This window comes from Kushneria sp. AK178 (assembly GCF_053903105.1).
Window position 1 is genome coordinate 2,234,172 of sequence record NZ_CP096381.1, and the last position, 54,405, is coordinate 2,288,576.

Sequence of the window (54,405 nt, forward strand, 5' to 3'; positions counted from 1 at the left end):
AGCAGATTCCCATCCGTTCTGATTCCTTTGCCTATACCCGCCGCGAACCGCTTGGCGTCTGCGCCGGCATCGGTGCCTGGAACTACCCGATCCAGATCGCCTGCTGGAAGTCGGCCCCGGCACTGGCCACTGGCAACGCCATGATTTTAAAGCCCAGCGAAGTCACGCCGCTCACCACCCTGATGCTGGCCGATATCTTCACCGAAGCCGGCCTGCCCGATGGCGTATTCAACGTGGTTCAGGGCGATGGACGCGTCGGCGAAATGCTGACCGAGCACCCCGGCATCGACAAGATCTCCTTCACCGGCGAAGTGGGTACCGGCAAGAAGGTCATGGCGTCTTCGGCCGCCTCGTCGCTGAAGGAAGTCACCATGGAGCTGGGCGGCAAGTCTCCCCTGCTCGTCTTTGCCGATGCCGATCTCGACCGCGCCGCCGACGGCGCGATGATGGCCAACTTCTACTCCACCGGTCAGGTCTGTACCAACGGCACCCGCGTATTCGTTGAGCGCTCGGTCAAGGAGGCCCTTGAAGCGAAACTGCTCGAACGCATCGAGCGTGTGAAGGCCGGCGACCCGCTGGATCCGGCCACCAACTTCGGCCCGCTGGTCAGCTTCGAGCATCTGGAAAAGGTCTGCGACTATCTCGAAGCCGGCAAACGCGATGGCGCACGCCTGCTGGTGGGCGGTGCGCGCATGACGGAGGGGGATTTCGGCAAGGGCGCCTTTGTGGCCCCCACCATCTTTACCGACTGCCGTGACGACATGCGCATCGTGACCGAAGAGATCTTCGGGCCCGTGATGTCGATTCTCGCCTTTGATGATGAAGAGGAAGTCATTCGCCGCGCCAACGACACCGACTACGGCCTGGCTGCCGGGGTGTTCACTGAAGGGCTCAATCGGGCGCACCGCGTGGTCCATCAGCTCGACGCCGGCATCTGCTGGGTCAACACCTGGGGCGACAGCCCCGCCCAGATGCCGGTCGGCGGCTACAAGCAGTCCGGCGTGGGCCGGGAAAACGGGCTATTGACGCTGGCCCACTACACCAGAGTCAAGTCCGTCCAGATCGAAATGGGCCCCTTCGAATCGGCCTTTTGAGTGTCGCCTTTCATTTTGCCACGGCGGGCATCAGGGTGAGATGGTCGTTTCGATGATCCGCCCATGACTCGTCAGGAGGACCTGATGACCGATACGCGTGACTACGACTACATCATCATCGGTGCCGGCTCGGCCGGCAATGTACTGGCCGCACGCCTCACCGAAGACGACGACGTCACTGTACTGCTGCTGGAAGCCGGCGGGCCGGACTACCGGCTGGACTTTCGGACCCAGATGCCGGCGGCACTGGCCTATCCGCTGCAGGGCAAGCGCTACAACTGGGCCTTCGAGACCGATCCCGAACCCTTCATGAACCACCGCCGCATGGAGTGCAGTCGCGGCAAGGGACTGGGCGGCTCATCGCTGATCAACGGCATGTGCTATATCCGTGGCAATGCCATGGATCTGGAAGGCTGGGCCGAGCTGCCCGGCCTTGATAACTGGCGCTATGCCCACTGCCTGCCCTATTACAAAAAGGCCGAAACCCGCGACACCGGTGGCAACGACTATCACGGCGACCACGGCCCGGTGCAGGTCGCCACGCCCCGGCCGACCACCAACCCGCTCAACCGCGCCTTCATCGACGCCGGCCGGCAGGCGGGCTTCGGGGAAACCGACGACCTCAACGGCTACAGGCAGGAAGGCTTCGGGCCGATGGACCGAACCACCACGCCCAACGGCCGTCGCGCCTCGACCGCTCGCGGCTATCTCGACATTGCCCGCCACCGCCCCAACCTGACGATCGAAACGCACGCCGTGACCGATCACATTACGGTCGAAGGCGACCGGGCCACGGGAGTCATCTATACGCGCCGGGGCCATAATCAGCAGGTCCATGCCCGTCGCGAAGTGCTGCTGTGCGCTGGAGCCATCGCTTCGCCGGCCATTCTGCAGCGTTCAGGCATCGGCGACCCCAACTGGCTCGAAGAGATGAGTATCGACGTAATCAACGCGCTGCCGGGCGTGGGCAAGAATCTGCAGGATCATCTGGAGATGTACATTCAGTACGAGTGCAAACAGCCCATCACGCTCTACTCGGCGCTGAAGTGGTACAACCAGCCCCGGATCGGGGCCGAGTGGCTCTTTCAGGGCACGGGTATCGGCGCCAGCAATCAGTTCGAGGCCGGCGGTTTCATCCGTACCGACGAGGGCGAGGCCTGGCCCAACCTGCAGTATCACTTTTTGCCCTGTGCCATCAGCTACAACGGCAAAAGCGCCGTCGAGGCCCACGGGTTTCAGGCGCATGTCGGGTCGATGCGCTCGAAAAGCCGCGGCCGCGTCAGGATCAGGTCACGCAATCCGGATGAGGCGCCCAGCATTCTTTTCAACTACATGAGCGAGGCGCGCGACTGGGAAGAGTTCCGTGACGCCATCCGCATCACGCGGCGCATCATCGAACAGCCGGCACTGGATGCCTACCGCGGCCGCGAAATCGCCCCCGGCCCGGATATCCAGAGCGACGAGCAGCTTGATGAATTCGTGCGAAACCATGCCGAGACGGCCTATCACCCCTGCGGTACCTGCCGCATGGGCGAAGGGCCGGACGCCGTGACCGATGGTCAGGGTCGCGTGCACGGCATGACGGGGCTGCGAGTGATCGATGCGTCGCTGATGCCCGTGATTGTCACCGGCAATCTGAATGCCACCACCATCATGATGGCGGAGAAACTCGCCGACAGCGTGCGCTCACGAACGCCGCTGCAGCCCTTGAGCGATGTGCCGTTTTATACGGCGCAACAGCGGCATCAAAACGAGCGCGGCGCCGATACCCCGCATCCGCACTGACCGTTTCATGCCCCGGTCGTGACAGATACCGGGCCCAAGCCCGGCACCTGTCGCTGACGCCGCCATGTCATGCCGGTCGCGCTAGCCGTTGACAGGCGCCGCCGGCGCCACCTCGGCGGCCTCGAAACCGCCAAAGGTGCTGGCGCCCTCCTCGGCGCTGCCCACCAGCGCACGCATACCGGCAAACATCTCCCGCCCCAGGCCGTGATGGTACGCCTCGAGATCGGCCCGGGCACACGGCCGTGCAGCAAATTCCTCGGCATCGACAAGCACCTCGAGACGGCCGCTGACCGAGTCCAGGCGCACCATGTCGCCGTCACGCAGACGTGACAGCGGCCCGCCGTCTACCGCCTCCGGCGTCATGTGGATCGCCGCCGGCACCTTGCCGGAAGCGCCCGACATGCGACCATCGGTCACCAGCGCCACGCGGAAACCGCGATCGAGCAGCGAGCCGAGATAGGGCGTGAGCTTGTGAAGCTCCGGCATGCCGTTGGCACGCGGGCCCTGAAAGCGCACCACGGCAACGACGTCACGCTCGAGCTCGCCGTTGGTAAAGGCCGTCTTGAGCGCGTCCTGATCGGCAAACACCCGCACTGGCGCCTCGATCACGCGAAACTCCGGTTTGACCGCGGAGACCTTGATCACGCCGCGCCCGAGGTTGCCGTCCAGTACCGCCAGCCCGCCCGTGGGCGAAAAGGGATGATGGATGTCGGTAAGCACATCCGGGTCCAGACTCTTCTCCGGCCCGTCGCGCCAGACGAGCTTCTCATCTTCCAGAAAGGGTTCACGGGTGTAGCTTTCCGACAGGGTTTGCCCCGTCACGGTCGGGATATCACCGTGCAGCAGGCCGCCCTTGAGCAGCTCGCGGATCAGCACGCTCATGCCGCCGGCCGCGTGGAAATGATTCACATCCGCCTGCCCGCTCGGATAGACATGCATGAGGCTGGGCACCACTGCCGAGAGTTCATCAAAATCATCCCAGTTCAGGGTAATGCCCGCCGCGCCGGCCATGGCGATCAGGTGCAGGGTATGGTTGGTGGAGCCGCCCGAAGCCAGCAGCCCCACCAGCGCATTGACGATGGCGCGGGCATCGATCTGCTGCCAGAAGGGCAGGTAGCCTCCGCCCGGCTCGGAGTTTTTGATGGCGCGCTCGGTGCCATGCGCGGTGAGGGCATCGCGCAGCGGTGTATTCGGGTTCACGAACGAGGAGCCGGGCAGATGCAGCCCCATGATCTCCATCATCAGCTGATTGGAGTTGGCGGTGCCGTAAAAGGTACAGGTGCCGGGCGCGTGATAGGAGGCCGACTCCGACTCCAGCAATTCGGCGCGGCCCACCCTGCCTTCGGCAAACTTCTGACGAATACGCGCCTTTTCCTTGTTGGGCAGACCGCTGGGCATGGGGCCGGCGGGAACAAAAACGGCCGGCAGATGCCCAAAGCGGGCGGCCGCGATGAACAATCCGGGGATGATCTTGTCACATACCCCCAGATACAGCGCAGCATCGAACATGTTGTGGGAAAGACCGATGGCGGCGCTGCGAGCGATGCTGTCCCGCGAAAAAAGCGACAGCTCCATGCCGGGCTGTCCCTGGGTGACCCCGTCGCACATGGCCGGCACACCACCGGCCACCTGCGCCGTCGAGCCCATGCGACGCGCCGCTTCACGGATGACGTCGGGGAAGCGCTCAAAGGGCTGATGGGCGGACAGCATGTCGTTGTAGGATGTCACGATGCCCAGATTGGCACTGTTGGTCAGCTTGAGCTGCTGCTTGTCGGAAGCACTGCAGGCAGCAAAGCCATGGGCCAGATTGCCGCAGTCAAGGGCGCCACGGTGGACACCACGGCGATGTTGTGCCTGCATGCGGGCTTCATACAGGGCGCGACGCGGCGCGGATCGTTCGATGATGCGCCGGGTTACGCGGGTCAGGGTGGTATGCATGAAAACCTCACCTGTCACGGTCTCGAGTGGAAGTGCATCAGTCTATCCGAATTGGCTCTTTTTTGTAGTTAAACTACCCGTTTCGTCCGCTACAATTTTCGGTTCGCCTGGCTCTGGTCGGATCGGGGCCGCCAGCAGCGGGCAGCATGCCATCGTGGCGATAAAATGATGTCACGCCAGGCGCCATTTACAGCACGTCATGCGATATCCTGATGTTCTCCCGATGACCGCCGATACACATGATTAACCTGACACTCCTCATCGATGGGTGCCTGCATGGCACCGGTCGTGGCGAAACGACAGCCTGACAACGGAAGTGGCCGCATGTCTCACCCCTCTTCAACGCGCCGTGGCCTTGTGACACGCGTGCTCCTCTGGACCCTGTTACTCCTGATCGGTCTGATCGCCCTGTGGTGGTTTTTCCTGCGCGATAGCCCGGAAGGCGACGACGGCGCACAGGACGGGGGCATGCCGAGCCCTGCCGTGGCGGCCGTCACCGCACGGCAGGGAGACTTTCCGGTCACCCTGAGCGCTCTGGGCACGGTACGTTCGCTGTCGAGTGTGGCCATTCGTCCCCGCGTCGAGGGCGAGCTGGTCTCGGTGGACTTCGAGGAAGGTCAGCGCGTCGCGAAGGACCAGGTACTGGCGCACATCGACGACCGCACCTATCAGGCCCAGCTGGCGCAGGCCAATGCCGAACTGACGCAGAATCAGGCCCAGCTGGCCACGGCCCGGGAAGACCTGCAGCGCTATGAGAACCTGAGCCGCGCCAACAACGTCTCGCGTCAGGACCTGGAGACCCAGCGCCAGCTGGTACGACAGTATCAGGGCGCCGTGGAGGCCTCCCGCGCCAGCGTGCAGAATGCTCAGGTCCAGCTGGACTACACCACCGTTCGCGCGCCGGCCGACGGCATCATCGGTCTGCGCAACGTCGACCCGGGCAATATCGTCGCCACGGGTGATGAGAATCCCATCGCCACGCTGACGTCCCTTGACCCCATTTCGGTAGTGTTCTCGTTGCCTGCACAGTATCTCTCCCGGGTGCGCGACAGGCTGCAGCAGGAACCCATGATGGTCAGCGTCCTGGATGACGATGCCGACGAGCCGATCGCCACGGGCGAGCTGACCAGCATCGACAGCGCCATCAATACCGATACCGGCACGGTACGGCTGCGCGCGCGGCTGGACAACGATGACGAACGGCTCTATCCCAACGCCTTCGTTAACGTGGCGCTCACCCTGACCACGCTGGACAACGTGGTGATCGTGCCCGAAACCGCCATTCAAAGCAGTGAGTCCGGCAACCACGTCTACGTGGTGGATGACGAGGACACGGTCCATCAGCGCAGCGTGGACGTGGGTGCCAGCGACGACCTTCACGCCGTGATCGACTCCGGGTTGAAAGCCGGTGAGCGCGTGGTCGTGGACGGCGTCGATCGCCTGCGCGACGGCGCAAGCGTCAATGTGGTCAGCAACAACCTGCCGGGCGAAAGCGATGCGACCGGCGACACGCCGCCGGCGGGCGAGACCACCAACGAGGGCCAGCTCAGGGCCACCGACGGCGAGGATGATCGGTCGTCATGAACCCGTCGCGTCTTTTCATCCTCCGACCGGTCGCCACCTCGCTGGTCATGCTGGCCATTCTGCTCTCCGGCGTCATGGCGTATCGGATGCTGCCGGTGGCCTCCCTGCCGGAGGTGGATTACCCCACCATTCAGGTGACGACGCTCTACCCGGGGGCCAGCCCCGACATCATGCTCTCCAACGTCACCTCGCCACTGGAGGATCAGCTCGGCCAGATTTCGGGACTCGAGGACATGCGCTCCACCAGCACCGGCGGCGCATCGATCATCACGCTGCGCTTCGGCCTCGATAGCGATCTGGGCGTGGCCGAGCAGGATGTGCAGGCCGCCATCAACCAGGCCGACAACCTGCTGCCCGATGACCTGCCCATGCCGCCGAGCTACAGCAAGGTCAATCCGGCGGATGCGCCGGTCATGACGCTGGCCGTGCGCTCGGACAGTCTGCCACTGACACGCGTCTACGATCTGGTGGATACCCGTCTGGTGCAGCGTCTGTCCCAGGTCAGCGGGGTCGGCCTGGTATCGCTGTCGGGCGGCCATGAGCCCGCCATTCGCATCGACGCCAACGCCCGCCGCATGGCAGCCCACGGACTGGACATGGAGGCGGTGCGCAACGCCATCACGGCGGCCAACGTCAATCAGCCCAAGGGCACCCTGTATGGCCCCTACCGGGCGCTGACGATCGATGCCAATGACCAGCTCACCTCCCCCGAGCAGTATCGCGACCTGATTCTCAAGTACGACAACGACATGCCGCTGCGCCTGCGCGATGTCGCCCGGGTGCACGAGGGCTCGGAAAATGCTTGGCTGACCGCCTGGGCCAACCGCGACCCGGCGCTGATCATCAGCGTTCAGCGCCAGCCCGGCGCCAACGTCACCAGCGTGGTCGATGACATCCAGCGCCAGCTTCCCGAGCTGCAGGCCACCCTGCCCGAGAGCGTGGACATCTCGGTACTCAGCGACCGCACCCAGACCATTCGCGCCTCGGTGGAGGATACCCAGTTCGAGCTGGTGCTGGCCGTGGGGCTGGTCATCCTCATCACCTTTTTGTTTCTGCGCAACATCCCGGCCACCATTATCCCGAGTCTGGCCGTTCCCATGTCGCTGATCGGCACCTTCGGCGTCATGCATCTGGCGGGGTTCAGCCTCAACAACCTCACCCTGATGGCGCTGACGATTGCCACCGGCTTTGTCATCGATGACGCCATCGTGGTGCTGGAAAACATCATCCGCCATCTGGAAAAGGGCGAGAAACCTGTCGATGCGGCTCTCAAGGGCGCCAGACAGATCTTTTTCACCATCGTGTCGCTGACCGTGTCGCTGGTGGCGGTGCTGATTCCGCTGTTGTTCATGCAGGATGTGGTCGGACGGCTGTTCCGTGAGTTCGCCATCACGCTGGCGGTGGCCATCGTGATCTCGGCGTTCATTTCCCTGACGCTCACGCCCATGCTGTGCGCGAAAATGCTCAAGGCACGCCCACCGGTTCAGGGCGCTGACCGGGACGACGATACTCGGGCCCATGCCGAGAGCTACTCGGGGCTTTTCGGGCGGCTGCTGCGCCTTTATGACCGTGGACTGCAGTGGGTGCTGGCCCGCCAGCGGCTCACGCTGGCGGTGGCCGTCATTACCTTTGGCGTCACGGCGCTGTTGTATCTCGCCATTCCCAAGGGGTTGTTTCCCCAGCAGGACACCGGTGCCATTCGCGGCATCAGCGAGGCGGATCAGTCGATCTCCTTTGAGGCGATGGCCGAGCACCAGCAGGCCCTGGCCGACATCATCCTCGAGGACCCGGCCGTGGAGAGCCTCTCCTCGACCATCGGCGTCAACGAGGACAACAGCACGCTCAATACCGGGCGCTTTCAGATCAATCTCAAGCCACTGGCCGAGCGCGACGGCGCCGAGGCAGTCATCGAGCGGCTCAACGACAGGACCCGGGCCGTCGCCGGCATGCAGCTCTACCTGCAGCCGCTGCAGGATCTGACGCTGGATGACAACGTCAGTCGCTATCAGTATCAACTGTCGGTGACCAACAACGACGCCGATCGCCTGTCACGCGATGTGGCGGCCCTGCTACAGCACATCCGCCAGTCGCCGGCCATTTCGGGCGCGGCATCGGATCTGCAGGAGCGCGGCCTGCAGCTCTATCTGGATATCGACCGCGACCGCGCCAGCCGGCTGGGCATCAGCGTCAGCGATATCGACGCCACGCTCTACAACGCCTTCGGTCAGCGCCTGATCTCGACCATCTTCACCCAGTCCAACCAGTACCGGGTGGTGATGAACGTCGCCGATGATCAGCAGCGCGGCCCCTCGGCGCTGGATCGCCTCTATCTGGAAGCCGACAGCGGCGACATGGTGCCGCTGACCTCGCTGGTCAGCGTCGAGCAGCGCTACGCCAGCCTGTCACTGTCACGCCAGAACCGCATTCCTGCCGCCAACGTCTCCTTTGACGTCGCCCCCGGCCATTCGCTGTCGCAGGCCTTTGACGCCATCGACGAGGCCGGCGCGCAGGCCGACCTCGACCGGGATACGCAACTGGCCTATCAGGGCGCCGCGCTGGGCTTTGCCGGCTCCACGGCCAACACGCTGCTGCTGATTCTGGCCGCCGTGGTGGTGATGTATATCGTGCTGGGCATTCTGTACGAGAGCTATATCCATCCGCTGACCATTCTCTCCACCCTGCCCTCGGCCGCCATCGGGGCGCTGCTGGCGCTGATGATGACCGGCAACGATCTGGGCATGGTGGGCATCATCGGCATCATCCTGCTGATCGGCATCGTCAAGAAAAACGCCATCATGATGATCGACTTTGCCCTCGACGGTCAGCGCCATATGGGACTGGCCCCGTTTGATGCCATCTACCGGGCGGCGCTGTTGCGCTTTCGACCCATCATGATGACCACCTTTGCAGCACTCTTCGGCGCCATCCCCCTGATGCTGGCCAGCGGCTTCGGTTCGGAGCTGCGTCAGCCGCTGGGGCTTGCCATGGTGGGCGGGCTACTGGTCAGTCAGCTGCTGACGCTCTTTACCACGCCGGTCATCTATCTGTTCTTTGACCGGCTGGCCGGCCGCGTCAATGCCGGTACCGACAGCACGGCCACCGCCGATGGACACGCCTCATGAGTCTGTCCTCGCCCTTCATTGCACGACCGATCGCCACCTCGCTTCTGACGCTGGCGATCATTCTGGGCGGTCTGCTCTCCTATGCGCGCCTGCCGGTGGCGCCGCTGCCGGCGGTGTCGTTTCCCACCATCCTGGTCACGGCCAGCCTGTCCGGGGCCAACCCGGAGACCATGGCCTCGACGGTGGCCACGCCGCTGGAGCGCTCGCTGGGCCAGATCGCCGGCATCAGCCAGATGACCTCGTCGAGCTCGGACGGCTCGACCAGTGTTGTCATCCAGTTCGACCTGGACAAGGACATCAATGAAGCCGCCCGGGAGGTGCAGGCGGCCATCAATCGGGCCGAGGCGCTGCTGCCGAGCGCCATGACCAGCTCGCCCCGGCTTCGAAAGCTCAACCCCGCCGACTCGCCGATCATGCTGCTGTCACTGACCAGCGCCGAGATCGACAAGGGCACGCTCTACAATCTGGCCGATCAGGATATCGCCCCGCGCATCGCGCAGGTCGACGGGGTGTCACGGGTCAGCGTCGGCGGCAGTTCGTCGCCGGCGGTGCGGGTCACGCTCAACCCGCGCCGGCTCGAAAATGCCGGCATCAGCCTCAATCAGGTCCGCGATGCCATCAATAACGCCAACAGCAACCAGCCCACCGGCTTTACCGAGGACGACCGCTATCGCTGGAGCCTGCACACCGATTCGCAGATGTTCGACGCCCAGGGCTATCGCGATCTGATCATCCAGCGCGACGGCGACCACCTCATGCGCCTGGGCGATGTGGCCAGTGTCGAAAGAAGCGTCGAGGACATCTACAACGTCGGCTTTTACAACCGCCAGCCGGCGGTGGTCATCGTGGTCAGCCCGGCAAGCGATGCCAACGTGATCGAAACCATCGATCGCATCAAGGAGCGCCTGCCCGGCATCCACGCCGCGCTCCCCGCCAGCGCCGATCTGCACACGGTGCTGGATCGCTCGCCGGGCATCAGTGCCTCGCTGCAGGAGACCCAGATCACCCTGATCCTGGCCGTGTTCCTGGTGGTCATGGTGGTGTTCGTCTTTCTGCGCAATCCGCGGGCCACGCTGATCCCGAGTGCCGTCATCCCGGTGTCGCTGCTGGGCACCTTCATGGTGATGTATCTGCTGGGCTTTTCGCTCAACACGCTGTCGCTGATGGCGCTGATCATTGCCATCGGTTTTGTGGTCGATGACGCCATCGTGGTGGTGGAAAACATCGCCCGACACATCGAGGCCGGCATGGACGTACGCAGTGCCGCCCTGCTGGGAGCGCGCGAGGTCGGCTTTACGGTGCTGTCGATGAGCGTGTCGCTGGTCGCCGTGTTCGTGCCGCTGCTGTTTCTGGGCGGCTTCATCGGCCGGCTCTTCCACGAGTTTGCCATGACGCTGGCCACGGCGGTCATGGTGTCGCTGCTGGTATCACTGACCCTGACGCCGATGCTGTGCTCGCGCTGGCTGCGGGTCTCCGCGCATCAGCGCACGCCGGGCCGGGTACAGCGCCTGGTCGAGTGCTGCGGCCGGCGCATCCTGAACGGCTATGAGCGCACGCTGGATGTTGCCCTGCGCCATCGACGCCTGACATTGCTGTCGCTGGTGGCGGTGATCGTGCTCAACGGCTTTTTGTATGTGCACATCGACAAGGGCTTCGTCCCCGACCAGGACACCGGGCGGCTGATCGGCGCCGTGCGCGGCGATCAGAGCATCTCGTTCGAGGCCATGTCGGCCAAGCTGGAGACGGCCCGCGACCGCCTGCTGGCCGATGATGCCGTATCCAGCGTGCTGGGCTTTCTGGGCGGCCGCGGCCCGGGGGGCGGTGGTTCGAATTCGGCGACGATCTTTGTATCACTCAAGGAGGACCGCCAGGGCGACACCAACGCCAACGGCAATCGCCTCTCCGCCCTGATGAGTGACATTCCCGGGGTGCAGGTGTTCATGCGCGGGCTGCAGGACCTGCGCATGGGTGGGCGCTCCTCGAGCAACAGCCAGTACGAGCTGACGCTCAAAAGCGACGATCTCTCGTTGCTGCGGGAGTGGTCGCCGCGGGTGGCGCAGACCATGCGCGATATTCCGGAGATTACCGGCGTGGACAGCGACAGTCGCGACGGCGGCCAGGCCATCAAGCTGATGGTGGATCGCGACCGGGCGTCCCGGCTGGGCCTGAGCATGCGCGACATCGACACCCTGCTGGGCAACGCCTTCGCCCAGGGGCAGATTTCCAGCGTCTATGAAGGCACGAACCAGTACTACGTGGTGCTGGAAGTGGCCCAGCAGTGGCAGCGCTCGGCCCGGGCGCTGGAGATGATGCATATCGTCAACGATCAGGGCAGTCCCATACCGCTGTCGGCCTTCAGCCATTACGAGCGCAGCACCAGCCCGGTGAGCGTCAGCCACCAGGGGCAGTTCGCCGCCGCCACGGTATCGTTCAATCTAAGCGAGGGGGTGTCGCTGTCCGAGGCCACCGAGATCATCAGCGACCGCCTGGATCGGCTGCACCTGCCCACCGATGTCCAGGCCGACTTCGAGGGCAGCGCCGCCAGCTTCCAGAGCGGCGTGGAGACCATGCCCTGGCTGATCCTGGCGGCGCTGGTCACGGTTTATCTGGTGCTGGGTATTCTCTACGAGAGCTACATTCATCCGCTGACGATTCTCTCCACCCTGCCCTCCGGCGGCATCGGCGCGCTGCTGGCGCTGATGCTGCTGGACAAGCCCTTCAGCCTGATTGCCCTGATCGGCATCATCCTGCTGATCGGCGTGGTCAAGAAAAACGCCATCATGCTGGTGGATTTCGCCCTGAGCGCCGAACGCGAACGCGGCCTGTCGTCGCAGGACGCCATTCGCGAGGCCGCGCTGGTGCGCTTTCGCCCCATCCTGATGACCACTCTGGCGGCCATTCTGGGCGCCCTGCCGCTGATGTTCGGCACTGATGAAAACGCCGCCCTGCGCGCGCCGCTGGGCATCTCCATCGTGGGCGGGTTAATCGTCAGCCAGATTCTGACCCTCTATACCACGCCGGTGGTCTATCTCTACCTGGATCGCCTGAGACGGCGCTGACCGGCCCCTGCCGATGCTGGATACCGGAGGCTCTTGCCGATGACGACAGGGGCCTCCAGCGGGCGTACCACAAGACAAAAGTCTTACACTCTGTTCGTGAACAGTGTTTATCCTCTCGGTCCCGGATGGTAAGTTACCGATGACACGACGTGTCACCACAATAAAAATCGGTCACGTCCTTCATACATAACAACGAGTCAAGGAACAGTTCATGACACCCAGAACGGACTCCCGACGTCTGAAACTGCTGACACTCTCCCTGAGCATCTCCGCCGCCATGGCCGCGACCGCCGCCCAGGCCGCTCCGGATGACCAGCAGACCATCGAAGCCCTGCGCGCCCAGCTCGAGCAGCCTGCGCGCCCAGCTCGAGCAGATGCAACAGCGCCTGGACCGGCTGGAGCAGCAGCAGTCGACCGGCATTTCCGGCGACCAACAGCAGACGAGTGGTACGGCCGGTGGTGCGCAAAACGTCAGCGCGTCTCAGAACAACACGGCGACCACCTCTGACCCGCAGCAGCCAGAATCAAGGCCGCAGCAGAGCCTGGCGCAGGAGAACCAGTCGGCCATCGAGCAGATGCAGCAGACCCAGTTCAGCGGTCAGCTCGAATTTGGCGGCAGCTTTAACGACTGGAACCGCACAAGTTCACGTGATGACAATGGCAACCGCACGCTTAACGGTGAAAAGGACACGGCCGGAGACCTGGACTTTGGCAAGCTCGTTCTGGCCGTGGAGGGTGAGGTCGACGATCTGGAATACGCTTTCGAATATCGCTTCTATGACGGCTACCAGTTCCTGAAATCGGGCTGGCTCGGCTTTAATCCAAGCGACGACGACAACATCCGCGTCGGCCTGGTTCAGACGCCCTTTGGCAACATGGACTACGGCTATCAGGGCTGGTACGGCTCGCTGCCCTATCTGGCCGGCTTTGCCGACAACCAGAATGCCGGGGTGAAATGGGACCATCGCCAGGGACCCTGGGATACCTCACTGGCCTTTTTCAAAAGCGATAATCTGGGCAGCGGCAACGAACACTACGGTGCCAACGCCGTTGGGGGGACCGATGATGCTGTTTACAACGATGACGGCGAGCTGACCAGTTATGGCAACCAGGGCAACAGCGAAGAGAATCAGCTTGCCGCCCGCGTCGGCTACACCTTTGAGCACAGCGATGACTACTCGACCCAGCTGAACGTCTCGGCCAAGGGCGGTCAGCTCTACAACGAGCAGACCAACCGCAGCGGTGACAACTGGTCGGCAGCCATCGGACTGGACGGGTCATACGGCAACTGGCGTACCCTGCTCCAGGCCACCACCTATGAATACAACCCCAAGAATCCGTCGGAAACACAGTCCGGCATTTCTGACAACGCCGTTCAGATCGGCGCCTTCGGCTTCAACTATCTGATTCCGAAACGCGGCCAGATGTACACCGCCAGCGCCAGCTACAGCATGGACGTCGACTGGGGCCCCGTTGAAAACCTGTTCTTCTTCAACGACTTCAGCTACATCGATCCGTCGGATGACTTTTCATCCATCAACGGCGGCTTCGGCGATCAGGACGACCCAATGCTCAACGACCTGGGCGTGCTGGTCACCGCCGGCCCCTACTATGCCTGGTTTGATATCGTGACCAACAAAAACGGGCTGAACTATTTCGGCTCGCCGGTCAACGATGGCTGGCACACCAGCTTCCTCACCAACTTCGGCATCAACTTTTAAAAGCCGATGACCATCAAAAAAACCCCGGCCATGGCCGTAATGCCAGTCAGTTAAGGTTTTCCCCCACCGGCTGACGATGCGATAGTCCGGTATCAGTAACTTGCTGATACCGGACTTTTTTATGCATTTCAGTCAGGCCATCGATGCCATCAACCGGGTAAGGCCCGGCAGCTTTTCAAGTTTGGCGGACGTCCTTTCCCCCGAGCTCATCGACACCTGTCTGGAGCAGGCCGGCGTGGCGACCCTTCGCAAGCGGCGACTGCCGCTGGATCTGGTCGTCTGGTCGATTGTCGGCATGGCCCTGTTTCGCCATATCCCCATGGCGCAGGTGGTTAACCAGCTTGATATCGTCCTGCCGGGCAAGCGTCCATTCGTGGCCCCCAGCGCCGTGGTACAGGCGCGTCAGCGCCTGGGTAGTGACGCAGTCAGACATGTTTTCGAGCAGACTCAGGCCCTGTGGCATGCTCAAACGCCTCAGCCTCACTGGTGCGGACTCAGCCTGCTTGCCGTGGACGGCGTGGTCTGGCGAACGCCGGACTCTCCCGACAACCAGACCGCCTTCGCGCGCACGCGTAATGCGCAGCGTGAGGCCGGCTACCCGCAGGTACGCATGGTGTGCCAGATGGAGGTGACCAGCCACCTGATCACGGGGGCCGCGTTCGACAGTGTCGCGACCGGCGAAGTGGCCCTGACGGAAGACCTGATCGCCGGCACACCGGATCACTCGCTCACGCTGTTTGACCGCGGCTTTTATTCACTGGGCCTTTTGCATGCCTGGCAGCAGGCCGGCGAGCAGCGCCACTGGCTGATTCCGTTACGCAAGGGAACTCACTACGAGGAGATTCGCTCGCTGGGGCGCCAGGACCGTCTCGTTCGGCTGACCACTTCGCCACAGGCGCGTGCCAAATGGCCGGATTTACCGGTCTCGTTCGAGGCGCGCCTGCTGCGCCGCAAGGTTCGGGGCAAGGAGGTGGCGGTATTGACCTCGATGACGGAAACGATGCGTTTTCCGGCCGCCGACATCGTGGATCTTTACAGCTACCGCTGGGAAATCGAGCTGGGATATCGGGAAATGAAGCAGTCGCTGCTGGACAATCGGCTTACGTTGCGCAGCCGTACACCGGAGATGGTGCGTCAGGAGCTGTGGGGCACGCTGCTCGCCTACAACCTGATCCGTTTTCAGATGGCGCGAATGGCTTACAGTCTGGACAACATTCACCCCAACCAGCTGAGCTTTCACCAGGCGGCCAGCTTTATTATCAAGGAGTTATCGATGCTGCCGGCGGTATCGTCGGGTCGGGTGCCGGCGGTGGTCCAGTCGATCACGGAGATGGCGCCGGCCTTTGTACTGCCCGATCGACGAGAAAGATCGTACCCGCGAGCGGTGCGGGCACGACCGCAGAAATATCCGGTCAGGAAAAAGCCAGTCAGCACTAACTGACTGGCATTACGGCCATGGCCGGGGTTTTTTAATGCGCCTGCCACCGATCAGGTCAGCGTGCTGAAATGATCGAGCCCTTCGGCAAAGCGGGTCTTGTAGCGCTCAAAGAGCGCCGGGTCGCGCTTGAAGGCGCGCAGGACGGCATCCTTTTGAAAGGTCACCACCTCCGGGGCCTGCTCGAGCGACTCAACGCCGGCGCGGGCGTTAAAGCCGGTACGCAGATCGCTGTCGGCGTGGCGATACCAGTGCTCGAACCCGAAGGTGGTAAAAAAGGCCTCCAGTCGCGGGTCCGGCGTGCTGACGCGCATCGCGGTCGACTCGCCAAGCCGGGTCACCAGCCGCCGACCGTAGCCGCGGCCGCGCTTGTTCTCCGGCGTGGCCAGAAGCCTGAGCTCGACCCCGCGCCCTTCCACCTCCAGCGTCAGCAGGGCCGCCGAACAGAGCCTCGCGCTGTCATCATAAAGCGCCACGATGCGCGCCGACTCCTGCTCCAGCAGCCGGCTGGCGCCGGCGAACTCGACAAGGGGGGTCAACCCCGCCTCCCGTCCGAACACGCTGGCACAGAGCATGGCCAGACAGGCATCCCGGTCCTGCACGTCGGTGATATATGAAATCTTCAAGGTTGCGTCTGCCCGCCGTTCAAAAGACGCATGATGCCACGGGCCTTTTCCCTCTGGCGAGTCAGCTACCCCCGGCTGCTTCCATCGCCCGCCTGTCACACGACTGACATGGACGCGCCACATGATTGCCATGCGGGCCTACCAGCATATCGGCGCAGCAGACACTTTCACGACAACAACGCGGAGCACGACATGGTCAAGGGTTTCAGGGGGGTGGTCAGGTTGGCAGCACTGTCCACGCTGGCGCTGGGCGCCACACCGGCAGCAGCGGCGACCGAGGTGGTCTGGTGGCATGCCATGGAGGGCAGTCTGGGCGAGAAGGTCGAAGAGATTGCCGAGGGGTTCAATCAGTCGCAGTCCGACTACGTCGTCAACCCGGTCTACAAGGGCACCTACGGCGAGAACATGACCTCGACCATTGCCGCCTTCCGCGCCGGCAATGCCCCCGCCATCACCCAGATCTATGAAGTCGGCACGGCCACCATGATGAATGCCCGCGGCGCCATCTATCCGGTCTACCAGCTCATGGCCGACACCGACCTGCCCTTCGACCCGGCGGCCTACCTGTCTGCCATCACCGGCTATTACAGCACCGCCGATGGCGACATGCTGTCGCTGCCCTTCAACTCCTCGACGCCGGTGGTCTATTACAACCGCGATCTGTTCGAGCAGGCCGGGCTCGATCCCGACGCGCCCCCGACCACCTGGGAAGGGCTCGCCGAGGCGGGCCGGCAGATCGTCGACAGCGGCGCGGCCGACTGCGGCTTTACCACCACCTGGCCGAGCTGGATTCAGCTCGAAAACTTCACCGCGCGTCACGATATTGCCTTTGCCAGCGAGCAGAACGGCTTTGGCGGGCCATCGGCGCGACTCATCTTCAACGACAGCGATGCGGTAATCGAGCACGTGCAGGATCTGGTCGACTGGCAGCAAAGTGGCGTGTTCCGCTACGGCGGTCGTGAGGACCAGGCTTCGCCACGCTTTTTCTCCGGCAGCTGCGCCATGATGATGGCCTCTTCGGCCAGCTATGCCAGCGTGCGTGACAACACCGAAAGCTTCGACTTCGGCGTCGCGCCCCTGCCGTGGGACCCCGAGGTCATCGATCAGCCGAAAAATTCGATCATCGGCGGCGCCTCGCTGTGGGTTCTGCAGGGCCAGGATGAGGCGGTCTATCAGGGCGTTGCGCGATTTTTCAACTATCTCGCCTCGCCGGAAGTGCAGGCCGACTGGCACCAGTTCACGGGCTATCTGCCCATTACCCGCCAGGCCTACGAGCTGACCCGCGAGCAGAATTTCTATGCTGACAATCCCGGCACCGACATCGCGCTCGAGCAGATGACAGGCGGTGAGCCGAGTGACAGCTCCCGCGGACTGCGACTGGGCAACATGCCCCAGATTCGCGATGTCATCCAGGAGGAGCTCGAGCGGGCTCTCAACGGTGACAAGAGCGCCCGGCAGGCGCTCGATGACGCCGCCGAACGGGGCAATGAGCTTCTCGAGCAGTTCGAACGCAGCGTGCGCTGACCCCTGCCCCGGCGGCACCGCCGTCGGGACCGCCCCTGAGCCGTCACTGCACCTTTCGGGAACGCCTGTCACACCATGTCCACGTTTCAACGTCATCGCCTCACGCCATGGATGCTCATGGCGCCTCAGCTTGTCATCGTGCTGATATTCTTTTTCTGGCCGGCCGTCACTGCCCTGCGTCAGTCGCTGTATGTGCAGGACGCCTTCGGGCTGGGCGAGCGCTTTGCCGGCCTTGCCAACTTCACGCGGATACTGGCCTCACGGAGCTATCATGAGGCGCTGGTCAACACGGCCATTTTCAGCGTCAGTGTCGCGCTGGGCGCCATGGCCCTGGCGCTGTTGCTGGCCACCATGGCGGATCGGGTGCTGCGCGGCAGCGGCGCCTACCGAACGCTTCTGATCTGGCCCTATGCCGTGGCACCGGCCGCGGCCGGCGTGCTGTGGATGTTCATGCTGGACCCCACGCTGGGCGTACTGACCCGGGCGCTGACAACGCTGGGCATTGACTGGAATTTCCGCCTCAACGGCGGCCAGGCCATGGCGCTGGTGATCGCGGCCGCCATCTGGCAGCAGATGAGCTACAACTTCGTGTTCTTTCTGGCCGGGCTTCAGGCCGTCCCCACCAGCATTCTGGAAGCGGCCGCCATCGACGGTGCCGGCCCCTGGCGGCGCTTCTGGACGGTCACCTTTCCCCTGCTGTCGCCGATCAGCTTCTTTTTGCTGGTCATGAACACCATCTACGCCTTTTTCGACACCTTCGGCACCATCGACACCACCACCAGCGGCGGCCCCGGCGGTGCCACCCGCACGCTGGTCTACAAGCTCTATCAGGACGGCATCGTGGGGCTGGATCTGGGCGGTTCGGCGGCGCAGTCGGTGCTTTTGATGGTGATGGTGGGTCTTTTGACCCTGATGCAGTTTCGCTATGTCGAACGCCGCGTGCAGTACCACTGACGCCCCATTCACCGCACCCAACCCTGTCAGGACACCCTGCCATGCGCTATCAACGCCCGGGCCTCGATGTCGCAGCCCATACCATCCTGATCGCCGGGGCACTGATCTTCATGCTGCCCGTCATTCTGGCCGTGCTGGCTTCGACCCAGACGCCCGGCACACTCTTCTCCGGCACGCTACCGCTGTCGTTCGGGGCCAGCGGGCTGGATCACTACGTAACGCTTCTGACCGAACCGGTCCGCGGCATCGGCGTGCCCGCCTGGCGATTGATGCTCAATTCGCTCGCGATGGCGCTGGGCATTGCCGTCGGCAAGCTGACCATCGCCATGCTGGCCGCCTACGCGCTGGTCTTTTTCCGTTTTCCGTTGCGCCGCTGCTGCTTCTGGCTGATCTTTGTGACGCTCATGCTGCCCATCGAGGTGCGCATCGTGCCGACCTACGGTGTGGTCGCCGAGCTTGGTCTGCTCGACAGCTACCCGGGGCTGGTCCTGCCGCTGATGGCCAGCGCCACGGCAACCTTTCTGTTTCGTCAGTTCTTTCTGACCCTGCCGCCCGAGCTGATGGAGGCCGCCCGCATGGACGGTGCCGGGCCGTGGCGCTTTTTCATCGACATCGTGTTGCCGCTGTCGAAAACCAACATCGCGGCGCTGTTTGTCATCATGTTCATTTACGGCTGGAACCAGTATCTGTGGCCGCTGGTAGCCCTTACCAGTGCCGACAACGCCACCCTGGTCACAAGCCTCAGGCGACTGACGATCGCCACCGACGGCACGCCCCCCTGGCATCTGGCCACCGCCATGACAGTGTTCGCCCTGCTGCCACCGGTGGTCGTGATCCTGATCATGCAGCGCTGGTTCATCAAGGGCCTGGTGGATACGGAGAAATAACATGGCAACACTGACACTCGAGTGCCTGCGAAAGCGCTACGCCGGCAGCAGTGACGTGCTCCACGACATTGAACTGAGCATCGAGGACGGCGAGATGATCGTGGTCGTGGGGCCGTCGGGCTGCGGCAAGTCAACGCTTTTGCGCATGGTGGCCGGGCTGGAGACGATCAGCGGCGGTGCGCTGTTCATTGATGGCGAGTGCGTCAACGACCAGGAGCCGGCCGAGCGCGATATTGCCATGGTCTTTCAGAACTACGCGCTCTATCCCCACATGAGCGTATTCGACAACCTGGCCTACAGCCTCAAGAATCGCGGCACCCCCAGAGCCGAGATCGCCCGGCGCGTCGAAGAGACCGCCCGGCTTCTCGACATCGCCTCGCTGCTCAATCGCAGGCCGCGCCAGCTCTCGGGCGGGCAGCGCCAGCGCGTGGCGATGGGGCGTGCCGTGATCCGACAACCGCGTGTCTTTCTGTTTGATGAGCCACTGTCCAACCTGGACGCGAGCCTGCGGGTACAGATGCGTCGGGAAATTCGCGCCCTGCAGCAACGTCTGGGCATCACGTCCCTGTATGTCACCCATGATCAGACCGAGGCCATGACCATGGCCGACCGGCTGGTGGTGATGAATGCCGGGCGCATCGAGCAGATCGGCACGCCCATGACACTGTTTCGCAAGCCCGCCACCCGCTTTGTCGCCGGGTTTATCGGCTCGCCGGCCATGAATTTTCTGACCTGCACTGCCGGGGATCTGCCCGGCTGGCTGCCCCGCGTGCCGGTCGAGACCGATGCCCCCCTTACCGGCGAGCTGAGCGTGGGCATCCGGCCCGAGCACATGGCGCTGACCGCCCCGGGCGCCGGCCATATCGAGGCCCGCATCGAGCTGGTGGAGCCGCTGGGTTCCGAGAGTCTGGTACATGTGCGCCCCACTGATGGCGAGGCGCCACTGGTGGTGCGCCACGCCGGGGTGGATCTGCCCACCGCCGGGCAGATGACCGGCCTGAACCTGCAGGGGCCGTTCCATCTGTTTGATCAATATGGACAACGACTGGCCACCCGGCCCAGACTGGCCGGCACGACCTGTTCCATGGAGCCATGACACATGCAGCTACCCCGCTATATTGCTCACCGCGGCCTCTCGCACCACGCCCCGGAAAACACCCTGGCCGCCATTCAGGCCGCCGGCGACGCCGGCTGCGAATGGATCGAGCTCGACGTTCAGTGCCTGGGCGACGGCACGCCGGTCATCTGGCACGACGCCACGGTGGATCGCTGCAGCGACGGGCAGGGGGCGCTGATCGACATGACCCGCGAGGATATTCGCCGGCTGGATGTGGGCAGCTGGTTCTCTGCCGAATTTCGCGGCGAGCGCATGGCGCTGCTGGATGAGGCGCTCTCACTGGTGAGCGCGCTGGATCTGGGGCTGAATCTCGAACTCAAGATCAACTCCGGTCATGACCCGGTCGCGCTGGCCGACGTGGCGGCCCATCGCGCCTGCCAGGTGCTGCCGGCTGATCGTCTGCTGATATCGAGCTTTGACATGAGCGCGCTGGAAAGCGCCCGGGCCCGGGACGACGCGCTGGCGCTGGGGCTTTTATACGAGGCGATACCGCGACGCTGGGCCAGCGATGCCGAGCGGTTCCGCCCGATCAGCGTGCACGCCGACTGGACACGGCTTGACCAGGAGCGGCTCATCGAAGTCCAGAGCGCCGGGCTGGCCCTGCTCTGCTATACGGTCAACGACCCCGAGCGCTTTGCCTCCTGGTGGGACCACGGCGTCAGCGGCGTCTTTACCGATGACCCGGGGCGCTTTGATGCGCGCTATCAGCGCCGGTCGCGAGGGGATGGCAGCCGCAAGCCGCGCTGAAGGCGCTAAAGCGTCTGCCGTTCGAGAGGTGCCAGGGCCCCGAAACGAACACTGCCAGCGCGTGGCTGGCAGTGTTGATCGTGCCTGCAGGGGGCGGCTCAGGTGAAAAAGAGCTGGCGCAGGGCATCGCCCGGATCCGCTTCCCGCATGAAATGCTCGCCCACCAGAAAGGCATTGACGTTGCCCCGGCGCATGCGCGCCACGTCCTCACGGGTGGCAATGCCCGACTCGGTCACCACCCGCACGCCCTCGGGCACCTTTTCCAGCAGTTCAAACGTGGTCTCCAGCCGGGTCTCGAAGGTATGCAGATCGCGGTTGTTGATGCCCACCAGCGCCAGATCCAGCGTCAGCGCCCGTTCGAGCTCTTCCATGTTATGGACCTCGACCAGCACGTCCATGCCCAGCTCGATGGCCAGCGTATTGAGCGTTCTCATCTGCTGGTCATCGAGGGCGGCCACGATGAGCAGAATCGCATCGGCGCCCATGGTGCGCGCCTCATAGACCTGATAGGGCGCCACGATGAAGTCCTTGCGCAGCACCGGCAGCTGACAGGCGCCGCGCGCGGCGATCAGAAAGCGCTCGCTGCCCTGGAAATAGTCGGCATCGGTGAGCACCGACAGACAGGCGGCACCGCCGGCCTCGTAACGCTGGGCGATGGCGACCGGGTCAAAGTCGGCCCGAATGATGCCTTTCGAGGGCGAGGCCTTTTTGATCTCGGCAATCACGGCCGGGTCGCCGTTGGTCAGACGCTGATTGAGTGCCGCGGCAAATCCGCGAGTGGGCGGCGCCTGCTCGGCGCGAGCACGCAGCGTGTTTTCACTGATGCTGGCCGAACGCTCGGCAATCTCTTCATGCTTGCGGGCAATGATACGGGTCAGAATGGTAGGCAGCGTACTCATGCGGTGTTCCCTGGCAATCGCCGGGGCGCGCGTCACGCCCCGGCGCTATGATGGTGAGTCAGTCGCCGGCCTCGGCCAGTCGGGCAGAAAATTCTGCCAGTGCGTCCAGCTTGGCCAGCCCCTGCCCCGTTTCGAGCGCATTGCGTACGGTCTGTACGCCCTCCCGGATGGAGCCGGCCACATCGGATACATAAAGGGCGGCGCCGGCATTGTAGGCCACCATATCGGCGGCAGCCCCCTCCCCGCGCAGCGCCGACTTGACCAGCACCAGGCTCTCTTCGGTGCTGTCGGCGCGAATCGTTTCCAGCGGCTGACGCGCAAGGCCGACATCCTCGGGGGTCATCACATATTCGTGAATTTCGCCCTGATGCAGCTCGGCCACCCGGGTGGCCGCGGCAATGGAGAATTCATCGAGGCCATCCTCGGCGTGCACGACCAGCACATGCTGGCTGCCCAGACGCCGCAGTACCGTCGCCATGGGCACCAGCAGATCGGCGCTGTAGACCCCGATGACCTGGCGCGTGGCGCCGGTGGGGTTGGTCAGGGGCCCAAGGATGTTGAACATGGTGCGCACGCCCAGCGCCCGGCGAACGGCCACGGCGTGGCGCATGGCGGTGTGATGATTGGGGGCGAACATGAAGCCGACCCCGACCTCCTCGATGCAGCGGGCGATCTGTTCCGAGGAGAGTTCCAGCGACACGCCGGCACGCGCGAGCAGGTCGGCACTGCCGGAGCTGCTGGACACCCCGCGGCCACCGTGCTTGGCCACGCGGGCGCCGCAGGCGGCCGCAGCAAAGCTCGCCGCGGTCGAGACGTTGAAAAGCCCCGCCCCATCACCGCCGGTGCCGACGATATCCACCACGTGGTCGGCATCGACGTGCACCGGATACATCAGCTCGCGCATGACCATGACGGCAGCCGTAATCTCGTCAACGGCCTCGCCCTTCATCGCCAGGCCGACCAGAAAGCCGCCCATCTGCACCGGGTCGGCTTCGCCGCGCATGATGGTCGACATGACCGTTCGCATCTCGTCCAGCCCGAGATCCTCACGGCGTGTCACGCGCGAAATGGCTTCCTTGAGCTCCATGACTCTCTCTCCATGCCACAGGCAGCAGGCGCCACCCGAAAGGGATTGTTATCGCATCAGGGCCGGACGTGCCCGGCGCTCAGGCCTCGACTGCCGCACCACGCGGGGCGTCCTGCGGCTGACGCTTGAGGAAGTTGGCCAGCAGCTCATGGCCCTGACGCGACAGGATCGATTCCGGATGGAAGAGCACGCCTTCCATGTCCAGCGTCCGGTGGCGAATGCCCATCACGATACCGGGCGTCACGTCATCGCTGACGGTAGCTGATGTAATCTCGAAGCACTCGGGCAGCGTCTCGCGCTCAAGAATCAGCGAGTGATAGCGCGTGACCTCCAGCGGGTTTTCAAGCCCTTCGAACGCGCCCCGACCGTCGTGATCGATCAGCGAGGTCTTGCCGTGCATCACCATGGGGGCCCGGATCACTTCGCCACCATAGGCCTGACCGATGGCCTGAAATCCCAGGCAGATACCGAAAATGGGGACCCGGCCGGCGAAGTGGCGGATCAGATCCAGCGAAATGCCGGCCTCGCTGGGGCTGCAGGGCCCCGGCGAAATCATCAGGTGCGTGAAGTCACGCTGCTCGATCTCCTCGATCGTCAGCGTGTCGTTGCGGATCGTTTCAACCTCGGCCCCCAGCTCGCCCAGATACTGGACGATGTTGAAGGTGAAGCTGTCGTAGTTGTCGATCATCAATACGTTCATGGCTTATAAACCCCGTGGTTGCTGGCCTCGCTATCAAGCGGTCGCGGCTTTTACCCAGAATTTTACCCAGATCGGTAAATGCAACCAGGTACACCAGAAAATTGAGCGGTCCTGATGATAGCAGACGCGCCAGACAATTAGGATATGGCTCCGCCATGCTGGGGTAGGCTATCTTATGGCAGAAGCAGTGACGGGCAATGGGGCAAATTCAGTCACCACCCTCGACACCATCAGGCTGCTCGCTACTGATCCTGCACGTATAACCGGAGCTGTCGATACGGTGCTCTACCTTCGTCAACAGCCATTCACCATCGGCGCCAGTGCGAAATCCCGACAGAGACACTCGCCCCTCGGCCATCAGCCGCGTGTTACCCGGTAGCGTGAGACTGAGCGTCTGCCCGCTGCGCTGGCCCTGCCCCAGGGCCGAGCGAGCAGCGGCCGTGGCAGTGGGGGCATCGGGGAATATCTCGGAGAGTCGCTCGATAGGGCCGCCCGCGCCGGCGGTTACTTCGCGCGTGATGGCCTCCAGCATATCGCGCCAGCGAGCGACCACGCTGCCCGGTTTCCGGCGCTCGGATAGCGTCATGCGCCCGCCGGTTACCATGTCTGGCGTTAGGGCCACTGTTGGCAGGCTGGGAGAGGCTGCAGGCGTACTGTCGCCACTCTCAGGTTGCTGGCTGGATGCACCGGATGATCGAGGCGCGCGTGAGCGACCACGTTCGACGAATACCAGCTTACCACCCCCCGGCTTGCAGACGGCTTCATTTTGCAGGGCGATGCGCGTCAGCATCTGCATATCCGATTCGTTGTCCTGATCGATCTGCGGCAGCGCCCGATTGACTAGGGCATCACTGACGGCGGGCTCCAGACCGTGCTCGCCGGCAATAACCGACACCATCTCACCGATGGTGGTGCCGCTTTCCCAGCTGCGCTCTTTCTGCCCCTGCAGTGGCTGCCGTTTCGAACCGCCAGCACCGGCAGACGAGGATGTATTGCCGCCCTCCCCGGGCTCGGCCTGGCTGGTCGCCTGGGGAGCTGCCCGGGCCTTCACCATTACTTGATTGGGCGGCCAGCGGAGCTCGACCTCATCGACAACGTAAAGTCCCATGCGATCAACGGCGCCGTCGTAACCCAGCCACACTTCCAGCTCGGCGCCTGTTGTGGGGAACGCGATAGGGGCAGCCGGATCGTGGTCGGCCAGCGTGAGGTCCAGCCGGTCGGACTCGACGCCCGATTGATCGACAATGCGCAGCGATACCAGCCGATCAGCGATAGCCGCGGTCACGTCGTTGCTATTGGCCACTACGCGATAGCTGGGCTGTACGTTCATCACCAGAGCCTCACCGACTGTTTTCGAAGCGATGCCACATTGATGTCGGGCAGTGTCACTACCCAGCCGGCGGGCAGGCTTGGTCCGTTTTCAGCCAGCCCGGGGTTGGCATCCAGCACCAGCTCGACGATTCGATTGTCCTGCCGGCCGTAATACCGCCAGCAGATCCAGTCGAGGGTGTCACTCCTCTTCGTTCTGTACTCCTGCGCCATCGTCGCGATACCTGATCTGGATAACAAAGCGCTGACGGCGCGGGGTGCCGCCGCGGGCGTGAATTTCGCCGGTCTCCTCGATCGACTCGACCACCCACCGGCCATGGATGTAACCGTTGCCATCGACCATCAATAGCGGACGGGCCTTGTCGGCCTCTGCACGCATCCGGTCCAGCTGCCCGGCGCCGCCCCGATACTCCGGGTAGATGATGCCGTCCAGGGTGATGACCTCGCCGGCCTTGCCGGTGTATTGCAGCGCCTCGCGCGCACCGACTCGAGACTGACTGGCCCACGTCCAGCGAGTGGCGCGGTGCAGCTGCTGATAGGCGGCGGTGTCGACGCAGAAGGCGTAGCGGCCGAGCTTGAGCATGACGTCAGCCATCGTAGAGCGCCCCGCGCTGTCGTTCGTTGAGCTCATCGAGCACCATCTCTGTGATGCGCCGAGCGTATGACGTATCACCCTCACCCTCGCGCGCGGCGACGGTCAGAGAGACGTTGTTCGTGATGTTTTGCGTTGGCGGCTGCTGCGCAGATGACTGGCGATCGCTGCTTGATTGGCGGGGCTGGATGTCGGCAAGGTCGGGGCGCGCCGGGCCGCCGCCAGCAGATCTTTGAGTCTGGCCGACACCTTCCTGCCGAGCACTATCGTCATCGCCAAATCCCAGCCAGCTTTTGGCTTTCGAGAAGGCGTTGCCCACCCACTCGAGTTTTCCGGCGATCCAGTTAATGGCCTGCTGGGCGCTGTCCATGACACCGTCCCATAGACCGGCAAACCAGCCGCTGACGCCACCCCAGGCTTGGGCTACCAAGCCCACCGGCGACCACGCAAGAATGGTTTTCAGTCCTTCCCATGCCGTAGAGGCCACACTCTTGACGCCGCTCAACAGATTGCCGAACCAGTCGGAGAGACCGCCCCAGTTGTTGGCAATCATTGCCAGCGGATGCCATGAGAAGGTCTCCTTGAACCAGTCCCATGCCGCGCCGACCTTTGCCTTAATGCCGTCCCACAAATCCGCAACCCACGGGCCGATGCTGCCCCAATTGCGATAGATCAGATAAGCGCCGGTTGCAATGGCCGCAATTCCCGTAACGATCCAACCAACAGGCGTCGTAGCGATCGCCAGCCCCAGCGTTTTGAATCCGGCAGATAGAGCGGGCAGCACACCAGACACGGACAGCAGTGCTTTGCCCAGCCCGAAAACCGCGGTGCCGAACGAGAACACCGAGGCGATGGCCTTGCCCGCCAGTGCCACACCGACGATCGTAGCGAGGTTGTCGAAACCACCCACCAGATCCGCGGTCTGACTGACCAGCGCACCGACCATCTGGCTCGAGCGCCAGAACCCCTTTCCTATTTCGATGATGGTGGGCAACGCATTCTCGATGCCGTCGGCAAACGCGGCCGCCCATTCGCCGATCTGCTCCTGATTCTCCTTGACGTACCCGCTGAATACCGTGAACCCGCTGGTGACCAGCGGCAAGAGCTGGCGCGCGAAGGTATTACGGACGCCGACCAGCGCATTCTGCGCATTGCGCCAGGCATGCATGTAGTCGCGAGCCTGATCGCCATCGAGCCCATTGACCGTGGCACCAAACTCATCGTACTCCCGGCGCAGGTTGAGAAGCTCTTTTGCACTTTGGGAGATCATTTCGACAAGCTGCTCACCGCCTTGGCCGCCGAGGAGCTCATCGGAGATGCGTTGCCGCGCCGAGGCGTCATCAATCTGCCTGATCCGTTCCAGCACCATGCCCATCATGGCACCGGCATCGTCGCTGACCTTGCTCAGCTGATCGCCGGTCAACCCCAGCCGCTTGAACGCGTCGGCCGCCGGCCCCTTGCCGGTCTGGATGAACTCATCGGAGCGCATCGACAGTTCCTTGAAGGCGTCGACCATGGCCTCCTGCTGCACGCCGAACTGACGACCAGCGCCTGTCCACTGCGACAGCTCGGACGTCGACATCCCGAGGCGCGACGCCCACTGATCGATCTCTTCGGTACTCCGCGCGTAGGAGTGCACCACCGTCCCCATTGCCGCCGATACCGCCGCGCCGGCAATGCTGGCGTTTCGGCCGAAGGCTCCAACCTCCTGATTCATGCGCTGAAAGGAAGCGCCAACGCGACCGGTGCGCTGCCCCACGTCTTTCCAGGCACTCTGGCGGCGCTGTAGACGCTCCATGCGCCGCGCCAGACGCTCGCTTTCATCGCCCAGATTACGGGTATCGACACCGGCCTCGCGTAGTTCTTCGCGCACCTCATGCAGACGCCGGCGCTCGTCCGAGAACTGAGTGTTGAGCGTGTCGACGTGATGCTCGGCCTGTTTGTGCTCTTCCGCCAGCGACTTCGTATCGCGCTGGGCGTTCTGAAACTCCTTGCCCAGCCGCTTGGCTTCTGCACGAGCCTGCTCAAAGTCATGGCGCAGCACCTCGCTGGGTTCATCAGCGCGGCGCATCTCATCCGCCAGCTGCTCCACACGATCCGTGGCCCCGTTATAGGCCTGCTCGGCCTGGCGGGTAGAGCGCCGGGAGTCCGCCAGCTGATCGCCCAGACGCGACACTTCGCCACGCGCCTGCTTGAGGCGGTCGCGGGTGTCGCGCAGTCCCTGAATATCAAAGCGGTCAATGCGCTTTTGCTGACGCTCTACGCCCTTGATGGCATCGCCGACGCCCTCGAGGCGCTGCTGCGTGGTCCCGATCGACGAGTTAAACGCCTTCGAGACCGAGCCGCCGATGTTGATGACCGCATTAAGCCGCTGATTCGCCATGCATCCGCCCTACGACTGCCGTTTTGGCAGCCCTTTTACCCACCATAAAAACCGGCTGGTCCGCATGGCGCTGATGTCCGCCAGCGTCCAGCCGGTATGCGATGCCAGCGCCAGCACCAGCTGACGCACTTCATCACCGCTCAGTCCAAAAAACTGGAATACGCCTTTTGGACGCGCGTCCACGATCGCATCGGCAGTGCCCGAATCTCGTCGGGCGCGACCTCGCAAAGATTGGCGAACATGCTGATCTCGCGCGTAGCGTCAGACCCTTTCATCTCGCTGGCCACCACCTGGTCATCTACAGTGGGCTCGCGCATGCGCAGTTTCTGCTGTTCAACGCCGGCGAACGTTGCCGGGCGCGGTAACGTGATGTCGACGTAGCTCCCATCGTCAGCCATCTCGAGGTATTCCGGGGCGGTATCGGACATGGTGTGTGCCTCTAGTCATGTGCAACGAAGACCGGCCATGCCGGTCATCAGTATTGAAGGAAGTTTCAGACGCCCAGTGCGGTGCGGATCTCGGCCATGTAATCGGTGCCGTTGACGGTGCGCACCATGTTTTCGATGTCGATCTCGTGGATCGTCGACCCATCGTGCTCTTCGCGGTAGTAATCCAGCCGCATGGTGATCGTCATCGTGGCCTTGGTACCGGGTGTCCAGGTGCCACGATCGATACCGGTGATCTTGCCGCGCATGACGTGACGCACCGGCGTGATCGTGCCGTCGTAGGATTCCATGGCACCACGGCCAACGAATGGCACCTTTTCCCCTTCGGCGATACCGAACTGGCGCAGCACGTCAGCATCGTAGGCGCTCAGCACGAAGCTGGTCTCCAGTGCTTCCATGCCCATGTCGAGCGTCACCGGTGCATCCATGCCACCAGCACGGTACTCCTCGGTTGCCAGGTTGAGCTGGGGCGGCGTGTACTCGTCGACGTTGCCGGCATAGCCGCGGCCGTCGACCGAAACCGTCATGTTTTTGATGATGTTGCGTGCGACAGCCATCAGTTGAATACCTCTCTGATCTCATTGAAGCGGTTGCTTTTGCGCCTATTCACGAAGCGCGGGATTACTTGGATATTGGCCGCGACATGAAGTCCGCAGACGGCCTCTCCAGCAATCGGAACGATGTGATCGACCTCCCAAGAAAAACCGGTTTCTTCGGTACGTCTTGCCGCAAGGCTGTAGGCTTCCTTTATGACAAAGTCGTCGAACTCGCTAGGCCGCCGCGGCGTTGCATTTGCTTTTCTGGCTCGATAGGCAGCGCGATGAGCCGCATAGGCCTCGCGATTTTCATTCCGATATTTTTTGCTATTCTCGTTAATGCGCTCTCGATTTTTTGCCGCATAATCTGGGTTTTTCTTTCGCCAACGGCTAGAGATCGCCGCCACTGCCTCTGGGTTCTCACGACAACGGCGAGCCGAGTACCCGCGTTGACACTCCAAACACACACCTTTAGCGGTCGAGCGCCATGCAACATGCCCTTTGGGGCAGGGCTTGCCTGAAAAATACTTCGACAAACCCTTTTCCATCGCAATCTTGCGAGCCCCTGGGCGACTCAAGCGAAAACCTCTTCCACATAATCATTCACCAGCATCGAGCGGAAGGTAATGTGCTCGGCCGGGTACGGGGGCGTGAACTCGAAGTTGAAATAGACCTTGCCCTGCTGGACGTTGGCCGGTGTATTGAGGTCAGGATCAGGCCAGCAGCGGCCACCCAGCAGCGCACCCCGGGCAACCAGTCCGCCGATGTAGGCGTTGACGCCCTCGGTCACGTCCTCGACGTAAGTGCGCGTGATGTTGCGATCAACCGCCCACAGATGAGCACGCAGGATGCTGTCGTTGATGATGTCTGCCGTGCGCCTTACCGACAGAAAAATCCACTTCATATCGTCGGTCAGCGACCGGTTGCCCCAGAGGCGGTAACCGTCCTGCTGAATGGTGGTGGCGATACCGCCCTCGTTGAGCAGGTTGGCGCGGGCGTTGGCATCGCCCAGCGTGAAATCCACCGGGCGGCTGGTGCCGACGATGCCGTTAACCGGTTTGTTGGAAGGTGACCACCAGAAACCCTGATCATTATCCGTACGGGCGATGATGCCGGCCACGCGCGCCGATGACGGCTCATCCACATAGCTACCATCATCCGCCAGCACCTGATACCAGGGATCGTGCATGTAGACCCGGGCGCTACCCCAGTCGTTGGCATAACGCTGCGCAGCGTCGTCGGTAGTGTTGGGACCGTCAGCGATCACCACGGCGCGCATGCGATCGGCAATGCCCAGCATCTCAGCGACCACGGCGTTACGGCGGCCGTTCTCGCGCTGATGCGTAAATCCGGGAGCAATGAGAATGCGAGGCTGAAAACCCATCACGCTGACAGCGCCAGGCAGTGCGTGAACCCCCTCGAGCTGACCGGTCTTCGCATTGGCGCCGCCGACCACATTGGCGGTCGTCTGCTGCTCGTCGCCACCCTCCTCGACGCGCACAACGATCACCACGGCACCGATCTGGTCGAAAACGCCCTCCAGCGCCCGCTGGAGAGTCCCGGCGGTGCCGAGACGGGAAGCCTTTGTGCGGCTACCGGCCACCAGCGTGGGGGTATTGAGTGGGAACGGCTCAGCGGCACCGCCGGACAGTGAGCGATAGCCCCGGGCGCGTGTCAGGCCGGCACCGTCAGAGCCATCAGGCAGGGCCGCCGATACCAGAGCAGCGGCCTCGGATGAGCCGTTGACGGCGGTCACGACATCGCTGGCCGTACTCGACACGATGCCATCGGCATCGGTGCCCAGGGTGACGGTGATGTCGTTACCGGAGGCCGAGACCGCCAGCTCGGTGCCGGGCTGCCCGGGATCGACGTAGCGAATCCGGACATTGTTGCCGCTGGTGCCGGCCTGAACAGCGATGTAGTCAACTGCCGAACCGGCAGCGGCAGTGCCGGTAGTGAGCGTTGCGGCGGTAGCGCCCTCGGCATCCGGCGCTGTGCCGACGATGCCGATGACGCTCGAGCGTACGGTCTGGATCGGCCGAGGGCCGGTATCGATCTCCAGAACCTCGGGGCCGTGAAGGAATTTGTCAGCCATGCGGATATTGCCTCTGCTGATCAGCATTTCACCCAATGAAGTGCTGACAGCATCGCGCGGGCGCGCAACAGGCTCCGCTGGCAGTGGTTCTATCGTCAGCCGTCGGCGTTTGCCGAGGGTGCCAACGCTTCGAGCCGGTCGATGTAGGGCCGGGCGATTTCCATGAAGTCGGCGTCATCGCCGGCCTCGCGGATTTCGGCTTTGCCGGCGAGGCGGATGCGGCGCACTTCCAGCAGACGGTCCTCGGCGCGGCCGGCGGATTCGGCAATCTGCTCGGCGGCCGCGGCCTCGGTAATGCCCTCGGCATCGGCGTGCGCGCGGATCGCCTGGGGAATTTTGCCGTCCGGGCTGGCACGGTACTCGGCGAGCGCGTCATACACGAAACGGTATTCCGCATCGAGATACTGCCCGACGGATCGATCTGAGGCGCGGACGCGGTCGGCGGTGGCGTCGACCCGGTCGATGGCCGAGGCGCGACGCGCTGGCGCTGGGGCCCGCGGCGGCGGTGATAGCGTTTCACCGTCCCACAGCCAACCCTCCCGGACGTTGGTTCTGCTATCAAATTCAACCCATTCGAGTGACCGAGGAAATCGACCCACCGGGTTAATGTCAGTGATCTCGGCCACGGCGCCGCTATCGATACGTGCCCACATAGTTAAAACCTCGCAATAATGATCCCATCCGCCCCGGCATATGACCCGTTATCGGCCCTGCCGCCGCCTGCGCCTGCGCCATAGCCTGTAGGGGGAACTCCCATCCCTACCCCGCTTCTTCCGGGGCCGCCCAGCATGCTAGTGCCACCCTCGGCTGAACCTCCACTACCATCCGCCCCATTTGAGTCGCCACCATTACCGCCGCCGGCGTAGAAATAACATCCCGTACCGCCGTTACCTCCTGCACCTCCGCCGCCACCGCTACCCGAGTCGCCGCCCCGACCGGGCTCGACGGAGCAGAATTCACCGAATGAAGATGTTGATCCGTTGCCGCCCGACGCGTTGGAATTTGGCGCCATCGCGCCACCCTTTCCCACAGTAACCAACACCTCATCCACTCCGGTTAAATCGAGCAGAGCAAATCCCGTGGCCGATCCACCCCCTCCCGCTCCTCTGTTCGACAGCGAGGATGACGATCCGCCACCACCACCGCCGCTGGATAGAGTTATCAGGGCCTTGCGCAGTCCTTTCTTTAGTACATCGGGCACTCTAAATTTGCTGATCCCCACCCTGAAAACGACGACATTCTGAAATGCGTCTGACCCGGCAAAATCTGTCGCTTGCATACCGTCCAGCGTGTCGGCATCAAGGCCCGAACCATGACCAACGCCACTTTTTGCGGCGTCACCCAGCAGGGCCAGCACTGCCTGCACCGTGCCAGCATCGCCGAACTTTTCGAGCGTTGATGCCAGTGTGATCTGCCCAGCGTTGTGTGCGCTTTCTTCCTGACGGTGATCATCAATCTGGGCCATGCCTCCAGCTGGCGTCTGGGCGGCTTTGGCTTCCTTCCCCTTTCTCGATTCGGTCAGCGTGGCATACCGCATAAACCCCTTGTTTTTGGTATCCGCGTCGGGGTGGTTGCGGCTTTTGGCGTGGGCTTCGATGGCCTTGTCGACGTACTGGCGCGTGGCCAGCACCACTGATGGATCGACTTTTAGCTGGACGTTGGCCGTGTTGCTTAGGATCAGGTGCATGCGCACGACCTGGTTGCGGCCCGAGCCCTGGGCAAGCAGTGGTTTGTAGCTGGGCGCGCAGTTGGCGACAGCCACGAAGTCGCCGTCCGCGTCCTCGAGCCCCAGCTCTCGAATCCACCAGCCGCCGACGTTGGGTGGCAGTACCAGCTCGGCGATCAGAATGCCGGGGTTGTCCGGGTCGACCGACAGCTGGTTGACCGGGGCGCGATACACCTGATTGATCAGGCTCGTCTGCTTTGCGTCCGGTACCGGATCGCTGCCGTTGGCATCACCCAGCAGCATGTGCGTGAGCTTCCATGGCGTACTCAGCGCATTGGCATTGGCCTGCTTCGCCTCGCCAACGTCGGTCAGGAATCCGCCAAATGTAGAGTTTTGATCAACCATGGATGTCGACTTCCAGTGTGTCAGTGGTGGTAGTGACCACGGCGCGGCTTGCGTGGCATGAGACGTCAATATCCGGGCCCGCCCAGGGCAGCACGTCGATTTCGTCGCCGTCGTAAACGGACACGCCGACGTGTGTGGTCAGGGAGGTGCTCAGCGTGATGTCGAGGCCGGTGATGTGGCGTGTCAGGGGTTTCGCATCGGCAATCAGCCGCTCCAGCTCGACGAACATTTCGTCGGTGATGCCGGTGTCCAGCACGCCGATGCGCAGCGAAAACGTTCCCGGTTCGCCCTCGGGTACCCGTTGCCACCATTCGCTGACCTCGAGCAGGTAGCCGAGTGGCTCGACAACGCGGCGCAGGGCGCTGATCGTGCCCTTGCGGGAATGGACATAGAACGCCGCTTTCACCACACCGCGCTTGGCGCTCTCGCTCCATGTGGTGTCCCAGCGATCCACGCTGAACGCCCAGGCAAGGTAGGGAAGCAATGGCCCCGGGCAGTCATCGGGGTTCATGAGCGTGCGCAGCGGTACCGGCACGCGCTCGAGGTCGGCCAGTGCCTCAGCTGCGGCACGCTCGAGCTCAGTGGCATTCGGCGGCAGGATCGGACTACTCATCGGTGCCCCCGTTCGCGACCGTAATACCGGTGCAGTGCGAGGCCCGGGTTTCATCGATCACCAGATCTTCGCTCGGGCTGGCCAGTTCTACCCGCTGGACACCTTCGACGTGCAGCGCGGCATAGATCGCCGACAGGCGAATATCGCGCCCCAGTCGGCGCTGCTCGCTGACATACGTCTCGACGTTGGCTTGCGCGGCCGCAATGATCGGCTCCTGCTCCGGTCCCGGATACATATAGAGGGTGGCGTCGATGGCATAATCGACGATCTCGGCCGACTGGACGGTAAGCCGGTCGCCGACCGGGCGCACGTCCTCTGCAGACAGTGCCGCCGTAACGATGTCGAGCAGATCCGGCGTCGCCTCGCCGGTGCCGAGCTGGGACAGCACCGTGACGACGGCCACACAGGGGCTGGGACTGACGGCGGTGGCATCGGCCACCCGGCCATCGGCGCTGAGCGCGTGAAATACGTAGGCGGCGCGCGGGCCGGCGACGCTCAGCCCATCAAACGCGCGTTGAGCGCGCAGACGTAGATCGGTGTCGCTCTCTAGTGTGGGCGGTACCGGCGGCACGGCATCCGGGTCGCCGGGATCGACAGTCAGGCGATCCACATTGACGTTGGCCGCCAGCTGAGTCAGGTCATCGCCGCCAGCGTAGGCCAGCATGACCGCCCGGGCGGCTTCGTTGACGCGCTGACGTAGCACCACTTCCCGGTAGGCATTTTCCTCGAGCAGTTTGGTGATCGGCTCGGATTCGAGCGCGAGCGTCTCGCGAATGCCTGCCCGTTCGGATTCGGCATACAGCGAGATCAGATATTCCTTGCGCTCCGCCAGCAGCGTCTCGTAATCGATGGTTTCAACGATGTCAGGAGCCGGTAGCGCGGACAGATTGATCGGGGATGCCATCAGCGCACCTCAATGCCATCGAGTTGCAGGGCCTGCCCGTTCGGCAGGTAGCGACCGTGCAGATCCAGAACGACATGGCCGGGGGCGGCGCTGGCAACCTGCACTCGCGTCAATCGGAAACGCGGCTCCCAGCGGGCCACTGCCTCGGCGGTAGCCGCGTAGAGCTCGAGCAGGGTGGTGTTGTTCATGGGCGCATCAATCAGCTCGAACAGCCGCGACCCGTAGTCGCGCCGCATCACCCTGGTGCCGATTGGCGTTGTCAGGATGTCGCGCAGCGACTGCCGCAAATGGTCGATGCCGGAGAGGGAGCGCCCGGTCTGCGCGTTCGTACCGTTCATGCCGCCAGCTTGCGCGGGCGAGCATGCGTGAGCCGCTGGCAGGGGTTCTATCAATTGGGCGGGCTGGTCTTGCCGCCGCTATCACCATCGTGGATGTGGCCGATCTGACTGACGCCGTCGGCGATCATGTCGCCGGAGGACGTTACCGAGTCGTTGACTCTGAGCGGCGCGTTGATCGTGACATCGCTGGCATCCAGCGTGATGGATCCGCCAAACTCGACATGAAGCGCTCGAGCGCCTCGGATAGTGACATCGCCCACGCAGTCCACCGTCAGGTGGCCGGCGTCGCGGTCATACTCGACACGGGTGCCATCGGCGTATTCGGTAACATGATGCGTCACGCGCTCGCCCGGGGCGGGATGGGCCGATTGATAGATGGCGGGCAACACGATGGCCTGGGCCGAATCACCAGAGGGTGACAGCAGCATGACCTGCTCGCCGGGTTCCGGTGCCCACCAGGTGCGATCAGGGCCGGCACGTTGCGTCAGCCACGGCAGCCAGGTCGTTACGATCCCGCCAGCGGCAACGCGGCAGCGTGCGGATGCCGCATCCACATCGCTGACAGTACCGACACGCAGGAGGTTGTGGAGACGGCGCTCGAGATCGGCCAGCCGATAGGCATCCGGTTTCATGCACTCCCCCGGCCGTTCACGCGGCGATAGTCGTCCTCATGCTCCGGGCCTGTCAGTGGCGAAATACCCACCCACACCTCGGCAGGCGTCACGCCAGTGTCGTCCCAGATGCTCTCGCCCACAAAGATCGTCTGCGCCCAGCTCAGGCGCCAGACGTGATACTGATCCAACTCCGGAGAAAACTCGTCACGCTCGCAGGCCATGACGCGGGCAGGCTCGATACTCAATCCCCACCTCTGCTGGTGTACGAAATGTGCCAGCGCAGCGACGTTACGTCGGATGGCGCGCTGCTGATCGCGGCCGCGAAACCCGACGATGTATCTGGCCTCGAACTGGGCCTCCATCGCCAGCTGGCCGTTCCCCGGGTCGTCGTCGGGCACCGGCGTCAACTCGACCAGCTCGATCAGCACCGCCGGGGCCGTCACGCGCCGGCGATCATCGGGATAGTCATCGACGGTCCGCAGCTCCGGGAATTGCTGATGCAGCGTGTCGATAATGCTCTGGTGCAGTGCATCCAGACTGATGCCATCGTCGATATTCATCGCGACCTCAGATAGCGGACACGCGCGGTCAGATCGCGCCGGAAATAGTCCCAGAAGATCTCGTCAAGGCGGTGGAATATACGATCCTCGACGTAGATGTCGGCGCGCTTCTTGATCGGCAGGCGCTCCTCGACGACCGGCAGGCGAGACTGCCCCTTGCGCCGCAGGATGGTCTTGCGCCGTGCTTCGCGGCTCTTTGCCACAAAGGCACCGGGGAATCGATGAGAACCGCCTGCGCCGGCGTAGCTGGCACCGTCGGTGCCACCGGCCACCCGGCCCTTGAACTCGGAGACCGGCAGATCATTGAGGCCGTACCAGAGCTGCACACTGCTGCCGCTCCCTCGCTTGATGCGCAGCTGCTTGATTCGACGCCGCAGCGCCTTTGCCCGGCGCAGCCCCAGCTCGTCCTGTAGCCCCTGACTCGACAGGCGCCGCAGGGTCGCGGCCGTGCGTGAGAGCGCCCGATTGTAGGAGAGCCGCACTTCCCGGGGCGCTGCCCCGAGCTCACTCACGACTGACTGCAGATCGGACTCGTCGATGTCGAAATCAAGCATTGCGCACCGCCAGATCGAGCATGGCCATGCCACTGCCGTCGCCCTGGGGTTTCGTCATCACATCGTAGGGCGTGCCGTTGACGCGACAGGTATCGAAGCGCTCCACCCCGGGCACGTCCGACAGTTTGCACCAGACCCGCGGCCGGGTACTGTCCATGGCGTATTCGCCTAGCTGGGCGTCGTAGTATGCGTCCTCGAAGATGCCGGACAGGGAAAGCTCAACACCGTCGGCGCGCTGAACCGTCACCCGACAGGCAAACTCGACTTCATCGAAGAAAACGTCGAGGTCTTCCCAGTCCGGCGCGGGCATTACTCGTCGCCCTCGGTGTCAGCCTGAGCGGCTTCGATCGCGGCGATCAGCTCGGCCTTTTTCATGCTCGAAAAGCCTTCGATTTCGAGCTCCTCGGCCATTGCCTTGAGTTGCTCGACGGTCATCTCCTGCAGGGAAGGATCATCGTCGCCATCAAGATCGTCATTGCTACCGCTCAGCAGCTTCGCCTTGCCTCGGGTCACCAGCGATCGCGCATCGGAGACCGGCACATCCTTGATGGTCTCGCCGGGCGTGATCATGTCACCGGCCAGCATGAATGCGCTGGTGCACTGAATAGTGACGGTCTGTTGTTTCGTCATGGAACCACCTCAAACGGCCATGGCCGTCCGCAGACGGCCCGGTAAGAATAATCAGGCAGTGCCGGCAGCACGACCCAGACAGAACGACTCGACGCGGCGCACCACGAAATCGACATCCTGAAAGACCACCAGCCGGGTGCCGCCGGATTTCGACAGGCTGTAGGGATCGACCGTCAGGTCGAGACCACCCCAGAGACCCACCACCAGATCGGCAAAATTGCCGTGGAAGACATCGCCACTGCGTACCTGGTTGGTCACCTCGGCGGTGTAGCCGTTAATGGTGTTGCCGGTCTCCCAGATCGTGCCGGCATCGGTACCGCTCTGGAACTTGCTGGTGGTCTTGGCGTGGCCACGGCCGCGAGCGTTGAGAACATAGGCCATGGAGTTGACGTCGGCGTTGTCGGCGGCGATTTCCGACTCCATCTGTACCAGCTCGGCATAGGTGGGCTTGCCCGCCGTGGCGAAATCCACGGCATTGATGCCGCTGGTGTTGGCAATGCCGAGAGGCTGGTTGTCGGTGCCGCTGCCATAGTAGCCGGCGAGATCGATCGCCTGCGCCAGTGCCGCCACCAGATCGCCGCGCACGATGCCCTCGGCGTCCGGCGTCGATTGCATCATCAGGCGCCTCGTGATGTCGGTGTAAGCCGCCACGGTCTTAGGCGACATGTTGATCTGGCCGATGGTCGGCGAGCCTTCGGAGGCGTCCTCGCCCTCGCCGACCCAGTACGCGGTGGCGCCGTTGGTCTGCTTCGGGATCGAGACGTTGCCCACCAGGCCGGCCATGCTGCGCGCAAGACGCATGATGGTGGTGCGGTTGCGCAGCATATCGATGAAGCTGCCGGTCATCAGGACGTCATCGACCAGATTATTGCCGGTCTGAGCGCCCGCCGGAGTGTTCCCGGCCCCGCCAGCATTGAACGCACGCTGATCGCGAGCGCCCAGCACATCTTCGGGAATCAGAATGCCCCGCGCCTCTTTTCCGAAGCGTCGCTGCGCTTCCTGGCTGCACTCGATCTCGAAGGCTGCCTCTTCGCGGGCCCGCGCGTCCTGAGGATTGGCCATGGCACGGATGGCGCGCATCAGCGAGTAGCGCTGGCGCTCGTCGCCGTCCATGCCGATCTCGCCGGAGCCGTCCCCAAACTGTCCGGGGGCGTTGTCGCTGAGCGAGCGCCCGGTCTGCTGGCCGCTGCCGGTCGAGGCGCCGCTGCGCTGACCACCGCTACCGCCACCGCTGGCGCCGCCGGAGCGTGAGCCATTGCCCTTGCCCTTGCCGTCGTCATTGCCGCCGTGCATTGAATCGAGCAGGGCACGTTGGAAATCCTGAGCGCTGCTGCCATCGGCCACATGCTGGGCGGCCAGCTCGGTATTGCCGTAGGCACGGCCCATTTCCATGATGTCCCTGGCGCGCTTCTGCTCGTCCGCCGTCGCCTGGCGGCGCGCGGATTCTTCTGCCTCGCCGGAGCGCTCGATCATCTCGATGACCTGGACGATGTTGTCGTCGTCATCGACCTTGGCCCGGACGAGATTGCCGGAGCCGTCGCGCAGGATCTTCTCTTTCATGTCGCTTCCCGATTGTCTGGAACGATGATGGTGGTGGCCAGTCTCTCCGGCCTTTCGGCCCGGCTCCGCTGGCGCTGGTTCATGCGAACGCCCTACCCCGACGGAGGTGTCTGCCGGCACTGCCACGATGCTGATCTCGTGAGGCTCCCAGTCGGTGACGCGCACCATGTCCGGCATCCCGGGGCGCTCCTCCACCTCGACCCGATAGATGGCGTAACCCACGGAGACATGGCGCCGAATGCCGTCGACCACGTCCTGCCAGATCTCTGATGCGCGATTGCCTCGCCCGAAACGAACCTTTGCCCGGCCGACGCGATCGGCGCCGATGGTGACGGACTCAACCACCCCCACTTGATCACGCCAGTTGTGATCGACCAGCACGGCGGCGGCGTTTTCGAGTCGCTCGGTGCGCATGGCGGCGTCACCATGGTCGAGCACCTCGATGCCGAACCAGCGCTCGACCTCCGCCTCGCTCGAGAACGCAAGCTCAACGGTGCGCGCCTGCTCGTCGATATTGCGCACCTCACCGGTCATGATGTCGCGCTGCAGGGACTGGTCGCGGATCTGTGCCAGCTGGGCATCCGTGACGCCGCGAGTCTGGTGTGTGCCGGTGAGCTGTCGGACCTTGTCGGCGGGTCGGTCGTTGGGTCGAACCGGCTGATGCTGCCGGTTGTCGGTGTCGTGCTTATCCTTCATCACCACTCTCCTCGGATTCGGACTGACTGGGCTGCGACGGCCGGGACTGATGAGCCGAGCCCATCTCGGCATCGACGATATGCTCGGGGATGCCGGCATCCAGCATTGCCTGTCGGTCAGCGGCGTATTGGCGCCAGACGCTGCGCGGATCACCGCCACGCTCACGGATGACCTGGCTGGGCGAACGCAGCTTGTTGCGGATGTCACGCTCGGCGGTCTTGCTGTCCTTGTCGGGATCGACCCAGTCCCAGCGGCGCGGCTGCCAGACGTGCTCGCGATATTTTTCGAGCCGCGACGGCCGCAGGCTGGCGCCGGGCGTCAACGGCAGCGAGATGCCCTTGAGCAATGCCCGCGGGAGCCAGAGATCGAACAGCGGCTCCAGCAGGTTCTCGATCAGCCACTCCTGCATGTCCTTCCAGTGCTCGCGTTCGTTGAGCACGCCCTGGCGGATCGACGAGAAGTTGACGTTTTCGAGGTCGTTGGCGAGCGTGTTGTAGGAGACGCCCAGCCCGGTACTGATGCCGCGCAGCATCTGCTTGGAGAACGGCGCCAGCTCGCCGCTGGGGTACTGCGGATTGAACTCCTTGAAACGCAGCCCCGGTGACAGCTCCTGAAACGAGCCGGGCTCGGCATCCAGATAAAGCGGCCCATCATCGTCGTCATCTTCACGATCGGGCGCGGCTCCCTCTTCCCACTCGAAAAAACCACTCTTCGAGGCGCCAACGCGCGCATTGACCAGCGCCGCGCTTTCATAGCCATCCAGATGGCGCATGCGCATCACGGCCGTGACCATCCACGGCAAGCCCCGGCGCTGGCCCGGCAGGTCTTCAAGATGGCCGTGCAGAATCTCCCGAGCCGGCACGCGCACAAAGCGGCGACCGCCGAGTGAGTAGTTGGATTCGCTGGGATCGAGCGTCGAGAACAGATAGTTGAGCGGGCGGCCGTGGCGATCATGCTCGATGCCCTGACGAATAAAGCGGCCGCCGGGCAGCCGGTCCTCGGAGTAATCGACCGGGCAGCGCTGCGGGTCCAGTACCTGAATGGCAACGCCCCAGGCGTTCACGTCGCGCCCCTGCACCACACGGAACATGAACTCGCCGCTGCTGGCCGCGTCATCGACGGCCCGGTTGCACAGCTGGCGCAGGGAGCGCCGGCCGGCAATATCGCAGTTTTCGCGCCGTGACCAGTTCCGCCAGTCCGCCTCGATGGCATCGTTGGCCTGCTCGTCGAGCGTGCCGTCGGAATCCCGTGCCTGCGCCTGCAGCCCCACGCCCTGATGGCCAACGATGTTCTGACGGCACTGGCGCTGGAATCCGCGGGCGTAGTCATTGGTGATGGTCAGATGCCGCGCCCGCGCCACCAGCGAGCGCTGGTTGCGCTCGATGACGCTGTCGGTCGGCACCGGCATGGTCGGCATGTCCTGGCTCAGGCGATCGCCCCGCGCCTGCTCGAGCAGCGACCGCTTCTGCGCACGGCCGATACTCGCGGCTTTGCGCCCCGGGTCATCTCCGGCGGATTGACCGATCACCGGCTCTACCGGGGCAGCAGCTGATGACGGGTTACGATTGAGGCGAGCGCGCAGACGATCCAGCATCACAGCCTCACCAGCACGTTACGGCCGAGCGGGCTCTGGCCACGGCGCTTTGCCCGTAGCTGTTGCACCTCTCGCCGGTAGCGATCGCGCAGCTTCAATAACTGATCGATGGGCGTGCGACGCAGCTCGCGATTGTTGATGCGATAGCTGTCCTGATCCTTCGACGCCCTGCCCTCGATCACGGCCTCGATGGCTTCGAGCACGCGCTCGGCGTGGGCACGGCCGTCATGGCCCGCGTCCAGCGCGGCAATGTCGGCCTGAATGGTGATGTCACCACTGTCGATCTCGTGGACCTCGTCACCCCGGCGAGCCCGCAGGCTGTACCAGTAGCGCCCTGCCGGCCACTGGGTAGTGGTGGCGGCATCAGCCTCGATCAGATGGGTTTTGCCTTCAGGCGTTGCGGTCAGGTCTACAGAACCGGCGCCCCGCAGCATCAGCGTCAGCGACCAGTCGCTGGCCGGCCATGCCGTCAGGGTGATCGGCAGCGATAGTGTCGTGCCGGCGGTCAGGCTGTTGGGAATTGCAGTCATGCGTCACCAGCCAGGTTATGAATGTTGGCCAGTGTTGCGCGGGCGGGATGGGGGTACCGCTGGCAGGGGTTCGAGAGAGGGGGTTAAATGGTTATGAAAAGCGGTGCTCGTATGGCTTTCCTGGACGCCGGGCTCATGCCCGGCGCTCAAATTTCAGGATATGCCTTCAGTTATATTTCTCGTCGAAGGTATTTTCATCCATTGCCAGAAAATAGATGAACTCGAAAAAGGCAACGATGGCCGGGATAAACGTCCAGCAAAAAAGCAGATACAGAATGCCCAGTCCCACGTTACCCACATAGAAGCGGTGCGCCCCGAACCCACCCAGGAAGAAGGCAAAAAGAGCTGCACCCACTTTTGTCTTGCCTCCCTTTTTGCGCATGGATGCCCCGCAGCCCGGGCAGCTTTGGGCCGAGGCGTGCAACTGGTTACCGCAACCATGACAGTATTTCATGCTACCAGCCACCTGCCCCTGGGCTTTCTGCGGCTCCCTTTCAGCAGGAACCTGATCGTTAGTGGTGCTGATTGCGCTGTTCTCGTTTGTCATCCTGTAAACCCTTAATACTCGAACTGTTCTTGATTATTGGATGCGGTCTGCTCCATCTGGACACAGCCCTGAAGCGTGGAGTAGCTGCCCCCGCCGCCGACGGTAGCCACCCGTTCACACTCCTGACGAATGCTTGCGGACAGACCGCTCCAACGCTTTTTAAGGGCGTTGTAGGCGCTTTGCTCCATCTGCATGCAGCCGTTATAGGTCGTGTTGCTATAATTTCCGCCCACCCTAGCGACAGAGTCGCACTCGGCTTCCACGTCGTAGCGTGGCATCTCGCTTTCAGCGGACCACGCCAGCGGCGCCGCCAGCAGCAGACCCACCCCCATGATGATCTTTTTCATGCCCTTGCCTTTTATTACAACCGGTAACAGTTAAATATTAGCAATAACGCTTTTACGACTGATACATGCGTAATACTGTTTTTTCGTACAGATATGCTCATCATTAAAACTTTGCTTGCCAAAAACTTCATGCTTACCATCACTTTGCCGGGGTGTAACTCAATGAAACCGTATCAATGGAAAAGCAATGGACATAGCACAAAGGATCTCCGACCTAGCAAATCGCGCCAGTGAACAGATGGATCATGTAGTCAATGAGGAAGCGACCAAGAACGCAATGGTGATGCCCTTCATCCAAAGTTTGGGCTATGACGTATTCGACCCGTCTGAGGTGATGCCGGAATTCACTGCCGACGTGGGGCTAAAAAAGGGAGAAAAGGTCGACTATGCAATCAAGAATGGCGGAGAGCTGTCGATTTTGGTGGAGTGCAAGCCACGCACCACAGACCTCGCCAGTGCTCAATTCAGTCAGCTTTATCGCTACTTCAATTGTACCGAGGCCAAGTTCGCCATCCTTACTAACGGCATCGAGTACCGGTTTTATTCCGATCTGGATGATGCCAACCGACTCGATAACCGTCCATTCTTCACATTCAGATTGACCGACTACAATGAGCGCGACATTGAAGAGCTGAAGAAGTTTGCCAAATCGGTTTTTAATGTCGATGCGATCCTGAGTACCGCCAACCGATTGAAGTATACCAATCTGGCCAAGTCGGCCTTTTCCGAACTAGTGAAGAACCCGCCCCGTGATTTCATCAAGTCATTGGCGCAAAACTTCTACGACGGACGAATGACCCAGCAGGTGATTGATGACTTCACGCCGATCGTACGTGACGCCATGGCGCAGCATATTAAGGAGCAGGTTTCACAGCGCCTCAAATCGGCGCTTGCCACCACATCCGGTGAAGAGTCAGTAGCACCCGCCAGCAGTGGCGATACAGTTCCAGTGCTAGAAGAAGCTGAGGAAAAAAGCGATATTGTTACCACTCAAGAGGAAATTGATGGTTTCAATATCGTACGGGCTATCTTGGCTGGAGCGATCGATCCGAGCCGGGTTCATATGCGTGATGCCAAAACCTACTGCGCTATTCTGCTAGATAACAATAACCGCAAACCTCTCTGCCGACTGCACTTCAACTCAAAAAGCGTGTGGCGCATCGGGCTTTTCGCAGAAGGCAAGGAGACACGGCACGACATCACAGCGCTTCCTGACATTTTTTCTCATAATCAAGCACTCATTGAGACAGCCAAAAGCTATCTGGAATAGGCAGAAAGAGCTTTACAGCTAGACACCCGCGCCGGGCCATCGCCCGGCGCCTTCTGTTGCCTTGCTATGACTTGACGCCTTTCCCCACCTGAGCCACTATTCATTTGCCACTGCAAAATCAGCGGCCGGGTTTCGCAGCCCGATCAGCAACATGGCGCACAGCGCCTTACGGCGTTTTTTTGTGCCTGTCAGTTATGGCGGGCCGTGCGTGGGAGCCTTCGGGCTGCCGGGTTTCCTATGTTGCCCCGGTCTGCGAACCCGCGTACGGTCCGCCCCCCAATTGTTTCGCAGCGATGGGCGGACTCCAAACAGCAACATTGGAGCCACACCATGCACGCACAGTTTTCCGCAGCACCCGTTACCGTATTCTCCGGCACCATCAATGCCGAATCCGCTCAGCTCGTTGATGCACGAGATCTTCATGCTTTCTTGGATGTAGGGAAACGTTTCGCCTCGTGGATTTCAGACCGGGTCGGACAGTACGGCTTTGAGCAAGGGGTCGACTTTTTATGCGTCTCCCAAAACCGGGAAACGCAAAGGAAGAACGGCCAACGCGGAATATCTCGAACCACCGAATACCACCTCACCCTCGATATGGCCAAAGAGCTGTCGATGGTCGAGCGCAACGAGAAGGGCCGCCAGGCACGTCGCTATTTCATCCAGTGCGAAAAGCGCCTGCAGCAGATTGATCCCGAAGAGACCGAGACGATTGCCCAGACCACCATCGGCACCGATGGCTTTCACGTGCTGTCCGGCCTGGTCGATAGCCGCGTCCGTCATCTGCCCAAGGGCATCAAGGCCAGCGTCCGGGCTCGGCTCTGGTCACAGGTCCACATCGCCTACAATGTGAAGGCGGCCAACGAGATACCGGCCGACCAGTTCGACTCGGCGCGCCAGTTCGTGGCCGCCGCAGCGATCGAGGGCGATTATCTCGCCGCCAGCCGCGACGAGCCCGCGCAGTCCAGCCAGATCGATCTGCCGCTGGCCACGGGCCTCAACTTCGAGAACATCCCCAACAGCCATCTGTTCGGCGGCGATCTGATGCACCACTCCTGCCTGTCGGCGCTGTTTGCCGAGCTTCGCACCGCAGCCAGAGAAGGCAACGCGGTCAGGGTGCGGGAGCTTGCCGGCGCATGGGAGGAGGTCAAGGCGCTGCGCTCCCGGCTGGAAACGGTCCTGCGCCGGGACGGTGAGCAAAAAATGCTGATCGATGATCTGCAACAGCACCTGAGCAGTGCCAATCGCGTGGCCGGGCGTTTGAGGTAAAGGGCCCTTAATCGGGCGCGCTGCACCAGCCGCAGCGCGCCTGACCGCTACCAGCTATTAACCCAGCTCCGATTGCGTCGTTTCCGGTTGCCGGCGCGGCGCTTCGGTTTCTGCCGCTGTTCCTCATCAGGCTCCTCTGCCTGCTCGCTGGCGAGCCGAGACGGCGCATCATCACGGAGGGCGGTGCATTCCGGCGGATCCTCGACTCTCTCGCTCAAACGTCGAGCGTGGCGTTTCAGGTTCGGATTGGCGATCTTGAGCGCGGCGTAGGCGTACACGCGACAGTCCAGTGCCTCGTTACGCAGCCGTGTCTGGTGCCACTCGCGGCGCGGCGCGCCCTTGACATACTTGGTGAGGAGCTTTTCCGAGGTGAGCTGATGGAACCACTCCGCCTCGCGATCGCCGGGAATGTGGGTGTAGCCGGGTCCGGGCGCTTCGACTGCCAGTCGGCGCATGATGGTCAGCTTGGCCTCGTCCACGCCGACGCTGAACAGATCGACCTTGCGCTGCCCCTTGCCGGTTTTCTTGCGCGACGGTGCGGTGACCACCGGGCGATCCCAGCCTGACACCCCCTTGATAGCGAATAGCCGGCGCCCTGTCTTACCGCGTGCGTATTCATACGCTCGCTGGGTGTAACCGGTGGTGCCGCCGGTATCGAGGCATGAGGCGACGATGCCGAGCTGGGCACCACTTTCGTGCGTCCAGGTGGTGGCAAGATAGTCATCGAGATCCTGCCAGACGTCATCCTGCAGCGTGTCCCCCCAGAAGACGGCGTAGTCGATCGACCATGATTCTTCGCCCTGCCCCCAGGCGACGGTCTCGACCTCGAGTCGATCCTGCTGCATATCGATGCCGGCGGTAAGTACCACGCCGCCAGCCGGCACCGGGGCACGGTAGACCTCGGCGCGCTCCATTAGCGCATGGGCGTCGGCCTTCTCGCCCTGCTCTTCCCAGGTTTGCGCCAATGACACGTTGACGAATGACTGCAGGTCGTTGCTGGCTTTCTTGTCGAGGAACGACTGGACGATGTCGCGCAGTCGACGAAAGCAGCTGTAGAGCTCATTGAGGTGATAGCTGGCATGGCCCCGGAACGGCCTTGACGCTTTCCAACCCGCGCCGACCTGCTCGGCCGTTCTGATGGCCACGATACGCTCGCCATCCGACCAGAGTGCGCCACAGTGGCCACAGGCATAGGCGGCAGTATCGGGATGATGACTGCCGTCGTCATCCTTGTCCCAGACCACGTTCTCCCATTGCAGGGTCTGGTGATGGTCACAGTGCGGGCATGCCACGTAGAAGCGGCGCTGGTCGCCCTGCTCGAACGATGACTCGATGCGACTGGCGCCCTTGATGGTCGGCGTGCTGATCTCGAGCAACAGGCGCTGATCGCCAAATGTCGCCGCACGCTGCCACAACAGCTGCACCTCATCGCCTTCATCGGTACCGCTGTAGCCGTCGATCTCGTCGGCAACGATCCACGGGGCCGAGCGCCCGCGCATGGTCTTGGTGGATCCCGCCCAGGCGAACATCAGGAACCCACCCGGGTAGGACTTCATGCGCTGGTTATTGACGCCCTCATGGCTGCGAGGCTTCGCCAGCAGCCGTTGCAGTGAGGGATTGGCGTCCACCATGGGATTGAATTTCGTTTCCAGCCAGGTGGTCAGGTCACCCTGGCTGGGCTGCATCATCATCTGGCTGCGGGGCTCATGTGCAATGCCGTAACCCTGCAGGCAGAGAGCCAGCTGGGTCTTGCCGACCTGGGCGCCCCACATGAGACTGATGCGGTGGCAGCCGGGACGTGTGGCCATGTCCATCGGCTCGCGCTGGTAGGGAGCGTTATCGAATCGGATGGGCCCGGGGATGGCGTTACCTGCAGGAATGCGGACGTTCTGCTCGGCCCACGCGCTCGGCTTAAGCGGCGCTGGCGGCACCAGGTGGCGCGATGCTCGCTTGAGCGCTCTTGTGACGCCGGACGCATTGGAGAACTGAGAGGGCTCAGCCGTCGTGGTCGTCATCGCCGTCCTCATCATCCAGGTCGATGTCAGCCTCGGCAGCCGTTTCCAGCGCTGTGATCAGCTCGGCACGCATAATCTCCTTGAAGCGCCCCTCATCCTTCTCGCCCAGCAGCTGGGTCACCACGCGGTCGGTGACGTTCATGACGTTGGCGCGGACGGTGGCGTTTTCCAGCGCTCGCGCGCGCTCAAACTCCTCGATCGGGGCAACCTTGCCACGAGCCACTGCCAGATCGAACTCGGCCTGCTCGGCATCTGCCGCCAGCTTTCGCAGCTTGAGCATTTCTTCATCGAGCGGCGCGCCCTGGGCAGCATCGGCTCTCGCCTGGTCGCGCAGCCATTCCGATACATCGCGGGTGTTGAATCGCCACGGTTTGCCCTGCCGCCCCTGTTGCTCGTAGGGACAGCCGGCGCGGATCCAACTGGTGACGGTGTTGAGCGAGACGCCAAAGACCTCGGCCAGCTCATCGCGGTTGACCGCCCTGCCCTTGCCCTTGAACGCCATTTACCCTCACTTCCAAACAACAACAATCAACCGGATTTGAGAACGCTCGCTCACATCAATTTCCGCGAGGCCGGTCTACCCGCAGGCTACACCCCCGCCGGGAGTACCTTTTTTGTGTCGGCCTGACGTTCGGACCACGCACGCAGCGCGGCCTTGTCGGCCCGATCACATTCAACGGTAGAGCGCAGACCAGTGAGCGCGCCCTGTACTGTGCCGTCACCAAGAGAGATCGGGCACGGCTTCATGTAAGAGGCAGGCGGCAGCACGGCTTCGCGCACGCGCAATACCTGCGGATCATTGGCGCAGGCCGTCAGCGATAGCACCAGGCAGCTGCATACCCATGCACGCATCCACATCACCATCCCGTCCCCTTGCCTGTTCGATTCGTTCGTCGAGCTCATTGGCTCGCTGGCGAGCTTCCTGCGCCTGCTGACGCTGGGCAGTCACTGCTGCGTCACGTGCCGCGAGCGCTTGCTGGTGATCCCGCCGCTGCTGATCCAGCTGATCGGTCAGCGATTCAATACGCTGCGTCTTTGCCTGCAGTTGAGCTCGCTTTTGCCCAATGGTGTCGGCCTGATCGGTGATGGTGCCGATAACCCACCACCCAACTGCAACGATCAGGGCAACGCCACCAATGGCCAGCCATGCCTTGATGGGCATCAGCCCCCATATCCATCGCAGGGCACGCATCATCGACACCTGCAACAGCAGCACTGTTGGCGCTGCTTTCTGTGTTCATAGCCCAACATGCCTTCCGTCAGCGCCTGTATAACCTGCTCGGTCTCTGCCTCGGACAAAACACGGCGCCAAAAACGCTTTGCCTGAACGATGTTCAGCTGTCCGGATACCGCCATGTCCATACCTTGCCGGACCTGTCGGACATCCCAATCGATACTGTCGTCGGCCATATCGCCTCCTGTTTACGGTGACGCCATCCGCTCGCTGCGATCGGCCAATGTCTTGACCATGTTGTCGGCGGCATACCCCATGCCCCAGGCCGCGACCACCGAGAGCTGGCCGGTATCAACCAGCACCAGATAACCGCCGATGCTGCCCAGCAAAGCGATAGCCGAGCTGTACGGACGCGACCGGATATAGACAGCGAGGCCAATATCACGGCCGGCCTGACGTTGGCTTACCAACGCCATGAGCATCTGGGTAGCGTGACCCACCAGCAAAGCCATTAGTGGCAATGCGTGCGTTGCCAGAATCTCGGCCATCGGTCACCCCCGCCATCGCGCCGGTCCATCCGAGCGCGTATCGATGTGGGTGAACGTGGCGTATCGGCCCACGCTGGCGTGCGGGTAATTCGCCTCGATCCAGTCCTGCACCTCGTCGGGCCCCACGCCTTTCACCTGAATGTCAGCAGCGCGGGCGAGAACATGCTGGCTGTGAGTCGCCCCACCGATTGCGCGGTTGTGCGATTCGCACCGGCAGCCACTGGTCACGATGACCGGCGACCGGAAGTGCTCCCGCACGGCCTCGAGGATGCCGAGAGTCTGGTGGTCGACGGTGTCGAATCCGCACTCACCGCAATGGCAGCGGAACTCCGACCGATTGAAGTGCTGTGATAAATCGCCCATCTACTCCCCCACTGGTTACAGATCACCGCGCAGCCACGCGGTCAGCAGCGCCGCGGCTATGACACCCAGGACCGTCCAGACCAGATTGATGCGAAAACCGTTGCGACGGATGTCGTGCGTCAGCTCATGGTGTCGGGCGATCGTCTCGCGCTGGCGTTCCTGCTCCTGCTCGAGGATTGCCAGACGCTGGCCGTGCTGAGCACCCTGCTTCTGCATGTCCACCATCTGCTGCATAAGGTTGGATTGCTGGCTAACGGCGCTGGAGACCTCGTTGAACGAGTCGCGGATCGCCTCGAGATGTTGATCCTGACGCCCCTGCGCCTGCGCGATGTGCTCGACCCGCTCTTCTACGCGAGCGAGCCGCTCGTTGGTCTCAGCCATGCCGCCCCGGTCGAATCGTGACGCTGTTGTCATATCAGCCTCGTGATGCCGCATAGCGCGGCGCTCAAGATGCATGAAGTGTCACTCTCGGCGCTGTCAGGAGCCGCTGGCGGAGGATCAAAGGCCAAGATCAAACTGGGGAGAGAGCTGTCGCGCGGCACCGCGGGGCTTGATAGGACCGGCACCGGGCTCGACGTCAATGTCGAGGATATAGCCCAGGGTCAGCGGGCTGATTTTCACCGAGTGGGCGATGACATCGACATCCAGACCACTGCGGTGCATGTCCCGCGCATCAACGACCGACTCCGCCCACCGGGTGGAGATACCCATCTCGTCGGCGATCTCGCGGGGTGACATGCCAAGATCCCGTAGGGCCAGAATCCGGCGGCTGCCCATGGCCCGCTCCATATAACGACAGAGAGCCGGCTGCACCGTCTGGCCTCCCAGAGCGTCACAAAGCGCCCAGGCATCCTCCCACCCCAGCAGCTCCACCAGCCGATGGTTGACCGTCAGCCGGCCGGGCCGGGGAATATAAAGGTTGCGACGACGGGGACGCTTGCCACAGGGCGGCAGCTGACGTACCAGCCTCAGCGCCTTGTCACCACCAATCACATCCGCAATCTGCTGCACGCTCGACGGTAATCGCATCAACGCCTCCATCCTGTACCAGCCGCCAGCTGTTCGGCCGGCGTCGTGACTTCGGTAGGTGGCAATGCCATGTACTCACGCAATACCGCCCGCGCTTCCTCGAGGCCTCGCGCCAACACGGCGCAATACCCTTGCGACTCCATGGCCGCCAGCCATTCGCGCTGAGAATCCTGTAAGCCGGCGTGGTTCGGTGGAGTTGCTTTGAACTCGATATACAGCCCATGCCAGCCGCCCCGGGCGACGGCTACCACGAGATCAGACACACCCGATTTCACTCCCTGCTTTTTGAGCTCAGCGGCCGTTGCCTTGTGGCGGTGGCCACCGTTGGGAACGTGGTATGTGGCCGGCCATGCTTGGCCGACCTGACTGTTTCTAAGGCTTTCGCCACGCAGCCAGCTCATCAGCGCCCGCTGCTCGGATCCTTCGTGGTCAACGGCCTTCCGACGAACTGAGGCGGGCTTGCGTTGGGCAGATGTGGTCATCGATCCACCCTCCCTTGCCGCCGCTGCCATGCCTGGTAGTCGCTGACAATGCGATCAAACATCTGCGCTGCGCTATGAGATGAATCGAGGTATGAGCGGCTGTCGACGCCACAGGCCTTGCGGATCGCGTCGGCCGCGTCGGTCTCTGAATGAGTGCCATCAGGCAGGTCGTCATGGGATAGCCCATTGCGGGCTCGTACCGCATGATCGAGATAGAGACGAAATCGCGGATTCTGCCCCATCATGACGGCGCGAGTGGTACGGCTGGCGGAAGTCATGCCGCGTCCTCCCGCAGTACATCCGAGATCGATTCCGGCCACTTGAGCTGCTGAACCGGGGAGCCATCACCGTGGCGCTTTCCGGTGTCCATCATGCGCCCGCCAGCAGCGCGCCCGGCATCCGATAGCTGCCACACCAGCTTGCCCTTGCCGTCTCGGGTTTCGCGCTGATAGCCCAGGTCACGCAGCACGCGATTGACGGCCACCCCGCTCATGTCGTGCGCCACCCCCAGCTCGGTGGGCGTCATGAACCGCTCGTTGATAGGGCTCAGAAGGTGGGTAGCGCCCAGCTCGCCCAGCAAATCGACGCCGGTGCGCTTCTGCACAGCCTGGTTGACCGACAGCATTCGCATGTTGTCGTCGAACCCGAAGGCACGGGCGGCGCCATCCAGAGCACTGGCAATGGCAGATGCCCGGGCAATGCCGGTCAGATTGTCATCCGGTACCGGCACGGCCTGAGCTTCGTAGCGGCCGTGCTGGCGGATGGTCGGCAGGACTTCTTCGAACACCCAAGCCTCGAACCGCTCGGCACTGGCCAGCTTGCTGCGGACGATCAGGCGGTAAACGTCAGGCTCGCGGATGACTGTCACCATCTGCTCACCGCCAGCTGTAGGGGCGCCCCGTTTCAGGGCCCCCTTACAGTGACGCTCGATGGCGTTGCGCGGTTTGGAATAGCCCAGTGCCAACGCGACGTCGAGAGCCACGAACAGCGCCTCGCCGTCATCGCTCTGGAGCACTCGGACGTTGCTCTGCTCAAACTCAAACGGAATCAGCTGTGCCATATCAATTCCTCCCCAGTGCGGCACGCAGACCGGCGATGCCGGACGGGCCCTTATGTTCTGCCGCCATCTTCGCGGCCTTCTCTTCGCCGGCGCGCATTGCAGCCTCTGCCTGGTTCACCCGGTTGCGATCCTCGAGGGCCGCGCGGTTCTCGATCGGCTCACCGGCAATGGCGCGATTGATGACGCTCTCATAAGCACTCAGGAACAGCTGGCGGTACTTGCCCATCTGCTCATAAGTCGCCACGCGCAATGCATCGGTATCAACGCCGGTCATGGCAGCACGCACGGCCTCGTGATCGATGGCGGTGCCTACAAAAGCGTTTTGCTGCACCTGCCGCCATGCCTGCTCGCGAGTCGGCCAGCCCAGAACCTCCGGGCGAACTCGGCAGCCCTTCGAGAAAAGCAGCGCGGAATCTGGCGGCCAGACCGTTTTGCCCTCTGCCACCAGCTGGGTGGCCTGCTCATCAAGCATCTGGATGCCGGAACGCACGTGCGCTTCGGTCAGATGGGCCAGAACATTCAGCCACTCGTGGTCACGGTCGAACGACTGCCACTGCCCGCCGATCTCATCGCCCCAGCCGCACTCACGGCAGCGGTGATGCCAGTGCCGGCCGTACAGCCGATCAAACGCCGCAAACAGCTGATCAATGGTTTCCTCCGTCACCGGGCTGGAAATCCCCGTCGAAGACCTGCCCTGCGTCTGGCTGCTGTGCGCGCTCTCGTTGCTGGCGCTCATATTCGGCCCGAGCTTCTGCAGGACTGAGGCGGCCGATCGGGGCTCGGTTCTGGTTTTTTGCTGTGCGGCTTGCATGGCGGTCTCCAGTCTTGGCGGTCGTGCTGGCGGTGTTCTGATTGCGTGCTGCCTCGCGGCGGCGGTTCTCGTGAATCCAGCGGGCAAAGCGGGCGACCCAGGCATGAGCGCCGAAGCGCTTGCCGGTGTCGGCAAAGTGGGCAGTGAAGTCCGCCAGCTCGGCGGCGGTGTGCTGGGTGTCCATGGGCAGGCCACGGCGCTGGCACTCAACGGCGAGGGTTTGTTGATCAGGAACCCAGTCGAGCGACATCGAGATCTGGTCAGCACCAGCGGTCAGGGGTTTGCCTGAATCGTCGAGATGCCTGGCACGCTCGAAGATCGAATCGGATTCGTTCGCGTCATCCGCGCCAGAGTGAGAGGGGGTTAGGTTCTCAGTGGTAGATTCAAGGGGTGACACCGGTGACACCCTCCCCCTGTCATCCGTGTCACCCCGGGGTGTCAGATTGTCACCCTCCCCTGATTCGGGTGATGTGGTGGGGGTGCCAAATTGACACCCTCCCCCAACAGCCAGACGGTAGGCGTTCGAACGCTGGCGGCCGTGGGCGTCGTGGCGGGATTCAACGGTCAACAATCCACGCTGCTCGAGCAGGTCGATCGCGCGCTGAACACTGCGAGAGCTGCAGCCCATTTCGTGAGACATGGTCTTGATGGACGGCCAGCTCACGTGGTCAGCGGCGGCATAGTCTGCCAGCAGCATGAGGGCCAGACGCGCCGGCGTTTTGACATCACTAGGGAGCGTGGGCAGAGAGCGGCGTGCCCAGGCCATGGCCTCAAGGCTCATACCGACACTCCATGGTCGCGTTCAGCCACGGCTGACCAGTGGGCCATCTGCGCCACGCTCATCGCCTCGGCGCGCTCGGCGTCGGCCACTTCATTGAGCGATGCACGCTCCATGCGCAGGTGAGAAACACGGCGGCCGGCCTGCTCGGTTCGCACCCGATAGTATTCCGCCAGCGCGGCAATCATGCCGGGACGATTGTCACGCTTGGCGCAGTGGAAGTGGTCGTTGCGAGCGCGATCGGCGTGCATTTGCAGCTGCTCGTCACTCAGTGTTGATAGGTCGATGTGTTCCATTCCCGTACCCCTGTATAAATAACCATGTCATTCAAGAGCGCTGTCGCTGCGGGTCCGGTGGGGTAATATTCAACTCATGGAAGAAAAGGCCCACC

57 protein-coding genes (1 of these 57 cut by a window edge) are annotated in these 54,405 nt (G+C 62.9%); 14 read left to right on the forward strand and 43 right to left on the reverse strand.

Going from position 1 to position 54,405, the window contains the following annotated elements; translation table 11 throughout:
- Together betB and betA are read left to right on the forward strand one after the other, a co-directional pair.
- Positions 1 to 1,094, forward strand: partial view of a betaine-aldehyde dehydrogenase gene (gene betB / locus M1D97_RS10180; protein WP_456267622.1) — the 3' portion only. 376 nt of this gene lie to the left of the window's left edge; only the last 1,094 of its 1,470 coding nucleotides appear in the window; its start codon lies off the left edge, out of view; its stop codon occupies positions 1,092 to 1,094.
- Positions 1,095 to 1,178: 84 nt separating this feature from the next.
- A complete protein-coding gene (betA, locus tag M1D97_RS10185) occupies positions 1,179 to 2,879 on the forward strand; it encodes a choline dehydrogenase (RefSeq protein ID WP_456267623.1) in 1,701 nt (566 codons plus the stop codon).
- A gap of 81 nt (positions 2,880 to 2,960) precedes the next feature.
- On the opposite strand, the gene edd is transcribed toward betA, so the two are convergent.
- Positions 2,961 to 4,817 (reverse strand): phosphogluconate dehydratase, encoded by a 1,857-nt coding sequence (edd, locus tag M1D97_RS10190; RefSeq protein WP_456267624.1) that lies wholly within the window; start codon positions 4,815 to 4,817, stop codon positions 2,961 to 2,963.
- A gap of 324 nt (positions 4,818 to 5,141) precedes the next feature.
- Here edd and M1D97_RS10195 point away from each other — a divergent pair, with 324 nt between their 5' ends.
- The 5 genes from M1D97_RS10195 (at position 5,142) to M1D97_RS10215 (ending at position 15,744) form a co-directional block, all read left to right on the forward strand.
- Positions 5,142 to 6,401 carry an efflux RND transporter periplasmic adaptor subunit gene (locus tag M1D97_RS10195; protein ID WP_456267625.1) on the forward strand — a complete coding sequence of 420 codons (1,260 nt, stop codon included), beginning with the start codon at positions 5,142 to 5,144 and terminating at the stop codon, positions 6,399 to 6,401.
- The gene (locus tag M1D97_RS10200) at positions 6,398 to 9,523 is read left to right on the forward strand and encodes a multidrug efflux RND transporter permease subunit (RefSeq protein ID WP_456267626.1); all 3,126 of its coding nucleotides are present in this window, start codon (positions 6,398 to 6,400) and stop codon (positions 9,521 to 9,523) included. Before M1D97_RS10195 ends, M1D97_RS10200 begins: the two co-directional genes overlap by 4 nt.
- Entirely contained in the window at positions 9,520 to 12,582 is a 3,063-nt protein-coding gene (locus M1D97_RS10205) for an efflux RND transporter permease subunit (RefSeq protein WP_456267627.1), read from the forward strand. Before M1D97_RS10200 ends, M1D97_RS10205 begins: the two co-directional genes overlap by 4 nt.
- Before the next feature lie 308 nt (positions 12,583 to 12,890).
- Complete coding sequence (locus M1D97_RS10210; RefSeq protein ID WP_456267628.1) at positions 12,891 to 14,303, forward strand: hypothetical protein; 1,413 nt, start codon at positions 12,891 to 12,893, stop codon at positions 14,301 to 14,303.
- Positions 14,304 to 14,424: 121 nt separating this feature from the next.
- Positions 14,425 to 15,744 carry an IS4 family transposase gene (locus M1D97_RS10215; RefSeq protein WP_456267629.1) on the forward strand — a complete coding sequence of 440 codons (1,320 nt, stop codon included), beginning with the start codon at positions 14,425 to 14,427 and terminating at the stop codon, positions 15,742 to 15,744.
- A gap of 47 nt (positions 15,745 to 15,791) precedes the next feature.
- Here M1D97_RS10215 and M1D97_RS10220 read toward each other — a convergent pair whose 3' ends face one another.
- On the reverse strand, positions 15,792 to 16,364 hold the full coding sequence (locus M1D97_RS10220) for a hypothetical protein (RefSeq protein ID WP_456267630.1): 573 nt from the start codon (positions 16,362 to 16,364) through the stop codon (positions 15,792 to 15,794).
- A gap of 192 nt (positions 16,365 to 16,556) precedes the next feature.
- Between M1D97_RS10220 and ugpB the strand changes: the two genes are divergently transcribed.
- The 5 genes from ugpB (at position 16,557) to M1D97_RS10245 (ending at position 21,593) form a co-directional block, all read left to right on the forward strand.
- Complete coding sequence (gene ugpB / locus M1D97_RS10225; RefSeq protein WP_456267631.1) at positions 16,557 to 17,888, forward strand: sn-glycerol-3-phosphate ABC transporter substrate-binding protein UgpB; 1,332 nt, start codon at positions 16,557 to 16,559, stop codon at positions 17,886 to 17,888.
- A gap of 75 nt (positions 17,889 to 17,963) precedes the next feature.
- A complete protein-coding gene (gene ugpA / locus M1D97_RS10230) occupies positions 17,964 to 18,842 on the forward strand; it encodes a sn-glycerol-3-phosphate ABC transporter permease UgpA (RefSeq protein WP_456267632.1) in 879 nt (292 codons plus the stop codon).
- Between the two features lie 41 nt (positions 18,843 to 18,883).
- Positions 18,884 to 19,729 (forward strand): sn-glycerol-3-phosphate ABC transporter permease UgpE, encoded by an 846-nt coding sequence (ugpE, locus tag M1D97_RS10235; protein ID WP_456267633.1) that lies wholly within the window; start codon positions 18,884 to 18,886, stop codon positions 19,727 to 19,729.
- A 1-nt stretch (position 19,730) separates the two neighbouring features.
- Entirely contained in the window at positions 19,731 to 20,825 is a 1,095-nt protein-coding gene (locus tag M1D97_RS10240; RefSeq protein WP_456267634.1) for an ABC transporter ATP-binding protein, read from the forward strand.
- Between the two features lie 3 nt (positions 20,826 to 20,828).
- On the forward strand, positions 20,829 to 21,593 hold the full coding sequence (locus tag M1D97_RS10245) for a glycerophosphodiester phosphodiesterase family protein (protein WP_456267635.1): 765 nt from the start codon (positions 20,829 to 20,831) through the stop codon (positions 21,591 to 21,593).
- A 98-nt stretch (positions 21,594 to 21,691) separates the two neighbouring features.
- Here the strand turns inward: M1D97_RS10245 and trpC are convergent, their stop codons facing one another.
- The 26 genes from trpC to M1D97_RS10375 all read right to left on the reverse strand — a co-directional run bounded on the left by trpC (position 21,692) and on the right by M1D97_RS10375 (position 43,218).
- Positions 21,692 to 22,492, reverse strand: coding sequence for an indole-3-glycerol phosphate synthase TrpC (gene trpC / locus M1D97_RS10250; protein WP_456267636.1), 801 nt, complete (start codon positions 22,490 to 22,492; stop codon positions 21,692 to 21,694).
- A 58-nt stretch (positions 22,493 to 22,550) separates the two neighbouring features.
- Positions 22,551 to 23,579 carry an anthranilate phosphoribosyltransferase gene (trpD, locus tag M1D97_RS10255; protein WP_456267637.1) on the reverse strand — a complete coding sequence of 343 codons (1,029 nt, stop codon included), beginning with the start codon at positions 23,577 to 23,579 and terminating at the stop codon, positions 22,551 to 22,553.
- A gap of 79 nt (positions 23,580 to 23,658) precedes the next feature.
- Positions 23,659 to 24,279, reverse strand: a complete 621-nt coding sequence (locus tag M1D97_RS10260) for an anthranilate synthase component II (protein WP_456267638.1) — start codon at positions 24,277 to 24,279, stop codon at positions 23,659 to 23,661.
- A gap of 208 nt (positions 24,280 to 24,487) precedes the next feature.
- Entirely contained in the window at positions 24,488 to 25,609 is a 1,122-nt protein-coding gene (locus tag M1D97_RS10265) for a phage late control D family protein (protein WP_456267639.1), read from the reverse strand.
- Entirely contained in the window at positions 25,609 to 25,821 is a 213-nt protein-coding gene (locus tag M1D97_RS10270; RefSeq protein ID WP_456267640.1) for a tail protein X, read from the reverse strand. The genes M1D97_RS10265 and M1D97_RS10270 overlap by 1 nt, the downstream gene beginning before the upstream one ends.
- Positions 25,790 to 26,203: a phage tail protein gene (locus M1D97_RS10275; protein WP_456267641.1), complete on the reverse strand. Its 414-nt coding sequence runs from the start codon at positions 26,201 to 26,203 to the stop codon at positions 25,790 to 25,792. The genes M1D97_RS10270 and M1D97_RS10275 overlap by 32 nt, the downstream gene beginning before the upstream one ends.
- Complete coding sequence (locus tag M1D97_RS10280; RefSeq protein ID WP_456267642.1) at positions 26,196 to 28,583, reverse strand: hypothetical protein; 2,388 nt, start codon at positions 28,581 to 28,583, stop codon at positions 26,196 to 26,198. The genes M1D97_RS10275 and M1D97_RS10280 overlap by 8 nt, the downstream gene beginning before the upstream one ends.
- 140 nt (positions 28,584 to 28,723) lie before the next feature.
- Complete coding sequence (locus M1D97_RS10285) at positions 28,724 to 29,011, reverse strand: phage tail assembly protein (protein WP_456267643.1); 288 nt, start codon at positions 29,009 to 29,011, stop codon at positions 28,724 to 28,726.
- A gap of 65 nt (positions 29,012 to 29,076) precedes the next feature.
- Positions 29,077 to 29,586 (reverse strand): phage major tail tube protein, encoded by a 510-nt coding sequence (locus M1D97_RS10290; RefSeq protein WP_456267644.1) that lies wholly within the window; start codon positions 29,584 to 29,586, stop codon positions 29,077 to 29,079.
- Entirely contained in the window at positions 29,586 to 30,113 is a 528-nt protein-coding gene (locus M1D97_RS10295) for a hypothetical protein (protein ID WP_456267645.1), read from the reverse strand. The genes M1D97_RS10290 and M1D97_RS10295 overlap by 1 nt, the downstream gene beginning before the upstream one ends.
- Positions 30,114 to 30,139: 26 nt before the next feature.
- Positions 30,140 to 31,660, reverse strand: coding sequence for a phage tail sheath subtilisin-like domain-containing protein (locus tag M1D97_RS10300; protein ID WP_456267646.1), 1,521 nt, complete (start codon positions 31,658 to 31,660; stop codon positions 30,140 to 30,142).
- Positions 31,661 to 31,755: 95 nt separating this feature from the next.
- A complete protein-coding gene (locus M1D97_RS10305) occupies positions 31,756 to 32,286 on the reverse strand; it encodes a hypothetical protein (RefSeq protein WP_456267647.1) in 531 nt (176 codons plus the stop codon).
- A 29-nt stretch (positions 32,287 to 32,315) separates the two neighbouring features.
- Positions 32,316 to 33,731 (reverse strand): phage tail protein, encoded by a 1,416-nt coding sequence (locus M1D97_RS10310; RefSeq protein WP_456267648.1) that lies wholly within the window; start codon positions 33,729 to 33,731, stop codon positions 32,316 to 32,318.
- Positions 33,724 to 34,344: a phage tail protein I gene (locus M1D97_RS10315; protein WP_456267649.1), complete on the reverse strand. Its 621-nt coding sequence runs from the start codon at positions 34,342 to 34,344 to the stop codon at positions 33,724 to 33,726. The genes M1D97_RS10310 and M1D97_RS10315 overlap by 8 nt, the downstream gene beginning before the upstream one ends.
- On the reverse strand, positions 34,337 to 35,248 hold the full coding sequence (locus tag M1D97_RS10320) for a baseplate J/gp47 family protein (RefSeq protein ID WP_456267650.1): 912 nt from the start codon (positions 35,246 to 35,248) through the stop codon (positions 34,337 to 34,339). The genes M1D97_RS10315 and M1D97_RS10320 overlap by 8 nt, the downstream gene beginning before the upstream one ends.
- Complete coding sequence (locus M1D97_RS10325; protein WP_456267651.1) at positions 35,248 to 35,586, reverse strand: GPW/gp25 family protein; 339 nt, start codon at positions 35,584 to 35,586, stop codon at positions 35,248 to 35,250. The genes M1D97_RS10320 and M1D97_RS10325 overlap by 1 nt, the downstream gene beginning before the upstream one ends.
- A gap of 50 nt (positions 35,587 to 35,636) precedes the next feature.
- Positions 35,637 to 36,218: a phage baseplate assembly protein V gene (locus tag M1D97_RS10330; RefSeq protein WP_456267652.1), complete on the reverse strand. Its 582-nt coding sequence runs from the start codon at positions 36,216 to 36,218 to the stop codon at positions 35,637 to 35,639.
- Positions 36,215 to 36,760 (reverse strand): hypothetical protein, encoded by a 546-nt coding sequence (locus M1D97_RS10335; protein WP_456267653.1) that lies wholly within the window; start codon positions 36,758 to 36,760, stop codon positions 36,215 to 36,217. Before M1D97_RS10335 ends, M1D97_RS10330 begins: the two co-directional genes overlap by 4 nt.
- Positions 36,757 to 37,314 carry a hypothetical protein gene (locus tag M1D97_RS10340; protein WP_456267654.1) on the reverse strand — a complete coding sequence of 186 codons (558 nt, stop codon included), beginning with the start codon at positions 37,312 to 37,314 and terminating at the stop codon, positions 36,757 to 36,759. Before M1D97_RS10340 ends, M1D97_RS10335 begins: the two co-directional genes overlap by 4 nt.
- Positions 37,307 to 37,624, reverse strand: coding sequence for a head-tail joining protein (locus M1D97_RS10345; protein WP_456267655.1), 318 nt, complete (start codon positions 37,622 to 37,624; stop codon positions 37,307 to 37,309). The genes M1D97_RS10340 and M1D97_RS10345 overlap by 8 nt, the downstream gene beginning before the upstream one ends.
- The gene (locus tag M1D97_RS10350; RefSeq protein ID WP_456267656.1) at positions 37,624 to 37,944 is read right to left on the reverse strand and encodes a Rho termination factor N-terminal domain-containing protein; all 321 of its coding nucleotides are present in this window, start codon (positions 37,942 to 37,944) and stop codon (positions 37,624 to 37,626) included. Before M1D97_RS10350 ends, M1D97_RS10345 begins: the two co-directional genes overlap by 1 nt.
- 51 nt (positions 37,945 to 37,995) lie before the next feature.
- Positions 37,996 to 40,200: a phage major capsid protein gene (locus tag M1D97_RS10355; protein ID WP_456267657.1), complete on the reverse strand. Its 2,205-nt coding sequence runs from the start codon at positions 40,198 to 40,200 to the stop codon at positions 37,996 to 37,998.
- Positions 40,190 to 41,794 carry a phage portal protein gene (locus M1D97_RS10360; RefSeq protein ID WP_456267658.1) on the reverse strand — a complete coding sequence of 535 codons (1,605 nt, stop codon included), beginning with the start codon at positions 41,792 to 41,794 and terminating at the stop codon, positions 40,190 to 40,192. Before M1D97_RS10360 ends, M1D97_RS10355 begins: the two co-directional genes overlap by 11 nt.
- Positions 41,794 to 42,324, reverse strand: a complete 531-nt coding sequence (locus M1D97_RS10365; protein ID WP_456267659.1) for a hypothetical protein — start codon at positions 42,322 to 42,324, stop codon at positions 41,794 to 41,796. Before M1D97_RS10365 ends, M1D97_RS10360 begins: the two co-directional genes overlap by 1 nt.
- A gap of 166 nt (positions 42,325 to 42,490) precedes the next feature.
- Complete coding sequence (locus tag M1D97_RS10370; RefSeq protein WP_456267660.1) at positions 42,491 to 42,871, reverse strand: NINE protein; 381 nt, start codon at positions 42,869 to 42,871, stop codon at positions 42,491 to 42,493.
- An 11-nt stretch (positions 42,872 to 42,882) separates the two neighbouring features.
- Positions 42,883 to 43,218 carry a hypothetical protein gene (locus M1D97_RS10375; RefSeq protein WP_456267661.1) on the reverse strand — a complete coding sequence of 112 codons (336 nt, stop codon included), beginning with the start codon at positions 43,216 to 43,218 and terminating at the stop codon, positions 42,883 to 42,885.
- A 187-nt stretch (positions 43,219 to 43,405) separates the two neighbouring features.
- Between M1D97_RS10375 and M1D97_RS10380 the strand changes: the two genes are divergently transcribed.
- Entirely contained in the window at positions 43,406 to 44,488 is a 1,083-nt protein-coding gene (locus M1D97_RS10380; RefSeq protein ID WP_456267662.1) for a type I restriction endonuclease, read from the forward strand.
- Positions 44,489 to 44,818: 330 nt separating this feature from the next.
- Positions 44,819 to 45,754: an antA/AntB antirepressor family protein gene (locus M1D97_RS10385; RefSeq protein WP_456267663.1), complete on the forward strand. Its 936-nt coding sequence runs from the start codon at positions 44,819 to 44,821 to the stop codon at positions 45,752 to 45,754.
- A 47-nt stretch (positions 45,755 to 45,801) separates the two neighbouring features.
- Here the strand turns inward: M1D97_RS10385 and M1D97_RS10390 are convergent, their stop codons facing one another.
- The 15 genes from M1D97_RS10390 to M1D97_RS10460 form a co-directional block, all read right to left on the reverse strand.
- The gene (locus tag M1D97_RS10390) at positions 45,802 to 47,769 is read right to left on the reverse strand and encodes a phage terminase large subunit family protein (protein ID WP_456267664.1); all 1,968 of its coding nucleotides are present in this window, start codon (positions 47,767 to 47,769) and stop codon (positions 45,802 to 45,804) included.
- Positions 47,750 to 48,271 carry a helix-turn-helix domain-containing protein gene (locus tag M1D97_RS10395; protein ID WP_456267665.1) on the reverse strand — a complete coding sequence of 174 codons (522 nt, stop codon included), beginning with the start codon at positions 48,269 to 48,271 and terminating at the stop codon, positions 47,750 to 47,752. The genes M1D97_RS10390 and M1D97_RS10395 overlap by 20 nt, the downstream gene beginning before the upstream one ends.
- A gap of 86 nt (positions 48,272 to 48,357) precedes the next feature.
- On the reverse strand, positions 48,358 to 48,672 hold the full coding sequence (lysC, locus tag M1D97_RS10400) for an Rz1-like lysis system protein LysC (protein WP_456267666.1): 315 nt from the start codon (positions 48,670 to 48,672) through the stop codon (positions 48,358 to 48,360).
- Entirely contained in the window at positions 48,566 to 48,985 is a 420-nt protein-coding gene (locus M1D97_RS10405; protein ID WP_456270247.1) for a hypothetical protein, read from the reverse strand. The genes lysC and M1D97_RS10405 overlap by 107 nt, the downstream gene beginning before the upstream one ends.
- Positions 48,961 to 49,179, reverse strand: a complete 219-nt coding sequence (locus tag M1D97_RS10410) for a hypothetical protein (protein WP_456267667.1) — start codon at positions 49,177 to 49,179, stop codon at positions 48,961 to 48,963. Before M1D97_RS10410 ends, M1D97_RS10405 begins: the two co-directional genes overlap by 25 nt.
- A gap of 12 nt (positions 49,180 to 49,191) precedes the next feature.
- Positions 49,192 to 49,491 (reverse strand): hypothetical protein, encoded by a 300-nt coding sequence (locus M1D97_RS10415; RefSeq protein ID WP_456267668.1) that lies wholly within the window; start codon positions 49,489 to 49,491, stop codon positions 49,192 to 49,194.
- Between the two features lie 3 nt (positions 49,492 to 49,494).
- Positions 49,495 to 49,854 carry a D-Ala-D-Ala carboxypeptidase family metallohydrolase gene (locus M1D97_RS10420; protein WP_456267669.1) on the reverse strand — a complete coding sequence of 120 codons (360 nt, stop codon included), beginning with the start codon at positions 49,852 to 49,854 and terminating at the stop codon, positions 49,495 to 49,497.
- A 15-nt stretch (positions 49,855 to 49,869) separates the two neighbouring features.
- The gene (locus M1D97_RS10425; RefSeq protein ID WP_456267670.1) at positions 49,870 to 50,235 is read right to left on the reverse strand and encodes a hypothetical protein; all 366 of its coding nucleotides are present in this window, start codon (positions 50,233 to 50,235) and stop codon (positions 49,870 to 49,872) included.
- Between the two features lie 117 nt (positions 50,236 to 50,352).
- On the reverse strand, positions 50,353 to 50,883 hold the full coding sequence (locus M1D97_RS10430) for a hypothetical protein (protein ID WP_456267671.1): 531 nt from the start codon (positions 50,881 to 50,883) through the stop codon (positions 50,353 to 50,355).
- A complete protein-coding gene (locus M1D97_RS10435; RefSeq protein WP_456267672.1) occupies positions 50,883 to 51,365 on the reverse strand; it encodes a VRR-NUC domain-containing protein in 483 nt (160 codons plus the stop codon). The genes M1D97_RS10430 and M1D97_RS10435 overlap by 1 nt, the downstream gene beginning before the upstream one ends.
- Positions 51,362 to 51,643, reverse strand: a complete 282-nt coding sequence (locus M1D97_RS10440; protein ID WP_456267673.1) for a hypothetical protein — start codon at positions 51,641 to 51,643, stop codon at positions 51,362 to 51,364. The genes M1D97_RS10435 and M1D97_RS10440 overlap by 4 nt, the downstream gene beginning before the upstream one ends.
- Entirely contained in the window at positions 51,640 to 52,425 is a 786-nt protein-coding gene (locus M1D97_RS10445; protein WP_456267674.1) for a BRO-N domain-containing protein, read from the reverse strand. The genes M1D97_RS10440 and M1D97_RS10445 overlap by 4 nt, the downstream gene beginning before the upstream one ends.
- A gap of 1 nt (position 52,426) precedes the next feature.
- Positions 52,427 to 53,089, reverse strand: coding sequence for a hypothetical protein (locus tag M1D97_RS10450; protein ID WP_456267675.1), 663 nt, complete (start codon positions 53,087 to 53,089; stop codon positions 52,427 to 52,429).
- Positions 53,070 to 54,017: a DnaT-like ssDNA-binding domain-containing protein gene (locus tag M1D97_RS10455; protein ID WP_456267676.1), complete on the reverse strand. Its 948-nt coding sequence runs from the start codon at positions 54,015 to 54,017 to the stop codon at positions 53,070 to 53,072. Before M1D97_RS10455 ends, M1D97_RS10450 begins: the two co-directional genes overlap by 20 nt.
- Positions 54,014 to 54,310, reverse strand: a complete 297-nt coding sequence (locus M1D97_RS10460) for a hypothetical protein (RefSeq protein WP_456267677.1) — start codon at positions 54,308 to 54,310, stop codon at positions 54,014 to 54,016. Before M1D97_RS10460 ends, M1D97_RS10455 begins: the two co-directional genes overlap by 4 nt.
- Positions 54,311 to 54,405: the final 95 nt, after the last annotated feature.

What these genes read in the sequence shown, in the direction of transcription:
- ugpB (WP_456267631.1), top strand. Translation starts at nt 16,557, where the DNA reads ATGGTCAAGGGTTTCAGGGGGGTGGTCAGGTTGGCAGCACTGTCCACG.
- M1D97_RS10260 (WP_456267638.1), bottom strand. Translation starts at nt 24,279, where the DNA reads ATGAACGTATTGATGATCGACAACTACGACAGCTTCACCTTCAACATC.
- M1D97_RS10340 (WP_456267654.1), bottom strand. Translation starts at nt 37,314, where the DNA reads ATGCTTGATTTCGACATCGACGAGTCCGATCTGCAGTCAGTCGTGAGT.
- M1D97_RS10270 (WP_456267640.1), bottom strand. Translation starts at nt 25,821, where the DNA reads ATGGCGCAGGAGTACAGAACGAAGAGGAGTGACACCCTCGACTGGATC.
- M1D97_RS10425 (WP_456267670.1), bottom strand. Translation starts at nt 50,235, where the DNA reads ATGGCTGAGACCAACGAGCGGCTCGCTCGCGTAGAAGAGCGGGTCGAG.
- M1D97_RS10380 (WP_456267662.1), top strand. Translation starts at nt 43,406, where the DNA reads ATGGACATAGCACAAAGGATCTCCGACCTAGCAAATCGCGCCAGTGAA.
- M1D97_RS10195 (WP_456267625.1), top strand. Translation starts at nt 5,142, where the DNA reads ATGTCTCACCCCTCTTCAACGCGCCGTGGCCTTGTGACACGCGTGCTC.
- trpD (WP_456267637.1), bottom strand. Translation starts at nt 23,579, where the DNA reads ATGGAGCTCAAGGAAGCCATTTCGCGCGTGACACGCCGTGAGGATCTC.
- M1D97_RS10275 (WP_456267641.1), bottom strand. Translation starts at nt 26,203, where the DNA reads ATGGCTGACGTCATGCTCAAGCTCGGCCGCTACGCCTTCTGCGTCGAC.
- edd (WP_456267624.1), bottom strand. Translation starts at nt 4,817, where the DNA reads ATGCATACCACCCTGACCCGCGTAACCCGGCGCATCATCGAACGATCC.
- M1D97_RS10360 (WP_456267658.1), bottom strand. Translation starts at nt 41,794, where the DNA reads ATGCTGGATCGTCTGCGCGCTCGCCTCAATCGTAACCCGTCATCAGCT.
- M1D97_RS10280 (WP_456267642.1), bottom strand. Translation starts at nt 28,583, where the DNA reads ATGGCGAATCAGCGGCTTAATGCGGTCATCAACATCGGCGGCTCGGTC.
- M1D97_RS10410 (WP_456267667.1), bottom strand. Translation starts at nt 49,179, where the DNA reads ATGGCCGACGACAGTATCGATTGGGATGTCCGACAGGTCCGGCAAGGT.
- M1D97_RS10310 (WP_456267648.1), bottom strand. Translation starts at nt 33,731, where the DNA reads ATGGTTGATCAAAACTCTACATTTGGCGGATTCCTGACCGACGTTGGC.
- M1D97_RS10315 (WP_456267649.1), bottom strand. Translation starts at nt 34,344, where the DNA reads ATGAGTAGTCCGATCCTGCCGCCGAATGCCACTGAGCTCGAGCGTGCC.
- lysC (WP_456267666.1), bottom strand. Translation starts at nt 48,672, where the DNA reads ATGAGCTCGACGAACGAATCGAACAGGCAAGGGGACGGGATGGTGATG.
- M1D97_RS10395 (WP_456267665.1), bottom strand. Translation starts at nt 48,271, where the DNA reads ATGGCGTTCAAGGGCAAGGGCAGGGCGGTCAACCGCGATGAGCTGGCC.
- M1D97_RS10285 (WP_456267643.1), bottom strand. Translation starts at nt 29,011, where the DNA reads ATGTCCGATACCGCCCCGGAATACCTCGAGATGGCTGACGATGGGAGC.
- M1D97_RS10290 (WP_456267644.1), bottom strand. Translation starts at nt 29,586, where the DNA reads ATGGCTGTCGCACGCAACATCATCAAAAACATGACGGTTTCGGTCGAC.
- M1D97_RS10295 (WP_456267645.1), bottom strand. Translation starts at nt 30,113, where the DNA reads ATGGAAAAGGGTTTGTCGAAGTATTTTTCAGGCAAGCCCTGCCCCAAA.
- M1D97_RS10365 (WP_456267659.1), bottom strand. Translation starts at nt 42,324, where the DNA reads ATGACTGCAATTCCCAACAGCCTGACCGCCGGCACGACACTATCGCTG.
- M1D97_RS10455 (WP_456267676.1), bottom strand. Translation starts at nt 54,017, where the DNA reads ATGAGCCTTGAGGCCATGGCCTGGGCACGCCGCTCTCTGCCCACGCTC.
- betA (WP_456267623.1), top strand. Translation starts at nt 1,179, where the DNA reads ATGACCGATACGCGTGACTACGACTACATCATCATCGGTGCCGGCTCG.
- M1D97_RS10445 (WP_456267674.1), bottom strand. Translation starts at nt 52,425, where the DNA reads ATGGCACAGCTGATTCCGTTTGAGTTTGAGCAGAGCAACGTCCGAGTG.
- M1D97_RS10200 (WP_456267626.1), top strand. Translation starts at nt 6,398, where the DNA reads ATGAACCCGTCGCGTCTTTTCATCCTCCGACCGGTCGCCACCTCGCTG.
- M1D97_RS10460 (WP_456267677.1), bottom strand. Translation starts at nt 54,310, where the DNA reads ATGGAACACATCGACCTATCAACACTGAGTGACGAGCAGCTGCAAATG.
- ugpA (WP_456267632.1), top strand. Translation starts at nt 17,964, where the DNA reads ATGTCCACGTTTCAACGTCATCGCCTCACGCCATGGATGCTCATGGCG.
- M1D97_RS10325 (WP_456267651.1), bottom strand. Translation starts at nt 35,586, where the DNA reads ATGAACGGTACGAACGCGCAGACCGGGCGCTCCCTCTCCGGCATCGAC.
- M1D97_RS10415 (WP_456267668.1), bottom strand. Translation starts at nt 49,491, where the DNA reads ATGGCCGAGATTCTGGCAACGCACGCATTGCCACTAATGGCTTTGCTG.
- M1D97_RS10300 (WP_456267646.1), bottom strand. Translation starts at nt 31,660, where the DNA reads ATGGCTGACAAATTCCTTCACGGCCCCGAGGTTCTGGAGATCGATACC.
- ugpE (WP_456267633.1), top strand. Translation starts at nt 18,884, where the DNA reads ATGCGCTATCAACGCCCGGGCCTCGATGTCGCAGCCCATACCATCCTG.
- M1D97_RS10390 (WP_456267664.1), bottom strand. Translation starts at nt 47,769, where the DNA reads ATGACGACCACGACGGCTGAGCCCTCTCAGTTCTCCAATGCGTCCGGC.
- M1D97_RS10335 (WP_456267653.1), bottom strand. Translation starts at nt 36,760, where the DNA reads ATGAATATCGACGATGGCATCAGTCTGGATGCACTGCACCAGAGCATT.
- M1D97_RS10265 (WP_456267639.1), bottom strand. Translation starts at nt 25,609, where the DNA reads ATGAACGTACAGCCCAGCTATCGCGTAGTGGCCAATAGCAACGACGTG.
- M1D97_RS10205 (WP_456267627.1), top strand. Translation starts at nt 9,520, where the DNA reads ATGAGTCTGTCCTCGCCCTTCATTGCACGACCGATCGCCACCTCGCTT.
- M1D97_RS10430 (WP_456267671.1), bottom strand. Translation starts at nt 50,883, where the DNA reads ATGCGATTACCGTCGAGCGTGCAGCAGATTGCGGATGTGATTGGTGGT.
- M1D97_RS10440 (WP_456267673.1), bottom strand. Translation starts at nt 51,643, where the DNA reads ATGACTTCCGCCAGCCGTACCACTCGCGCCGTCATGATGGGGCAGAAT.
- M1D97_RS10245 (WP_456267635.1), top strand. Translation starts at nt 20,829, where the DNA reads ATGCAGCTACCCCGCTATATTGCTCACCGCGGCCTCTCGCACCACGCC.
- M1D97_RS10320 (WP_456267650.1), bottom strand. Translation starts at nt 35,248, where the DNA reads ATGGCATCCCCGATCAATCTGTCCGCGCTACCGGCTCCTGACATCGTT.
- M1D97_RS10215 (WP_456267629.1), top strand. Translation starts at nt 14,425, where the DNA reads ATGCATTTCAGTCAGGCCATCGATGCCATCAACCGGGTAAGGCCCGGC.
- trpC (WP_456267636.1), bottom strand. Translation starts at nt 22,492, where the DNA reads ATGAGTACGCTGCCTACCATTCTGACCCGTATCATTGCCCGCAAGCAT.
- M1D97_RS10355 (WP_456267657.1), bottom strand. Translation starts at nt 40,200, where the DNA reads ATGAAGGATAAGCACGACACCGACAACCGGCAGCATCAGCCGGTTCGA.
- M1D97_RS10240 (WP_456267634.1), top strand. Translation starts at nt 19,731, where the DNA reads ATGGCAACACTGACACTCGAGTGCCTGCGAAAGCGCTACGCCGGCAGC.
- M1D97_RS10350 (WP_456267656.1), bottom strand. Translation starts at nt 37,944, where the DNA reads ATGACGAAACAACAGACCGTCACTATTCAGTGCACCAGCGCATTCATG.
- M1D97_RS10435 (WP_456267672.1), bottom strand. Translation starts at nt 51,365, where the DNA reads ATGACCACATCTGCCCAACGCAAGCCCGCCTCAGTTCGTCGGAAGGCC.
- M1D97_RS10420 (WP_456267669.1), bottom strand. Translation starts at nt 49,854, where the DNA reads ATGGGCGATTTATCACAGCACTTCAATCGGTCGGAGTTCCGCTGCCAT.
- M1D97_RS10345 (WP_456267655.1), bottom strand. Translation starts at nt 37,624, where the DNA reads ATGCCCGCGCCGGACTGGGAAGACCTCGACGTTTTCTTCGATGAAGTC.
- M1D97_RS10210 (WP_456267628.1), top strand. Translation starts at nt 12,891, where the DNA reads ATGACCAGCAGACCATCGAAGCCCTGCGCGCCCAGCTCGAGCAGCCTG.
- M1D97_RS10385 (WP_456267663.1), top strand. Translation starts at nt 44,819, where the DNA reads ATGCACGCACAGTTTTCCGCAGCACCCGTTACCGTATTCTCCGGCACC.
- M1D97_RS10370 (WP_456267660.1), bottom strand. Translation starts at nt 42,871, where the DNA reads ATGACAAACGAGAACAGCGCAATCAGCACCACTAACGATCAGGTTCCT.
- M1D97_RS10375 (WP_456267661.1), bottom strand. Translation starts at nt 43,218, where the DNA reads ATGAAAAAGATCATCATGGGGGTGGGTCTGCTGCTGGCGGCGCCGCTG.
- M1D97_RS10330 (WP_456267652.1), bottom strand. Translation starts at nt 36,218, where the DNA reads ATGAAACCGGATGCCTATCGGCTGGCCGATCTCGAGCGCCGTCTCCAC.